The organism is Haladaptatus pallidirubidus (genome assembly GCF_020700235.1).
Lineage (GTDB): Archaea > Halobacteriota > Halobacteria > Halobacteriales > Haladaptataceae > Haladaptatus > Haladaptatus pallidirubidus.
In genome coordinates, this window is sequence record NZ_CP085302.1 from 1 (window position 1) to 55,540 (window position 55,540).

General features: G+C 51.1%; 65 protein-coding genes and 6 pseudogenes (1 of these 71 cut by a window edge). 41 read left to right on the top strand and 30 right to left on the bottom strand.

Annotated features, from left to right (window positions below):
* The first annotated feature begins 143 nt into the window (after positions 1-143).
* Complete coding sequence (locus tag LIX15_RS20735) at positions 144-929, top strand: ParA family protein (protein WP_227777268.1); 786 nt, start codon at positions 144-146, stop codon at positions 927-929.
* On the top strand, positions 926-1,531 hold the full coding sequence (locus LIX15_RS20740) for a DUF8160 family protein (RefSeq protein WP_227777269.1): 606 nt from the start codon (positions 926-928) through the stop codon (positions 1,529-1,531). Before LIX15_RS20735 ends, LIX15_RS20740 begins: the two co-directional genes overlap by 4 nt.
* 19 nt (positions 1,532-1,550) lie before the next feature.
* Here the strand turns inward: LIX15_RS20740 and LIX15_RS33315 are convergent, their stop codons facing one another.
* The 3 genes from LIX15_RS33315 to LIX15_RS33325 all read right to left on the bottom strand — a co-directional run bounded on the left by LIX15_RS33315 (position 1,551) and on the right by LIX15_RS33325 (position 2,724).
* Positions 1,551-1,889 carry a hypothetical protein gene (locus LIX15_RS33315; RefSeq protein ID WP_345410856.1) on the bottom strand — a complete coding sequence of 113 codons (339 nt, stop codon included), beginning with the start codon at positions 1,887-1,889 and terminating at the stop codon, positions 1,551-1,553.
* 69 nt (positions 1,890-1,958) lie between these two features.
* On the bottom strand, positions 1,959-2,171 hold the full coding sequence (locus LIX15_RS33320) for a hypothetical protein (RefSeq protein WP_368410703.1): 213 nt from the start codon (positions 2,169-2,171) through the stop codon (positions 1,959-1,961).
* Positions 2,149-2,724, bottom strand: coding sequence for an AAA family ATPase (locus LIX15_RS33325; RefSeq protein WP_368410707.1), 576 nt, complete (start codon positions 2,722-2,724; stop codon positions 2,149-2,151). The genes LIX15_RS33320 and LIX15_RS33325 overlap by 23 nt, the downstream gene beginning before the upstream one ends.
* Here LIX15_RS33325 and LIX15_RS20750 point away from each other — a divergent pair.
* Together LIX15_RS20750 and LIX15_RS33735 are read left to right on the top strand one after the other, a co-directional pair.
* Positions 2,714-2,920 (top strand): hypothetical protein, encoded by a 207-nt coding sequence (locus LIX15_RS20750; protein ID WP_227777270.1) that lies wholly within the window; start codon positions 2,714-2,716, stop codon positions 2,918-2,920. The genes LIX15_RS33325 and LIX15_RS20750 overlap by 11 nt on opposite strands.
* A gap of 380 nt (positions 2,921-3,300) precedes the next feature.
* Positions 3,301-3,814, top strand: a pseudogene (locus LIX15_RS33735) (RNA-guided endonuclease InsQ/TnpB family protein); the annotation flags it as partial.
* 426 nt (positions 3,815-4,240) lie between these two features.
* On the opposite strand, the pseudogene LIX15_RS20765 reads toward LIX15_RS33735, so the two are convergent.
* The 6 genes and pseudogenes from LIX15_RS20765 to LIX15_RS20790 form a co-directional block, all read right to left on the bottom strand.
* Positions 4,241-5,062: pseudogene (locus LIX15_RS20765) on the bottom strand (IS5 family transposase).
* Between the two features lie 148 nt (positions 5,063-5,210).
* Complete coding sequence (locus tag LIX15_RS20770; protein WP_227777272.1) at positions 5,211-6,218, bottom strand: DHH family phosphoesterase; 1,008 nt, start codon at positions 6,216-6,218, stop codon at positions 5,211-5,213.
* A gap of 122 nt (positions 6,219-6,340) precedes the next feature.
* A complete protein-coding gene (locus LIX15_RS20775; RefSeq protein ID WP_227777273.1) occupies positions 6,341-8,206 on the bottom strand; it encodes a cation:proton antiporter domain-containing protein in 1,866 nt (621 codons plus the stop codon).
* Between the two features lie 109 nt (positions 8,207-8,315).
* The gene (locus tag LIX15_RS20780) at positions 8,316-8,984 is read right to left on the bottom strand and encodes a potassium channel family protein (RefSeq protein ID WP_227777274.1); all 669 of its coding nucleotides are present in this window, start codon (positions 8,982-8,984) and stop codon (positions 8,316-8,318) included.
* Between the two features lie 428 nt (positions 8,985-9,412).
* Positions 9,413-9,622, bottom strand: coding sequence for a hypothetical protein (locus LIX15_RS20785; RefSeq protein WP_227777275.1), 210 nt, complete (start codon positions 9,620-9,622; stop codon positions 9,413-9,415).
* Positions 9,623-11,176, bottom strand: a complete 1,554-nt coding sequence (locus LIX15_RS20790; protein WP_227777276.1) for a TrkH family potassium uptake protein — start codon at positions 11,174-11,176, stop codon at positions 9,623-9,625. It lies immediately after the preceding gene.
* A gap of 896 nt (positions 11,177-12,072) precedes the next feature.
* Here LIX15_RS20790 and LIX15_RS20795 point away from each other — a divergent pair.
* On the top strand, positions 12,073-12,825 hold the full coding sequence (locus LIX15_RS20795) for an Lrp/AsnC family transcriptional regulator (protein ID WP_227777277.1): 753 nt from the start codon (positions 12,073-12,075) through the stop codon (positions 12,823-12,825).
* A gap of 172 nt (positions 12,826-12,997) precedes the next feature.
* Here the strand turns inward: LIX15_RS20795 and LIX15_RS20800 are convergent, their stop codons facing one another.
* The 4 genes from LIX15_RS20800 to LIX15_RS20815 all read right to left on the bottom strand — a co-directional run bounded on the left by LIX15_RS20800 (position 12,998) and on the right by LIX15_RS20815 (position 16,561).
* Positions 12,998-13,192 carry an HVO_0649 family zinc finger protein gene (locus LIX15_RS20800; protein ID WP_227777278.1) on the bottom strand — a complete coding sequence of 65 codons (195 nt, stop codon included), beginning with the start codon at positions 13,190-13,192 and terminating at the stop codon, positions 12,998-13,000.
* Between the two features lie 347 nt (positions 13,193-13,539).
* Positions 13,540-13,905, bottom strand: coding sequence for a hypothetical protein (locus tag LIX15_RS20805; RefSeq protein ID WP_227777279.1), 366 nt, complete (start codon positions 13,903-13,905; stop codon positions 13,540-13,542).
* A 75-nt stretch (positions 13,906-13,980) separates the two neighbouring features.
* On the bottom strand, positions 13,981-16,410 hold the full coding sequence (locus LIX15_RS20810; RefSeq protein WP_227777280.1) for an amino acid permease: 2,430 nt from the start codon (positions 16,408-16,410) through the stop codon (positions 13,981-13,983).
* A complete protein-coding gene (locus LIX15_RS20815; protein WP_227777281.1) occupies positions 16,403-16,561 on the bottom strand; it encodes a hypothetical protein in 159 nt (52 codons plus the stop codon). The genes LIX15_RS20810 and LIX15_RS20815 overlap by 8 nt, the downstream gene beginning before the upstream one ends.
* A 274-nt stretch (positions 16,562-16,835) precedes the next feature.
* Here LIX15_RS20815 and LIX15_RS20820 point away from each other — a divergent pair.
* The 3 genes and pseudogenes from LIX15_RS20820 to LIX15_RS20830 form a co-directional block, all read left to right on the top strand.
* A pseudogene (locus tag LIX15_RS20820) lies at positions 16,836-17,051 on the top strand (transposase); the annotation flags it as partial.
* 311 nt (positions 17,052-17,362) lie between these two features.
* The gene (locus LIX15_RS20825; RefSeq protein ID WP_227777282.1) at positions 17,363-17,800 is read left to right on the top strand and encodes a DUF6653 family protein; all 438 of its coding nucleotides are present in this window, start codon (positions 17,363-17,365) and stop codon (positions 17,798-17,800) included.
* A 48-nt stretch (positions 17,801-17,848) separates the two neighbouring features.
* Positions 17,849-18,553, top strand: a complete 705-nt coding sequence (locus LIX15_RS20830) for an alpha/beta hydrolase (protein ID WP_227777283.1) — start codon at positions 17,849-17,851, stop codon at positions 18,551-18,553.
* Between the two features lie 27 nt (positions 18,554-18,580).
* On the opposite strand, the gene LIX15_RS20835 is transcribed toward LIX15_RS20830, so the two are convergent.
* A complete protein-coding gene (locus LIX15_RS20835) occupies positions 18,581-19,420 on the bottom strand; it encodes a TrmB family transcriptional regulator (RefSeq protein WP_227777284.1) in 840 nt (279 codons plus the stop codon).
* 490 nt (positions 19,421-19,910) lie between these two features.
* Entirely contained in the window at positions 19,911-20,234 is a 324-nt protein-coding gene (locus LIX15_RS20840; protein ID WP_227777285.1) for a DUF7344 domain-containing protein, read from the bottom strand.
* 157 nt (positions 20,235-20,391) lie between these two features.
* Between LIX15_RS20840 and LIX15_RS20845 the strand changes: the two genes are divergently transcribed.
* Positions 20,392-20,883, top strand: a complete 492-nt coding sequence (locus LIX15_RS20845) for an Lrp/AsnC family transcriptional regulator (protein ID WP_227777286.1) — start codon at positions 20,392-20,394, stop codon at positions 20,881-20,883.
* A 23-nt stretch (positions 20,884-20,906) separates the two neighbouring features.
* Here the strand turns inward: LIX15_RS20845 and LIX15_RS20850 are convergent, their stop codons facing one another.
* A complete protein-coding gene (locus tag LIX15_RS20850) occupies positions 20,907-21,290 on the bottom strand; it encodes a HalOD1 output domain-containing protein (RefSeq protein WP_227777287.1) in 384 nt (127 codons plus the stop codon).
* A 76-nt stretch (positions 21,291-21,366) separates the two neighbouring features.
* On the bottom strand, positions 21,367-21,843 hold the full coding sequence (locus LIX15_RS20855) for a DUF7344 domain-containing protein (protein ID WP_227777288.1): 477 nt from the start codon (positions 21,841-21,843) through the stop codon (positions 21,367-21,369).
* 249 nt (positions 21,844-22,092) lie between these two features.
* Here LIX15_RS20855 and LIX15_RS20860 point away from each other — a divergent pair, with 249 nt between their 5' ends.
* Together LIX15_RS20860 and LIX15_RS20865 are read left to right on the top strand one after the other, a co-directional pair.
* Positions 22,093-22,245, top strand: coding sequence for a helix-turn-helix domain-containing protein (locus tag LIX15_RS20860; protein WP_227777518.1), 153 nt, complete (start codon positions 22,093-22,095; stop codon positions 22,243-22,245).
* 688 nt (positions 22,246-22,933) lie between these two features.
* On the top strand, positions 22,934-23,965 hold the full coding sequence (locus LIX15_RS20865; RefSeq protein ID WP_227777289.1) for a DUF7972 family membrane protein: 1,032 nt from the start codon (positions 22,934-22,936) through the stop codon (positions 23,963-23,965).
* 52 nt (positions 23,966-24,017) lie between these two features.
* Here the strand turns inward: LIX15_RS20865 and LIX15_RS20870 are convergent, their stop codons facing one another.
* Both LIX15_RS20870 and LIX15_RS20875 read right to left on the bottom strand, forming a co-directional pair.
* Entirely contained in the window at positions 24,018-24,380 is a 363-nt protein-coding gene (locus LIX15_RS20870; RefSeq protein ID WP_227777290.1) for a helix-turn-helix domain-containing protein, read from the bottom strand.
* A gap of 273 nt (positions 24,381-24,653) precedes the next feature.
* Positions 24,654-25,145 (bottom strand): hypothetical protein, encoded by a 492-nt coding sequence (locus tag LIX15_RS20875; protein ID WP_227777291.1) that lies wholly within the window; start codon positions 25,143-25,145, stop codon positions 24,654-24,656.
* Between the two features lie 245 nt (positions 25,146-25,390).
* Between LIX15_RS20875 and LIX15_RS20880 the strand changes: the two genes are divergently transcribed.
* The 9 genes and pseudogenes from LIX15_RS20880 (at position 25,391) to LIX15_RS20920 (ending at position 30,058) form a co-directional block, all read left to right on the top strand.
* Entirely contained in the window at positions 25,391-26,053 is a 663-nt protein-coding gene (locus LIX15_RS20880) for a helix-turn-helix domain-containing protein (protein ID WP_227777292.1), read from the top strand.
* Between the two features lie 223 nt (positions 26,054-26,276).
* Positions 26,277-26,615 carry an ArsR/SmtB family transcription factor gene (locus LIX15_RS20885; protein ID WP_227777293.1) on the top strand — a complete coding sequence of 113 codons (339 nt, stop codon included), beginning with the start codon at positions 26,277-26,279 and terminating at the stop codon, positions 26,613-26,615.
* Positions 26,612-27,115, top strand: a complete 504-nt coding sequence (locus LIX15_RS20890) for an SRPBCC domain-containing protein (protein ID WP_227777294.1) — start codon at positions 26,612-26,614, stop codon at positions 27,113-27,115. Before LIX15_RS20885 ends, LIX15_RS20890 begins: the two co-directional genes overlap by 4 nt.
* A 1-nt stretch (position 27,116) precedes the next feature.
* On the top strand, positions 27,117-27,566 hold the full coding sequence (locus LIX15_RS20895; protein WP_227777295.1) for an SRPBCC family protein: 450 nt from the start codon (positions 27,117-27,119) through the stop codon (positions 27,564-27,566).
* A 94-nt stretch (positions 27,567-27,660) separates the two neighbouring features.
* Positions 27,661-28,407: an SDR family NAD(P)-dependent oxidoreductase gene (locus LIX15_RS20900; protein WP_227777296.1), complete on the top strand. Its 747-nt coding sequence runs from the start codon at positions 27,661-27,663 to the stop codon at positions 28,405-28,407.
* Between the two features lie 8 nt (positions 28,408-28,415).
* On the top strand, positions 28,416-29,006 hold the full coding sequence (locus LIX15_RS20905) for a dihydrofolate reductase family protein (protein WP_227777297.1): 591 nt from the start codon (positions 28,416-28,418) through the stop codon (positions 29,004-29,006).
* Complete coding sequence (locus LIX15_RS20910; RefSeq protein WP_227777298.1) at positions 29,003-29,194, top strand: SRPBCC family protein; 192 nt, start codon at positions 29,003-29,005, stop codon at positions 29,192-29,194. Before LIX15_RS20905 ends, LIX15_RS20910 begins: the two co-directional genes overlap by 4 nt.
* Before the next feature lie 12 nt (positions 29,195-29,206).
* A pseudogene (locus tag LIX15_RS20915) lies at positions 29,207-29,542 on the top strand (SRPBCC domain-containing protein); the annotation flags it as partial.
* A gap of 12 nt (positions 29,543-29,554) precedes the next feature.
* Entirely contained in the window at positions 29,555-30,058 is a 504-nt protein-coding gene (locus LIX15_RS20920) for an SRPBCC domain-containing protein (RefSeq protein WP_227777300.1), read from the top strand.
* A gap of 31 nt (positions 30,059-30,089) precedes the next feature.
* Here LIX15_RS20920 and LIX15_RS33330 read toward each other — a convergent pair whose 3' ends face one another.
* Positions 30,090-30,434 carry a hypothetical protein gene (locus LIX15_RS33330; protein ID WP_368410704.1) on the bottom strand — a complete coding sequence of 115 codons (345 nt, stop codon included), beginning with the start codon at positions 30,432-30,434 and terminating at the stop codon, positions 30,090-30,092.
* Positions 30,431-30,580: a hypothetical protein gene (locus LIX15_RS20930; protein WP_227777547.1), complete on the bottom strand. Its 150-nt coding sequence runs from the start codon at positions 30,578-30,580 to the stop codon at positions 30,431-30,433. The genes LIX15_RS33330 and LIX15_RS20930 overlap by 4 nt, the downstream gene beginning before the upstream one ends.
* A 12-nt stretch (positions 30,581-30,592) precedes the next feature.
* On the opposite strand from LIX15_RS20930, the gene LIX15_RS20935 reads away from it, so the two are divergent.
* Positions 30,593-30,850: a hypothetical protein gene (locus LIX15_RS20935; protein WP_227777548.1), complete on the top strand. Its 258-nt coding sequence runs from the start codon at positions 30,593-30,595 to the stop codon at positions 30,848-30,850.
* A gap of 133 nt (positions 30,851-30,983) precedes the next feature.
* Here LIX15_RS20935 and LIX15_RS20940 read toward each other — a convergent pair whose 3' ends face one another.
* Positions 30,984-31,304, bottom strand: coding sequence for a hypothetical protein (locus tag LIX15_RS20940; RefSeq protein WP_227777301.1), 321 nt, complete (start codon positions 31,302-31,304; stop codon positions 30,984-30,986).
* Positions 31,305-31,926: 622 nt separating this feature from the next.
* Between LIX15_RS20940 and LIX15_RS20945 the strand changes: the two genes are divergently transcribed.
* Positions 31,927-32,511, top strand: coding sequence for a LysE family translocator (locus LIX15_RS20945; RefSeq protein ID WP_227777302.1), 585 nt, complete (start codon positions 31,927-31,929; stop codon positions 32,509-32,511).
* Positions 32,512-32,669: 158 nt separating this feature from the next.
* On the opposite strand, the pseudogene LIX15_RS20950 reads toward LIX15_RS20945, so the two are convergent.
* Positions 32,670-32,762: pseudogene (locus LIX15_RS20950) on the bottom strand (IS5/IS1182 family transposase); the annotation flags it as partial.
* Positions 32,763-32,791: 29 nt separating this feature from the next.
* Between LIX15_RS20950 and LIX15_RS20955 the strand changes: the two are divergent.
* From LIX15_RS20955 to LIX15_RS20985, 6 genes are all read left to right on the top strand, one after another.
* The gene (locus LIX15_RS20955) at positions 32,792-33,184 is read left to right on the top strand and encodes a hypothetical protein (RefSeq protein WP_227777303.1); all 393 of its coding nucleotides are present in this window, start codon (positions 32,792-32,794) and stop codon (positions 33,182-33,184) included.
* A 30-nt stretch (positions 33,185-33,214) separates the two neighbouring features.
* Positions 33,215-33,604 carry a hypothetical protein gene (locus LIX15_RS20960; RefSeq protein ID WP_227777304.1) on the top strand — a complete coding sequence of 130 codons (390 nt, stop codon included), beginning with the start codon at positions 33,215-33,217 and terminating at the stop codon, positions 33,602-33,604.
* Between the two features lie 543 nt (positions 33,605-34,147).
* On the top strand, positions 34,148-34,801 hold the full coding sequence (locus tag LIX15_RS20970) for a helix-turn-helix domain-containing protein (protein ID WP_227777305.1): 654 nt from the start codon (positions 34,148-34,150) through the stop codon (positions 34,799-34,801).
* Positions 34,802-34,855: 54 nt separating this feature from the next.
* Positions 34,856-35,788: an SDR family oxidoreductase gene (locus LIX15_RS20975; RefSeq protein ID WP_227777306.1), complete on the top strand. Its 933-nt coding sequence runs from the start codon at positions 34,856-34,858 to the stop codon at positions 35,786-35,788.
* The gene (locus LIX15_RS20980) at positions 35,785-36,615 is read left to right on the top strand and encodes an SDR family oxidoreductase (RefSeq protein WP_227777519.1); all 831 of its coding nucleotides are present in this window, start codon (positions 35,785-35,787) and stop codon (positions 36,613-36,615) included. Before LIX15_RS20975 ends, LIX15_RS20980 begins: the two co-directional genes overlap by 4 nt.
* A gap of 175 nt (positions 36,616-36,790) precedes the next feature.
* The gene (locus tag LIX15_RS20985; RefSeq protein ID WP_390184834.1) at positions 36,791-37,213 is read left to right on the top strand and encodes a pyridoxamine 5'-phosphate oxidase family protein; all 423 of its coding nucleotides are present in this window, start codon (positions 36,791-36,793) and stop codon (positions 37,211-37,213) included.
* A gap of 210 nt (positions 37,214-37,423) precedes the next feature.
* Here LIX15_RS20985 and LIX15_RS20990 read toward each other — a convergent pair whose 3' ends face one another.
* On the bottom strand, positions 37,424-37,615 hold the full coding sequence (locus LIX15_RS20990; protein ID WP_227777308.1) for a DUF8118 domain-containing protein: 192 nt from the start codon (positions 37,613-37,615) through the stop codon (positions 37,424-37,426).
* A 142-nt stretch (positions 37,616-37,757) separates the two neighbouring features.
* Between LIX15_RS20990 and LIX15_RS20995 the strand changes: the two genes are divergently transcribed.
* The 3 genes from LIX15_RS20995 (at position 37,758) to LIX15_RS34020 (ending at position 40,518) form a co-directional block, all read left to right on the top strand.
* Positions 37,758-38,672, top strand: a complete 915-nt coding sequence (locus tag LIX15_RS20995; RefSeq protein ID WP_227777309.1) for a DUF7351 domain-containing protein — start codon at positions 37,758-37,760, stop codon at positions 38,670-38,672.
* A gap of 85 nt (positions 38,673-38,757) precedes the next feature.
* The gene (locus LIX15_RS21000; protein ID WP_227777310.1) at positions 38,758-40,035 is read left to right on the top strand and encodes an MFS transporter; all 1,278 of its coding nucleotides are present in this window, start codon (positions 38,758-38,760) and stop codon (positions 40,033-40,035) included.
* 252 nt (positions 40,036-40,287) lie between these two features.
* Positions 40,288-40,518, top strand: coding sequence for a hypothetical protein (locus LIX15_RS34020; protein WP_497007440.1), 231 nt, complete (start codon positions 40,288-40,290; stop codon positions 40,516-40,518).
* Positions 40,519-40,824: 306 nt separating this feature from the next.
* On the opposite strand, the pseudogene LIX15_RS21005 reads toward LIX15_RS34020, so the two are convergent.
* Positions 40,825-41,789: pseudogene (locus LIX15_RS21005) on the bottom strand (transcription initiation factor IIB).
* Positions 41,790-42,660: 871 nt separating this feature from the next.
* Here LIX15_RS21005 and LIX15_RS21015 point away from each other — a divergent pair.
* From LIX15_RS21015 to LIX15_RS21025, 3 genes are all read left to right on the top strand, one after another.
* Positions 42,661-45,006: a hypothetical protein gene (locus LIX15_RS21015; RefSeq protein WP_227777311.1), complete on the top strand. Its 2,346-nt coding sequence runs from the start codon at positions 42,661-42,663 to the stop codon at positions 45,004-45,006.
* Positions 45,007-45,229: 223 nt separating this feature from the next.
* Positions 45,230-45,433: a DUF8172 family protein gene (locus tag LIX15_RS21020; RefSeq protein ID WP_227777312.1), complete on the top strand. Its 204-nt coding sequence runs from the start codon at positions 45,230-45,232 to the stop codon at positions 45,431-45,433.
* A 37-nt stretch (positions 45,434-45,470) separates the two neighbouring features.
* Positions 45,471-45,611: a hypothetical protein gene (locus tag LIX15_RS21025; RefSeq protein ID WP_227777313.1), complete on the top strand. Its 141-nt coding sequence runs from the start codon at positions 45,471-45,473 to the stop codon at positions 45,609-45,611.
* Positions 45,612-45,670: 59 nt separating this feature from the next.
* Here LIX15_RS21025 and LIX15_RS21030 read toward each other — a convergent pair whose 3' ends face one another.
* A complete protein-coding gene (locus LIX15_RS21030) occupies positions 45,671-45,841 on the bottom strand; it encodes a hypothetical protein (RefSeq protein WP_227777314.1) in 171 nt (56 codons plus the stop codon).
* A 245-nt stretch (positions 45,842-46,086) separates the two neighbouring features.
* Here LIX15_RS21030 and ddfA point away from each other — a divergent pair, with 245 nt between their 5' ends.
* Positions 46,087-46,416 (top strand): DdfA family disk-determining factor, encoded by a 330-nt coding sequence (ddfA, locus tag LIX15_RS21035; protein ID WP_227777315.1) that lies wholly within the window; start codon positions 46,087-46,089, stop codon positions 46,414-46,416.
* Positions 46,417-46,550: 134 nt separating this feature from the next.
* Here the strand turns inward: ddfA and LIX15_RS21040 are convergent, their stop codons facing one another.
* Positions 46,551-46,826, bottom strand: coding sequence for an SWIM zinc finger family protein (locus LIX15_RS21040; protein ID WP_227777316.1), 276 nt, complete (start codon positions 46,824-46,826; stop codon positions 46,551-46,553).
* A 290-nt stretch (positions 46,827-47,116) separates the two neighbouring features.
* On the opposite strand from LIX15_RS21040, the gene LIX15_RS21045 reads away from it, so the two are divergent.
* Together LIX15_RS21045 and LIX15_RS21050 are read left to right on the top strand one after the other, a co-directional pair.
* On the top strand, positions 47,117-47,356 hold the full coding sequence (locus LIX15_RS21045) for a hypothetical protein (protein ID WP_227777317.1): 240 nt from the start codon (positions 47,117-47,119) through the stop codon (positions 47,354-47,356).
* A gap of 989 nt (positions 47,357-48,345) precedes the next feature.
* Positions 48,346-49,665 carry a DUF8593 domain-containing protein gene (locus LIX15_RS21050; RefSeq protein WP_227777318.1) on the top strand — a complete coding sequence of 440 codons (1,320 nt, stop codon included), beginning with the start codon at positions 48,346-48,348 and terminating at the stop codon, positions 49,663-49,665.
* A 249-nt stretch (positions 49,666-49,914) separates the two neighbouring features.
* Here the strand turns inward: LIX15_RS21050 and LIX15_RS21055 are convergent, their stop codons facing one another.
* Positions 49,915-50,232 (bottom strand): DUF8118 domain-containing protein, encoded by a 318-nt coding sequence (locus tag LIX15_RS21055; protein ID WP_227777319.1) that lies wholly within the window; start codon positions 50,230-50,232, stop codon positions 49,915-49,917.
* 429 nt (positions 50,233-50,661) lie between these two features.
* Here LIX15_RS21055 and LIX15_RS21065 point away from each other — a divergent pair, with 429 nt between their 5' ends.
* Positions 50,662-51,408: a type I 3-dehydroquinate dehydratase gene (locus tag LIX15_RS21065; protein ID WP_227777320.1), complete on the top strand. Its 747-nt coding sequence runs from the start codon at positions 50,662-50,664 to the stop codon at positions 51,406-51,408.
* Between the two features lie 84 nt (positions 51,409-51,492).
* On the opposite strand, the gene LIX15_RS21070 is transcribed toward LIX15_RS21065, so the two are convergent.
* The gene (locus LIX15_RS21070; RefSeq protein ID WP_227777321.1) at positions 51,493-52,230 is read right to left on the bottom strand and encodes a type I 3-dehydroquinate dehydratase; all 738 of its coding nucleotides are present in this window, start codon (positions 52,228-52,230) and stop codon (positions 51,493-51,495) included.
* A gap of 254 nt (positions 52,231-52,484) precedes the next feature.
* Between LIX15_RS21070 and LIX15_RS21075 the strand changes: the two genes are divergently transcribed.
* On the top strand, positions 52,485-53,018 hold the full coding sequence (locus LIX15_RS21075) for an amino acid-binding protein (protein WP_227777322.1): 534 nt from the start codon (positions 52,485-52,487) through the stop codon (positions 53,016-53,018).
* Positions 53,019-53,975, top strand: a complete 957-nt coding sequence (locus tag LIX15_RS21080; protein ID WP_227777323.1) for a homoserine dehydrogenase — start codon at positions 53,019-53,021, stop codon at positions 53,973-53,975.
* 87 nt (positions 53,976-54,062) lie between these two features.
* Here LIX15_RS21080 and LIX15_RS21085 read toward each other — a convergent pair whose 3' ends face one another.
* A complete protein-coding gene (locus LIX15_RS21085; RefSeq protein ID WP_227777324.1) occupies positions 54,063-54,752 on the bottom strand; it encodes a 4-carboxy-4-hydroxy-2-oxoadipate aldolase/oxaloacetate decarboxylase in 690 nt (229 codons plus the stop codon).
* 216 nt (positions 54,753-54,968) lie between these two features.
* Here LIX15_RS21085 and LIX15_RS21090 point away from each other — a divergent pair, with 216 nt between their 5' ends.
* A protein-coding gene (locus tag LIX15_RS21090) for a zinc-dependent alcohol dehydrogenase (protein WP_227777325.1) crosses the window boundary here: on the top strand, positions 54,969-55,540 show its 5' portion. Its footprint extends 466 nt past the window's final position; the window shows 572 of its 1,038 coding nt (coding positions 1-572); it begins with the start codon at positions 54,969-54,971; its stop codon lies beyond the right edge, outside the window.

Genomic DNA, 55,540 nt, shown 5'->3' on the forward strand with positions numbered 1-55,540 from the left:
CACCCGCCCTAAAGGGCGGGGCTGCCTACGATGGATCCTGTTTTTCTGGCTGATGTCTGACGTAGAACTAAGTTCCATGCAGAACACGGATAATATAGGACACAGGTACCACCCGTATTACCCGTGTCACACGGACAATACACATGACACTTGCAATTTCAACTGCGATGCAAAAGGGCGGCGTCGGGAAGACAACAACCGCACTCAACCTCTCAGGAGCTCTCGCCGATCGAGGGAACGACGTGCTACTGGTTGATGCTGATCCTCAGGGCTACGCAACAAAATCCCTCGGTCTTGGAGATCAATACCTGGTTGACGACATCACCATGTATGATGTCTTCCTTGATGCAAACAATTTCGGCGACGTCAATGAGTTGGTCGTTAAGTATGACGAGTTCGATGTCCTGCCCTCGCATCTCAGAATGTTCAAACTCGAAAAGGAGCTTCACTTCGAACGACGAGCCGAGAAACGGCTGTCGATGATGCTTGCTGAACTCGATACCGACTATGACTACATCATCATGGACTCACCGCCAAATCTTGGCCCACTCACGGACAATGCAATTATCGCTTCGGAGCATGTGTTGTTCCCAGCACAAGCCCACGAGGCGAGCAAAGACGCGCTCGAAATGCTCTTCGACGAAATAGAATCGATCGAGAGCGAGTTTGGGATTGATATCGTGACGATGGGGGCGGTCGTCAACATGATCACCCGTGACAATATTAACAAAGAGATGATCGACTGGTTCAACACCGCATTCGGTGAAGAACACGTCTTTGAAATCCCGGATCGGGCTGCCCTTCGACGAGCATGGCAGCAAGGGAAATCGATTTTTGGGTATGAAGGTGAACGACACGAAGAGAAAACAATTGAGGATCTGCAGAATCGGTATAATGAGCTTGCTGACCACGTGGAGGGATACCGATGACCGATCAAGTCGATAAAAATGAGGAACTCAGCGACCGATTTAGCACGCGAAGCAAGCCGAAAAATAACACAGAGGATACGGAGAACATGGATGGTGAAGAGGAGACGGGTGAGGGAGATCAGACGGACAACAGAAGCCACACGGAAAATACAGGTGAGAAAGAAAATGCAGACAACACAGAGGACACGAATGATGTAGGCCACACAGGTGATGTAGATAGGACAGGTGATACGGGTCATACGGATAGCACAGGTGATCAAAGCAACACAAGTGACCAAAATGAAGTAGGCGAGAGAGATGACGTTGGTGGCGCGGGTGATACGGGTCACACGGAGCACACGGAGGATACAGACGACATTGATGGTACGGACACCACGGGTTACACGGGTAATACAGGTAGCACGCGGGAACGCACACAGTACGTGATGTACCTGCCAGACAACCTTCAGCAAGAACTCAACGATCTCTACGATCAGTACAACGGTCGAAGCTTAGTCAACGGAAACGGCGGTATTGAGAAACACAAGGACTTCCTCGAAGGATTAGTTCGAGCTGGACTCGACAATGAGAACCTCGACGAGTACATCGGTGTGAAAGAGTAATCGAGGAAATTCCGGACACTCAGGCCTCAAAGAGGTCGGAAACCCGAGCGTTACTTTGCTGCAAAGCATTCTCCACGATTTCCTGCCGAATATCTAGGCTATACAGATAGTAACTACCGCCGTGGATACCGTCGTTCCGCTCATCGTGCTTGATGAATCCTTTCAGTCGAAGCTGACTGATACGGTCATGAATCGTTCGGTTAGAGACGATATCCGTGTCGATAAGATTTGCAACGAGTTGGTACCGTTCGTAGATATCCGACCGTTTGCATGGTGTTTTGCCTTCTGCCTCGAGCTGGAGTAAACTGAATAACGTCAGCTGGCTTTGCGTCGGGAGAGATTCGAGTTCGTCCTGCACTTTTCCCTTCTCGATGAAATCTCGAGCTTCGCGAACGTGGCTTTCGCCGACCTCTGAGTCGTCTCTCGTTCACGCCAAATCTCCCGCTTTGTATAGCAACTTCAGTGCTTGTCGTGCACTCCCCGATTCTTGTGCCGAGAACGCCGAACATAACGGAATCGTATCACCGTCTAAAACGCCATCACGGAACGCGTTCGTCGCACGCTGCTTGAGGATATTCCGGAGCTGGTTCGCATCATATGGCGGGAAGTGGATCTCTTCATCGCACAGGCTGTCCTTCACACGCGCATTCAATATCACGAAACGTGAAATCATTCGAAATCCCGACAACACCGACTAACGTATCCTCAACACTCTCATTATCGTTCGCTCGTGGCAGTTCGTAGAGGATATCATCGTCACTGCCGATCGAATCAATCTCGTCTAGAACGACTAGCAAGTGGGTTGCATCTAAGTCGTTGATGTGATTCCACAGCATTTGGTACACTTGACTGGCGGCATACCCTGTTGATGGAATTTTCTCAGATGTATCTCGGAATTGGTTCACGAGATCAACCGAGACCTGATAACTGCTGGACGCAGATTTGCAGTTCAAGTTAACCACCTTGATATTGAGATCGTCATAGTTCTCTTGGTCGGATAGCAATTGGTTCAATACGAGTCGTGTTGCGAGAGTCTTCCCGACGCCAGTCTGCCCGTATAAGAAGATATTTTTCGGCGGGGCAGCGTTGATGACGGGACGAAGTGCTTCTTGGTACTCGGACAATTCCTCGTCACGCTCGACCAGTTCTTCAGGACGGTAGTTATCACGGAGAACGGCTTCGTTGACGAAGATTGGGAATCAGTTACCCTCGATTTTGGTTGGAAACGATTCGCTTATGCTGGCTGCACCGGCAGTGTTCGTGATGCTGTACTCCGGATACCGGAGTTTCGACGACCCAACGGGTGGGCAGTCGCTATTGAAATATGGAATGTACTTCTCAACAGTGGCGTTCATCGGCGGCCGTCTGACGCTCCCTTTTGTGAAATAATACTGGATCTGTTGAAACATCTATCCAGTGATAATTTGAGACAGTCGTGCTGGGGTGTTTGACGGTCTAATGTCTGATGTGGATGATGCTGATTATAATAGTATTTGAACAGCTGGAATTTTTTCCTCTGTCCAGCATTGGCAATTGCTGCAATAATTCTTTTCACGCTGACGTTGCTCGTCGTATTCAGGCTCTATTCTCGTGGAAAACAGCAAGTGGTGAGTGGGTAACTACATACCACGAACTCAACACCTGTAGGTGCGTGATGAAGATACACGCTCTGTCTTCAGCACTCCACTCCTATCACGTTCTGAGGATTTCAACAGAGTCCTCGATACTGCTTCTACACAAATAGATGAGGGCACCCATGATCTGAGGTGGAGCGGCGTACTCAGACCCACAATGCATTGCTTCGACTCAGCAGGCACGAAGAAGCGTGCCGAAAGCAGTACATCCACACTGTCGCCAATAAGATTGTCGTGGTAGCCGTCGAGTACGACTGTGACGTTATCGTGTTCGAGGAGTTAACGAATATTCGAGAGCAGCTTCCCTACCCAGAGTGGTACTACGTGAGGGCGCTTCACTGTCTATTCGAAAATAAAGCGTCGGATTATGGTTTCGAAACCGGTCAAATTGAATCATACGTCCTAATATTGTTTGCGGACTGACTGTGAGTTCACGTACGAGGACAATCGTGACGGCAAACACTTCCGGTTTTTAAAATGAGGATACAAAGTGAGCGCGGATTACAACGAGGCCAAAAACATCAGGCTACGCTATGTTCGAAAGCGACAACATCGACTATGTTCCTCGCCCAAGTTGGAGAACATAGACGCACCAGTAGATATACGTGTGAATGGTCGGATGTTGAATGACGAGAGCCACCAGCAATAGACTAGTGAGGCTCTGTTGAAATCATCATCTTTAGATACTTACCATGGTAGAGCTACTGGTCACTACACGTTCATATCTCGAACGAAGCAGAGTATTGTTTCACTGACTATTAGGGAAGATTGGCATATACCTTGATTATTCCACACTCAGGGCAAAGGAACGCGTGAAGTGGAGTTTGATACCCAACGCCGAGGCGGTCAAGCACACCACCTTCTCTATCAGTTTCAACATAGAGGTCGCCAACTCCTTCTGCGGTTACGTTCGTTTTCTCCATTTGGACATTACAGTCCGGACAGTGGCGCTCACTCATTGGTCTCATGCTCAGTTTTGCTCCCAATTCATAAAAAAGCCAGACACAGGGTTACACGCTTGGAAGCACTGATACGGACTAATTTTTCTTGCTGACTGCACGCTCTGTACTGATTGTTATATAGCTCGGTCGAGATTGTGGACGATATACGTAAGGGCGAGTTCACGAAACTGCTTCCATCAGCATCGTGAACGGACGAACACACCGTATTTTCGCTTGAGTCGAGAGTTTACCGTTTCGCTCTGGCTCAGTTGGTCGTAGAGTCCGGTATCCAACCGAGCGTTCCACGCTTTCTGAAGTGAGGAGAACTCATGGTGTTTAATGAGTGGACGAACCGCGCTCTCGCGGGCCATTGCTCGAATCTGCTGGTCGTCGTAGCCTTTGTCTCCAAGCAAAACTCCGACTTTACCCGCGTTGCAATTGATGAGCGATGGTGCGATCTGCGTATCGTGTTTTCGGGTCGTTGTGACGTGGAGATCGAGGATCGCGTTTGCTCTCGTATCGATTGAGAATGTGACTTTTAATTGCTGAACCGTCAATTTTGTCCGTTTCGTGTAGTGCTTCGAGGCGTGACTCCGGTCAAATCCTGAGGCATCGATCCCCACAACACCGTTGGTTGGGAGCAGTGAAACAGAGAGATTGAGAAGCACTCGCCAGACGGCCATATCGAGTCGGTCGAACGCCTTGCACAGCGTTGACGGAGCAGGGATCTTGGTCATACTAATAGCGTTCCGGACGCGCGGCATCTCGATGAGTTCATCGAGTAGGGTTCGGTAGGTCGTATCTTTCCGAACTTTGAGGCAGGGCAGGACGATGTGCTGGTGAAGTGTGTACCGGTGTTTCGAGAATTTCGATGAGTACCGAGCTACAGCACGTTTCGCTAGCTGAAATGCTTCCTCAACAAATCGGAGTAACTGTGACTTTGGGAGGGTCTGCATCCACTCGCATTACTGGTTGAATCTGTAATTCACCAAGGATTTCAACAAAGCCACTAGTGACTAATTGCCGGAAGACCATATCAAAGCCCCACCTCAAGAACCGGGGTGTGTATGCACCGAGGGAGTAAGGTGGTGGTGTTTACTGTTCCTATTGATTCCCATTTAAATTGAGTGTTCGGAAGAATCGACTTGCAACGACCTTAAATAATTGTTCTTCGATCTCCACATTTTCCTTACTACTCTCCGCAAAGATTCCAAGTGGCAATCGGCCACCCGCCCGATCGGGATGGCCACCAGCAGATCCATACGAACCAAATGCTCGTTCGACTACATCTCCGATATCGATCCCTGGATCGAATGATTGGGCACTCAACCGAAGATGACCGTCGACAATTCCCATCACGAGAACGGTCCGAACCCCCTCAAGACGAAGGAGGTAGTCTGCTGCCTGGGGAAGGGCACCACTTTCAGTGGTTCTTCCAATACTCGAAACAAGTGTTGAACCGTGTTTTTCTCGATGGCCTATGGCCTGTCCAATTGCATTGAGTGTTGATGGTGTGAGCGACGACCCATATACTTCTTCGATCAGATCGATATCGGCAGCGGGATAGAGCACCGTTGCTGCTTCATACTCTGCGAGCGTTGGGTACCGGACGTAATCCAACCGCTCGTGATGGATTGCAAAGAGAAGTGCAGACATGATAAGAGTTGACGGAGACCATTCTTGTTCATTAATGTACTCTGTGAGAATTGTTGAAGTCGTTCCATATTCTGCACGACTATCGACAAATGTTGCTTCTGAGCTATCTTCTATATCCTGCGTATCAATAATAAAACTAATCTGGATATCATCTGGAAGTTCTACCTGCTTACCAGAAACGGCATGATCGATTAATGCAATGCAATCATACGCTCTGAGATTTTCTTCTTGAATTCGTTCGAGTGATACCTCGAAAATATTGATAAAGGAACGAATTTCTTGATGAGTAATCTCCCCCTGATAAAAAATCGTAGCCTGGTCAACTTTTGCCTGCTCTGCAATCCATTGGAAAGCAAATGCGCTTGCAAGACAATCTGGATCTGGTTGATGATGACACACAATTGCTACTGAATTAACATCTTTTAAACGTGAGTATAGTTCGTCTGACTTCCCCATACTGTCCACTACGTGAAGAGAGAATACGAAGATACCGCAGATACTGGTTTTTTATGATCGTGACTTGTCTTAGGACTTGATCTCAAGATACTCAGTCGAAACAGGTCTCTAAGAGATAGATCTTAAGCATACATCTCGGGATGACACTGTTTGATTGCATCATCAACGGCTTGACTCTGCCCAACGAACGTAAGGTGATCTCCATGGCGGAGTGTAAGCTCAGGGGTTGGAATTTGCGACTCACCATCTCGGCTGACAAGTGCAATTAATACACCATCTGGTAGACTTTGACCAAGTTCCTTGATGGTTTTTCCACTGAGGTTTTCATCAGTGATTTCGATTTCCTGCACATCGCCGTTTCGCTCAATTTCGGACATCCACTCCGAGAGTGCTGGTCGCTCGACTGCATTGTCCATGGCCTGTACAATGGAGTCATTTGCTGAAATCGATTGAACACCAAGATCTTCAAATGCCTCAACATTTCCGGGTGTATTCACACGAGCAATCACGGTCTCAACATCGAACTTCGAATTTGAGAGCTGTGCGACAAGTAGATTCACATCATCATCCGTAGTTGCTGCAGCAATAATTTTGGCATTCTCTGCGCCTGCAGACCGTAACGCATCAATATCTGTCCCGTTATCGTAATGGACTGTAAATCCAGCTTCACGTGCGATTTCAACCGCTTGTTGATCTTGTTCGATAAGGACAACATTTTCACCACGATTCTCCAGCCGTTCGGCGAGGCCACGACCAACGCGACCGCCGCCAACTATGATTACACGCATTGGAATCACATTAAGTATTTGTGCAATATGCCGAGCAAATCCGGCTTCGAAAACGACAGTTGTAAGGATAACAAGAAATACGGTTCCCACGAGAACTGATGCTGCTGTGGGATTCGTCGGCCGAAGTTCAAGCGCAAAGAGCGTCGCGACGCTTGCTGGGATAATGCCTCGAGGGCCAACGAAGCTCATGAACAGCTGCTCGTTGAGTGTAAATCGCTTGCCGTGCGTACAGAGCAACACAAGCAGTGGTCGAATAACGCCAACAACTGCGCCAACTACAAGTAGTCCACCAACCCCGAGCGACAGTAGTTCGTCGAATGAAAGAAGTGTGGCTAGTGAAATAAAGACGAATGAAAGGACAATCAGCGTAATATCGCCCTTGAACGACTCAATTTTGTCTTCATAGGGGAGATCTGCATTACCAAGGAGAATACCAGCAGTCGCAACAGCAGCAATACCCGCCTCTTGAGAGAGGGATTCAGCAATGCCGTAAGTTCCCATTGCTCCAATGAGGACAATTAAGCGAGCATTCTGGGCAGCATTTGTCGACGAAAGATTGACGTGTTTGAGAAGGTACCAGAGGATGCTTGCTGTCACCCCGCCCACGACCATACCGATTCCGAGGCGTGAGAGGAACGATTTCATAAGCAACGTGATCTGTGGTTCACCGGAAACAATGATTTCGAAGACAGCTACTGCTAAGATTGCGGCAGTAACATCGTTGACAATTCCTTCTGTTTCAAGTGCGGCAGCCACCCTGTCACGAACAGGTACGACGGCGAGAATCGGTGTGATAACCGTTGGCCCCGTTGCAATAAGTAGCGATCCAACGAGAAACGACAGCTCCCATGATACGTTAAGCGCGAATCGAACCACCACGGTCGTTCCGATGAGGCCAATAATTGCTCCTACTGTAACGAGGCGGAATGCTTCACGTGGTGTCTGCCGGAGCTTTCCAAGTTTGAGATGGAATGCCCCTTCAAAAACGATTACTGCTACGCTCAAGCCGACAATTGTGGGAAGTGATGACCCAAATGATTTTGCGGTGATAAGTCCCAACACTTCTGGCCCCACGATAATTCCGGCGAGGATAAGAAAGAGCACACTTGGGATTTTTAGCCGATCAGCTAAGACTTGGGCTGCAACTCCTAACCCTAGGATCGTTACGACGATGGGAATCAGCCCGGCTTCGGCGCTCATAATATCCTTACCTGTGTCTTATCTTTCGTTCCACAGTATACTGATACAGGTAAGTACCCTTTATTGATTTATTGGTTTGGTTAATTAGTGTACGTGCCAATAGCTGGACTCACTCCTCATCCATGAATAATTGCATAACATCCGGAGCAAATCCCCGTTTGGAGAATACGGTAACGAGATCTCCTGCTTGTATCGCTGTTTCGCCACGTGGGGTGATGACCGACTGATCACGTTGAATCGCGACGATAAGCACATCGTCTCCGAATAGTCCTTGTTCGTCTGCTTCCAGAAGGGACATGCCGGCGATTTTACTTCCTTGGGTTGCCGTTATCTCGAAAACCTCGGCATTATCCCCAAGGTGCATGAAGTCTTTCACCGATGGTCGTTGGACAGCACGATAGAGGTACTCTGCAATCAGGTGCTGTGGATTTTCAAGAACGTTTACGCCGATTTGGCGGAACACTTGCATATGTGCAGGATTGTGTACAACCGAAACGAGCGATGGAATTTTGAGTTCTTGTGCGAGTAGCATCACCATGATATTGGTCGCGTCCTTGTCAGTCGTACTGATGATCGCATCTGCTTGGTGTGCTCCAGCTTCGTCGAGGGTGTCGATAACCGTCGCATCTCCATTGATTACTAAACAATCGTAGGTCGATGCGGCTCTCTCCGCCACCTCTGAGTTGTTCTCTATTACGACAACATCGTTGTTCTGTTTGGTCGCGAGTTTGATGAGCTGGCTCCCGATACTCCCTGCGCCAATGATGATGAGATACATATCTTACTCGTTTTTCACTGCTCCTTGTATATAGGAATACCCAATTAGTTTTTTAAACCATCGGCTCGAAGCATAACTATGGTGGGTGTAAATTCTTCTTCCGACATTTCTATTCCAGAATCGATAGCGAACGAGTTAACCACGCTTGACGATGAATCTCTTCGGGACGTCATTAATTACGCACAATCCCTACTCGCCGAACGCCTCCCACAGACATCACAGATTACAGAAGAACCAGGAGAAGAAATCATTAGCATTTGGGAACATGACGGGTACACACTCGTTACAAAAAAGCACTCCTGCGTTGCAGGTTGTGATGATTGTCCGCACGGGCCGTATCTCTACCGGGTACGAGCAGAACAGTCATTTGTAAATGGGGAACGAACACTTCACTGGTCATTTCTCGGTCGGGTTGAAAAATCGGACTGCTAAAGATGGCGACTACCTTTATAAAGCAAGTATCCGAAGAAAAAGAGAATATATCCTACAGTGAAACCTGTCGTAATCACCGTTCGACCGACCAACGCGATGACGATGATGAGTAGTGGTCCGAGGAGCAAAAGTAGGTCGAAAACGTTATCCTGTCCGCCAAACCGTGCGAGGTGGCGCAGTAATGGTATGTCACGGAGTGTTGCCATCTACCTGTACACCCCCATTCCGCGAAAGAGGCTACGGAGTAACACTAATACCGGGATGATTTCAAGCCGTCCGATCCACATGTTGAAAAGGAACGTCACTTTGAGTACGAACGGCATCGTCGCTCCGGTAATCCCGCTTGATAGACCAACGTTCCCCTGTACACTGGTGACTTCGAACACCACATTTTGAAGGCTGTATCCATCGCCACCAATAGGAAGCGTGATGAGGAGAACGAACATCCCTACCACCAGAAACACCATCCAGAGAAACGCGATAATGGCTGCCTCCTCGAACTCTTGGGATGTCTCCGAGTCGCTCAGAACGCGGCCATCGAGTGTGAACGGTCGAAGGGCCGAACTCGGATAGAACACGTTCGTAATTCGGTACCACGTTCCTTTCGTGAGTGTTGCGAGCCGAATCAGTTTGATACCGCCGACCGTCGAACCGGCGGCAGCACCAACGACCATTCCCAAGGAAACGGTGAGCTGTGACTCTGCGGACCAATCGGTACCGAGTGACCCAGCAGTTTGAAAGCCTGTACACGAAGCGGCTGAAATGAACTGGAATGCCCCGTACCGGAACGCTTCGAAGAGTGAATCGTACGTCTGATTGAAAGTCAACAACGCCGTCAACGTGACGGTTCCCGCACCGAAGAAGCCGAACACCCATCGTGTTTGGAGGTCGGTGTATATATTTTCCAACTCTCCTTGTAATATTAGATAATGGATCGGGAACGCGATGCTTCCGAGTATCATCACTGGAAGAAGTGCGAAGTCGATGGCGACGCTATCGTACGTTCCGATGCTATTATCCGTGATGCTAAACCCTCCCGTCGCCAAACCGGTCATCGCGTGATTTACTGCGCCCCATATCGGCATCCCAGCCAACCATAGCAGGAGAATCGAGAGGAAAGTAAACAAGAGGAAAATCCACCAGATGGTTTGGACAGTCGAGACGATGCTCGGGTGAATCTTCTCCGAGCGTGCTTCACTTTCATACAGCGTCAACGACCCGCTTCCCGGTCTCGCGAGAATCGCAGTTGTGAGGACTATGACGCCAACTCCGCCGACCCATTCGATGAATGACCGCCACCACTGGAGGGTTCGTGGAAGGAGGTCTTCCCGGTTGGTCATGGTCAATCCAGTTCCGGTGAAACCACTCATGCTTTCGAAAATTCCGTTTATCGGCTGTCTAAACGCGGCAAGTGTCTCGTATCCTTCCGGTTGCATGCGGGGAACATTGAGAAACGTCGGGTCGAGTGCGACCGTCCATGCAATGAAGTAAAACGGTAGCGCGCCGAAAAGTGCGACTAAGAACCATCCTGACGCCGCAATCATCATTCCGTGGAGTTTACCGGGTTCTGCGGCGTTCTCACACAGTTTCGTTAGACCGGTACCAACACTGCACGTGATTAGTCCTGAGAGTAACAGCCCTGGAATTGCGTAGTACTCTTGCCACACTATCGGAATGAGCAGTGAAGCAAATACTATCACAGAAAGCGCCTGTAGCATCCGGCCGAGATCTCGACCGATTGTTCGAGGCCATTTTACCATCAGAAGAGGATATTCACCGATACCACATATACCATCGGATTTCAGACGTCAATCCGAATTCTGATTTAAGTAGTGATTGGCGAATACGGATTATTATCTCTTTAAATATCGATGGTATGGTTTTCGCGCTTTCGAGTTCGGGTGTGACTTCGACTAGTAGCCGGATACTTCATTTCCTCAGGTATCCGATCGAATCGCCTTTTGCCACAGATAGTAGAGTGACCGATCATGGCCGGAAGCATTCTTCGTTAGAAGAACTGTTCCAGTTCGTTTGCTCCCGGTTTTCTTGCACACTGATTCGAAAACACGCCTTCGGAGCAATTGCTTTTCTTCGGGTGTAGCAAAATTGGCAACCTCGTATTGTTGAGACCGATCAATGATTTCCTGTGCGATCGCCTGCGATCCGATGAGCTCGGTGGTTCGACCCGGTCACACGATTTCTCGAACATCTGCACTTGGGAATTTTTCGAAAAGCGAGTGACGAACTCGTTTATGAGTCCGAGTTCCTCGTTGACCTCGTTTAGTGTGAGTTCTAACTTTCTCTGTGGTGGTATCGGGACGGGACGCATGAGGAGTGGCTTGTATCGTTTGCTTGTGCTAACTCATTGCCAATGATGATACTCTATGCAGTCTCTTCGCGGTCAAGAACTGGAATAAGCACCGATCCCGGTTACTTATGGGGCCTTCAACCCACGGCTGACCGTTCACGTCTCGTTCCATACATCTCTCCATAGTGAATCAATATGTTAGAATATTTACTAATTTAGCATTCCTAAAAAATAAGGGGATGATTTCCTACTTCGCGAAGTAAGATGCTCGGTATTCATCTAGGGATAGACCATTTCGGGGGAAACGACAGACAAAACCGTTTAGCGTCCGTGCGAGTAGACCCCTATATGGGATATCGTCTCGATGAAATCGATAAGAGAATAATTTATTATCTGATGAAAAACGCCCGCGACACCTCGGCCCCACAGATCGCCGACGAGGTTAACGTCTCCGCCGGAACCATCCGAAATCGAATCCAACAGATGCAAGAACACGGAATCATCACCGGATTCCATGCGAACATCGATTTCGAACACATCGACGGTCGTTTAACCAGTCTCTTTTCGTGCACCGCAAATATCCCGATGAGCGAGAGCCTTGCTCGGCAAATCCTCGATATTCCCGGTGTTGTCAATATTCGCGAACTCATGACCGGACGAGGAAATATTCAGGTCAAAGCCGTCGGAGAGGGGACGACCGACCTCTCTCGTATCGCTCACGAACTCACCGATCGCGGTCTCGAAATCGAAGATGAAGATCTCATCCAGAACGAGCGCTTCCATTCGTATCACCAGTTCGGGCCAGACGAGCGAGAAGGTCATGTCTCGTTGACCGACCTCGTGAGTCTCTCAGGGAAAGCGGACATCGTCGAACTGGTTATCGAGCCTAATGCACCGGTTGTCAACAAGACATTAAGTGAAGCAGGACAAGAAGGACTGATCGACGATGAACTCCTTGTGATTGCAATCGAACGCAACGAGTCAGTCCTCACTCCAAAAGGAGGAACGTTCATCCAGCCGAACGACGTGGTAACGGTCTTTTCCAGGGATGGAATGTCCGAAGAAGCACTTCGGGGCTTTACTGAAGCCGAATCGAACTGACGTTCGGTCGAAGGTGACTGCTACTGCGTCAAACGAGCCACCAGCCCATCTCGAACTGAATATAAATTTTATATTGTATTTATAATGTGGAATGAGAAATATTCCCGTAATCATTCACAGAACGATCTTTAATTAGGAGGTGAGTTTCTGATAAACACCTCAGTAAAAGAATTTACTTACGCTCCAGTTCATGCGTTTGGACTTTTCCACAACTTGGACACAGGTGACGGTATTCGACAAGAGCACCATCTGTTTTTACTGTCCACTCTCCATCTTCATCGAAAAAACCACATTTGGGACATTCGAGATCTGTTTCATCATAGCGTGATTTTAGTCGTTCGAATGCGGATCGGTCTTCGGAGCCCATAACCAGATCATGGAAACGGAGTATAATAGTCTTTAGGATAAAGGAATTTATATATAAATAGACTATTGATACCGTAATACAACGAGGTCCATATTTCTCATCAATTTATTCATGTACTGCGTTTATCTAATATTAATCTATACTTCCGGTGCTGTTCCTGCAATACCCGGCAGTTCATCGGCTTTCTGTGATGGCTAACATCGATGACAAACTGAACTAAGCTCTAATGTTAATTGCTGATCAGTGTAAATCTGGTCAGAGCATTCTGTCTGACAGAGTGACCGACATCTCTCTTTGTAATCTCGAGGATTCTATCTCATCTCTGGAATACTGAAGTCTTATCATTATCAATTGATCCATTGAATCGGCAGTTCCAAAACCATTGGAAGCGTCATACAGATAACTCCTGCCCCGAAACCAAACCCAATAAATGCCGCTAGTGTCGAAATCTCCCCGCGAGTAGTTTCAATCCCAAACATCATATAAAGTACAATTAGTGCACCTGTACCGATACAGATGTTAAGCCCAGCAAGGAAGCCGAGCACGGCAAAATAAGGATCAGCAGTAAGAGCTAAAAACGGATACTCTGGCGACCAAATTCCTGCTATCGTTGCGAACGTTCCAGCAACAACGTAAGAAAAAACATTCCACCGGTAATAACTATTCCCGGAATCGCTACTCGTACACCGTAGAAGCATGTCTTTTCTAGCCAAGTGGCTACTTGAGCACACAGCGAGGGTTTGGGGGTGGTGAAGTCATCTTCCGATGGCATAGTGACGGTGATGTGATCAGCTTTCCCTGTTTGCGGCTTTCGCTCCTTTACCAACCCACTTCTGAACGAAGCGGTTGAGCGCTGATTGAACTGGACGATGTTTTTTTGCCATGACGACCTGGCCATTGAACTGTTCGCCAACGCTTTCCGGAATTTCGCCGACAAGGACACGTCGAAGGAGACCTTCGGTAGCGGCACCGAGAACAACTGTATCGAAGTGATTCTCCTCAGCGTAAGAGATAATTGTTTCTACGATATCGTCACTCTCAATGACGGTTGTCGAGACCTCGATATCCTCCTCTGCTAGTGCCTTTTGGCGGTTCATGAGGAACGATTCTGCGTTCTCACGATTATCGTCGCTGGTGACTACATTGAACAACGTTACATTTGCATCCATACCAGCATAGGCGGCGGCGGTGTCCTCGGCGACCTCTGCGTGTGGTCCATCGGTCAGTGGGACGAGAACGTTTTGTGCCGTATTTCGGTCGTCCCCGGGGGTCTTGATTACTGTGACGTCACATGGAGCGTGTTCGACGACATGGTCGATAATCGACCCAAGGACGAGGTCTGTCGTTCGTTTCCGACGACCTCGCCAGCCAAGTAGGATCAAATCGCTGTCTCGCTGGTAGGCGATATTAGTGATACTCCGGCCGATATCGTGCCCGATCGTCACTGTTCGATGAGCAGGGACATCTTCAGGAATATATTGCGTTGCATCATCAAGTAGCTGTTCTTGCCTTTCGGTATTCGTGTGACTTTCAGAAAGTGGAGTCTGCTCTGGTACAGTGGCAACAGTCGTTAACAACACTTCGCCATCTTTCCGACGCGCGATTGCGCTCCCTGCCTTTACAAGCTGCTCGGCATGTTCAGGATTTGCAAGGGGAATCAGAACTTGATAACCGCGATCAATTGGTGCACGTTCCTCGGTTACCAGACGAGTCTCCTTTTCGATTTCCGTTTCACGGACACGGCCGCGTGAGTAAATAAAGAAGATACCGATTCCAACGAGAATCCAGGCGATGGCACCGTACCACGCTAGCGGGCTATAGTTGAACAGATACACGGCGAGACCGAGTTTGGTGATAATTCCGATAATTGGGACGTATGGGAAGTACGGCATTACGTAACCGTAATTAATTTGGTCACCCCACTCACGTCGGATCACGATGGCGGCGTAGTTCACCTGCAAGAACAACAACAGAAACATTACGTCAGTTGCTGCGGCGACTGCTTCGATGGGAAGTGCGACCGCCATGAAGATAATGAGTGCTCCAGAGAGTGCTGTTGCGATATACGGTGTTTGCTTCTCAGAATGAACCTCGCTGAACGCGTCGGGCAAGACATGATCACGCCCCATTGCGAACGATACTCGCGTCGACGAGAACGTTGTTGCGTTCAGCGCCGACAGCGTCGAGAAGATACCCGCCACAAGAATGACGAGCGTCCCGTATGGCATGATCTGGCCAGCCGCTTGGGCGAGGCCAAATTCACCGAGATGGCCCAGAATCTCCCAAACCGCAGCATCCCCGATATTTGCCGGGATTGCGGGGAGATTCGTCGCTCCGTGACCACCGGCAGCACCCTCTTGGGCCTGTTGGAACAATTCGGGTGTGACCGTGACTGCACCAATGAGAACGATGGCGACGAGCATATAGATCGTAACGACGATCGCCATCGAATAGAAGACCGCCTTTGGAACCGTTTCCCTGGGATTCACGACCTCCTCACCGGATTGGACGATGATTTCGTATCCTTCGAAGGCGATGAATGTCAGCCCCATTGCGATGAAGATGCCACCGAAACCACGCGGAAGGAACGGTTGAAACCGGCCAGATGCCTCTGTTGGGTGACCAAAGATATAGCCTAGCCCGAATACGATGAGGATAATGATAACGATGACCTTGACAAGGGTCACGATGTTGCCGGCGAGGCCGGTTTCTTTTGCCCCGCGGTAGTTGATGTACGCAAAGAGCGCGCCAGCAAACACAGCGAATAGTTTTTCAGGACCAATTGTAATAACGAATAGATCCACGGGCGGGAAGAGTTGAATGCCGAAATACTCCGTCAAAAGTAGGTGGACAAACGCACCGAACCCGAGCGTATACAGCGAGCCGGCGACGGCATGGGCGAACCAGCTCATCCACCCCGCAAGAAATGCTTGTGAGCGTCCAAGTGCTTCTCGAACCCAGAGATAGCCACCGCCAGCCTCGGGAATGGCACTGCCAAGCTCGGCGTACACCATCCCTGTGAAGATAGTGATGAAGCCGTTGAACGCGAACGCCATTACTAAACCGGGCCCGGCTTGTCCTGCTGCAAGCCCTGTCAACACAAAGATACCAGCGCCGATCATTGCGCCGATACCAATCATTGTGATGTCGAATAAAGAAAGGTCGCGAGCTAGATCTGTTTGGTTGTCGTGCCCGGGAAGGCCGCTCTCATCACTCATCTGGGTTCCTCCTTGACTTTCGGAAAGGGGCTTTATTGTACTCCCCTGCGGCGATTTTCTCCGTCACGTATTTTCCATGGAACACAGCAATTTGGAGACCAAGCCATGCTACAATTGTTAGGGCTGCTCCTACCAGTAACGTTGAATCCATGTGGTTTGGGACACACTAGATGAGTATAAAAGTGATTGTTTGAACTACTAGCTGCATTTAAGGCGATTTAGGGATTACTAAATACGACGTAGAGATATCAATACTAATGATAAGAGTAAAAAAAATTGAAAAAGACACAGAAGAATAGAATATAAACTCCCCCTTGAAACGGTCTACGAACTCCAAATGAAACGATTAATTCTAGAAGTATATAGTTAGTCTTCCGTAATGAGCATCCAGTTCCAGACTTTCCCTCGATCTGGCACGATATATAAGCGGATACAAGTCTATCAAACGGTTCATGACCGCCACGACTTCGGAGAACTGTGTCTTGCGATTTTCCTATTTTACATTCGCGTGCGTGCTGTATTCGATCTGTCATGCGGTCGATTTGCTCGTACAAGTGGTTGTGACTGGCAAGTAGGTAGTAACGCCTCTTGTGACGACAAACACGGTTCACACGCTGAAAAAGCAAACTGGAATCGGCTAGAACTGTAGCACAACACAGTGAACGCCTGTGGATGAGCGACAGCGTTGGCTCAAGGAGTCCGCAAATCGGGAAAAGTTAGAATGTTAACTAGAATTGGACTTGGACTTTAGTTTGAAATGGTTTTAGATCAGTGTATCAGTCGAAATCGTGCCTTTTGGACCTTCTATAGCTGCTGCAGTCTCATCTTCTGGGACCAAGCAGAAGTTGAGACCAGCGCGCTCAATGCATCGCGGAAACTAGTGTAGTAACTCCCCCTGAATCTATATGAGTACACACGATAGTCAGATATGTATCCTCATCGAATAACCAATATGATTAAGGACTTAATAAAGGAGGAGGATATCTGGGCCAGACATTCCAACCCGAAGAGCGGCTGGAGTCGAATAGTCGCCGGGTTCGTGATCGTGGGCACACTCTACCATCGGAAATGGAAGGTGTTAGGGCTCGCCGTTCTGTTCCTGATCATCAACCCGGTATTGTTCCGCAAACCCAGCGAGGACTTGGACGACTGGATGTACAAGGTCGTCCGGGCCGAAGAACGCTGGACGAATGACGGGAACAGTCTCATCGGCCTTGGATACCCGGAGATCCTCAACACGGTGAGCATTCCAGTCGGACTCTATGGCCTCTACGCAGCGTACAAGCAGAAGCCCATCTCGACGGTGGTGTTCACGCTCGCATCACAGGGACTCAATCAGTGGTGCATGAAGGAGATCATCGAGTACTACGAAGAAGTCAATACACAGTAAGAAGCACTTCCGTCGTATTATGATTAAAGCACAATCAAATAGTATGTCATGAGCGAGCAAAGTGGTGAAATTTCGACTGAGGGCGGGCGGCTTCGTCGGTCGGGTTCTGAGATCCACTATTGGATCACGGGCCCGAAAGACGGGCCACTGATCGCCTGCACCCACGGTGCCTCCATGAATCACCGAATGTTCAACCCGCAAATCCAGTCCCTCATTGCCGAAGGGTACCGGGTTCTCACCTGGGATGTCCGCGGACACGGGCAATCCAAGCCGATCGGGGAGGAATTCAGCGTGTCATCGGTGACTGATGATCTCATCGCACTCATCGATTACCTAGGCTACGAAACGGCGATATTGATCGGGCATTCGTTCGGTGGCTACGTCTCCCAGGAATTCGCGTTTCAGTCTTCGGAGCGCGTGGACGCTCTGGTCGTGATCGGCGCGACGGACATCACGACACTCCCGTCTTGGCTCGAACGTCTGGGACTCAAACTTTCGCCGTCCCTCTTCAAAGTATGGCCCGATGGACACCTCCGAACACTCGTTGCAGAGAACACAGCGGTGACCCCAGAAGTACAAGAGTACGCCGCCGAAGCGTCTCGCCAGCTATCCAAAGAGGAGTTCGTCATCGTCTGGAAGGCAATCTCCACTTGTCTCCACGAAGAGCCCGACTATCGCATCCAACAACCGTTTCTCTTGGCGCACGGCGAGTACGTCCACAGCACTGGCGCCGTTCACGTTGCTCCCGCCTAAGAACTCCTGATGCTGTCGCACCGAGGACTACTCGTCCTCGGTCACATCAGGATCCTGCCTCCGTGGCAAACCAGTGGCCATCAATCGCCGAGCAATCACCACGATTCCATTGTCGAATCCTCTCCCAAACACTGCTTTTTCCGTCTCAATCCCACCAGTGTCCGTCTCATGCACCGAGCTCACGAGAATCGTGTTCTTATCGATCAACAGCAGGCGACTGATCGTCGTGTCGTCGTTGTCCTCAAGGGGCGAACTGTGCAACCACTCTAACCCGGAGACGAACACTTCTGCATCAGGTAGTGCCTCTACAATTTGCTCATGAAGCTCCTCGGATTGTGTGCCAATTAGCACATCGAGACCCGTGTCGAGCGCCTCTTGGAGCCGTTCAAGCAACCCGTCAGTAATAACCTCGTCCCGCCCGACGATGAGGACGATCTCTCGTCCGGCGGCATCAATGAGTTGTTGAGTACGATTCGTAATCGCAGTGGTCCCTGAGAGCGCCCAGACTTCGTGCGTGAGTTCCTCATCACCGCCGTTCGATTCTGCAGGCTCGATCGCAGTAAGAGCCTCGACGAGTGTGTCGGTCCGTGATTCGTACTCCTGGCGTAGTGTCTTGGCGGCCTCCTCGATTGGCACAGCGCGGAATTGCTGGGGGTTCGAGTGCTGGATTTCAACAAGCCCTTTGGATTCTAGCACTCGAATCGCATCATAGACGCGTGTTCGCGGTACGTCGGAAGTCTCGCTGATCTCTTTGGCCGTTCCCTTCGGGAGGCGTGCTAACGCCACGAAACACCCTGCTTCGTACTCTTTGAGTCCGAGTTGTTGGAGCAATTCGATCGCTTGTTGTTGATTAGATAAGTCCTTCATGGGTCCCAACCATTGGTCTGGTAGTACCGGAGTCGTCCATACCGTTCTGTCGTCGCCCGTAAGTCAGTTGTTGTCTCACCCACCAAGCGTGGTCGACAGACCGATTCACCATTGATTCATCTTGTTTCTCAAGACGTATCAAAGACACTTATCCCTCCGCAGTCATTTTGCTGATTTATCAGCCAATTCGATATTCACTCATATAATCACAAAAGATAGATCCTGAAAACGCAACTCATCGCGATATTGTTGCTGATTTCACAACAAGCAGATGGCTGCTCGATTGGTACGCTTTCGATGGAATCAGTAGGTAGCAATGTATATTCCCCCGGTTATAAATCAGATACTAAATTAGTAACCCAAATAATCACAGTAGGGTTATACAGGACTAGCTCAAAGAACGAAGTGGTACGGAGTTCTGATGGGTCCCAACCAATCGTCACTCCGTACCTGAACTGCCACGAATGTGGCAGTTTTCGCTCGTGATCAATCAGTTGGGAACCCCACGATCAGCAAGCACATCTTGATTCTCACCCAGAACGGTAAGCAATGGCTCGATCTCGTCGAACCGAGGCCCCCTTGTCACGCGCTGTGCGTCTTGATCCCAGTCGATGAAGCCGTGATCCGCTAATTTGGGGAGATGGACGTGCTGCATTGCGATCGTTTGATCTGTTTGCTCTTCGTCTCCCCCGTCCGCTGCCAAAGCTCGAGAGGGAGCGAGACGATCAGGTTGGGGAGTCCGTTGTGCTAAGGCCATAAGGAGCCGTCGTCGGTGGCGATTCGAGAGGACTGAGAGCTGCTCATCGAGCGTCATAGGTACTTACATCCTAACACACTGAACACGGTTAAGCACCTCTCATTTTTCGGATTGGTAGTTGTTTGAGGAAGTGAGTGAATCACTTAAACGTAGTTTATTGGTGATTCACTCAATTTCTCACAGACTATTTACGCCCATCTTCCTATTTTTGCATATGAGCCGAGGACTCGACAACGTTGACCAGGGCATTCTCTTCCATCTCCAGCGAGATGCACGAAATACAACCACCGAAGAAATTGCCGAAACGGTCGGTGTCTCCGCGAGCACCGTTCGGAACCGGATCAAAGCCCTCGAAGACGATGGGATCATCAAAGGCTACCACCCAGAGATCGATTATGAAGCGGCGAACCTCCCGCTGCGTGTGTTATTCGTGTGTACCGCGCCAGCAACCGAACAAGCCGAATTTGTCCAGCAGATGCTTGCTGTGCAGGGCGTAATCGATGTCCGCGAGATGCTTGTCGGCAAACGGAATATCTACGTGGAAGTGGTTGGGACGAGTAGCCAAGATATTACACGCATCACGGACACGCTGCACGACTCAGGCCTCACGATTGAGAGTTCCGAGATCATACGCGAGCGGCATAGCCAACCATTCAATCATTTCCACTTCAGTGAGGAAACGGCAGAGGAGCGACGTGAGAGCTGATCTTCAGCCTTTTCGAAATGCAATCACTCAGAGCCTGATATCTCCTCATACTCTGCGGGCTCGGACACCGTAATCCACCCATCACTGGCAACCGCAACGCGATACTGATTGTACTGGAAGGCAACACTCCTCGCACTATCGCGGGTGCGCCCGTTGACCTTTGGCCCAAAGAAGCCGTCTTCAATCGCGGCGATATCCACACATTCGTATAAGGGCGGATCTTTGATCTCCGTCGGAGTAATGTCCTCGGCATCCGCGATCGCGAAGATGATTTCGGTGGTGAGATCGCGGTGGCTCTCGCGGTCGTAGTGAGCCTGCGTCACAAATGTCATGTCGGGATCATTGGATCCGTTTCCATCCTGTGCAAGTTCAGTGCCATCATCGGTGTGGTCATTACTTGACGTCATCTGTCGTCCTCCGTGTGAATGTGTCGTAAAGTTGTGATATTCTCAAGGCAGTGATACCTCTTTGCCCAGCCATGGGTTACTGAGTACCCTCCCGGTCGAACTCACTGCGAGCATGCGTTTCTTGCTGATTGTCGAGACTGCCGCCTGCGCCCTCTAACACTGTCAGTACTTGGATTGCATATGGACCAGGGGTAATCGTCTCGGTGTCAGCATCGAACTCGATCACATCCAGGTCAACGAGTTTCGGGACGTGCGTGTGATAGAGCGACGTGTACATCTCCTGGCGCGTGAGCGTCGCGATATCCGTCGCTGGAGTATCAGTTTCCCAAGCCGCCAGTTTGGTTGCGAGGTCATCGAGTGACCATTCGGTCGCTTCAGCGAGGGTGTAGACGAGGTAGCGTCGTCGTGGCTGTGCAATCGCCGCGAAGACGGGTTGTAATTCGAGGATGGACTCGGAGATATCGATGTCGAGATCGCGTTCGGCGGCACTCTCCTCAACGGTCCAACTAGAATGTGTCTCCCTCTCGTCGGGAGGTGGTTCGTTCCCCGTCATAGCTCATATAGGAGTGTGAAAGGTCTTAAGAATTCGCTATAGAGTGTGGTTTCCCGACCATATCGATACATACGCACCGAGTCGCCGTAACGTGATATATATGAGTAGTAATCTATTCTTAGAGAGATAACCGAAATTATCCGGTATTGACGCGGTACTGACCTGAATCACTGGTGTGCCCGATCAGTGCTTGCAGCCAGACAGTGACGAGTGTGTGGCAGTGGTCGTCTTTCAATTGACAGCAGGTGACTGTGTACTTGCTCATTTGTTTCAGAGAGTCACTTCGGACTTCCCGATGAGCAACAAACGCCACTAAGAGCAGTGTATGAGCAGGGATATTATGAGATTCCACGCCGGACAACAGCTGAAGATGTCGCTGATGAGATCAGGGTTTCACACTAAGCGATTTCGTTGAAAATTCTATTATTCTCGGCCAGGGTGCCGATAAACCCAGCGAAACGGGGGCGCGAAATGAATTCCTTGGGAATGCAACCATGCTGATTAACCATTCCTAGTTTGGACCTGAGCGTATGACAAATGAACGGCTCCTCATCTGCGTTGAATGTCAGTGGCGAATAAGCACACGCGAGCATTCGTCGCACGAAGCCAATCGACGTGCAATACGGCATTTTCGTGCGACCGGGCATCAGGTAACCTTCCCATCGCGGAAGTTCTATGATGAGGTTCATCTGTCTTAGCTACTGCTGAGAACTGACTACCAATCTTTGACCCAAGAGCGCACGATCGATCGTGAGGAGAATGACTGTCAGAACGGCCACGAAGATTGACGCCGGTTGGTCGTCGAAATCTACGCTCTGTCGGTAGCACCCGGCATTTCCCACCAACGGTCCTTCACTCGAGGTCAGGTGTCTCCACGGCTGCTTAGTGCAACATGGAGTAGTGAGACAAATGGATTCCAACCAATCCACTCTTCAGTGCACGTGGACCAAGTTTACTGTCCCCTGAATCTATAACCGGCAGTCGATTCGGCCGGGTTGCCGCCTTCGGGGAATCACAAAACCTGACTTCTCAAGAGGGAAATAGTGTTTCAGCAGGCGTCCTTTTCACTATAGATGACATATATGCCATCATGAGCGACGCAGACGAGGAAGAATCAATGGTCGGGCGGATGGATGAGTCCCGAATTCGATTTTGGTTTCTCCTCGATGGGGATCGGTGGGTGATTACTGGCATGCTCATGCTCGGTTTGTTCGTAATTCTCGTCGTTGCTGGGACAGTCGGCCCCTCATCGTTTCGCTCGGTCATGAGCAACACAAATCAAGTTGGTATTGCATTCCAGGCATTCATTGCGTCACTCATCACCGGTGTGACGCTCGTCGTCACGATCGGTCAGCTAGTCCTCTCACAGGAACTCGGGTCGCTAAAAAGTCAACGTGAACGAATGAAAGCTACCGTAGAGTTTCGTCAAGATATCACTAGTTTGATCGGGTCCATCGGGCTTCCCGATCCCGCGGCATTTCTCCGCCAACTTATTCTGACAACCAAAGATCGTGCCGAGGCGCTCGAAGACGTTCTTGCAGAGAACAGTGATGACGAATTACGCGACCAAGTCGATCAATTCGTTGCGGCTCTCATCGAAAACGCTAACGAGGTCGAAGAACAGCTAGACGACGCCGAGTTCGGTGAATTCAACTTATTACGCACAGCCATGAACTATAACCATTCGTGGAAGCTGTACGGTGCCCTATGGCTCCGATCGGAGTATGAAGACAGCCTTGACGATGAGGAACGAAGTGCGTTCGATGAATTAATCGACGTGCTCATGTTTTTCGGCCCGACACGCGAGCATTTCAAAGCCCTCTACTTTCAGTGGGAACTCGTCCGCCTCATCCGGTCGATTCTGATTACCGCATTTCCTGCATTGGCCGTCGCGATTGCGACACTACTCTATCTGGCACCGACCTCGTTTCCGGGCATGACTTTCGGCGTCGCAAATATTATCTGGATCGTTAGTGCGTCCTCAGCTATCTCTATCGTCCCATTTTTTGTGCTGACCTCCATCGTCCTGCGAATCGCGACGATTGCGAAGCGGACGAGTGCGATCGGACCGTTCATTCTGCACGAATCGGACCGTGGCGGTGATATCGACCTAGAGAATTAATCACTCATTTCGACGAATCCGCTAAAGCGTAGCGATATACGATACATTCAGGTCACGTGGTGGTACGCTCCGTGAATGTGAACCCCCATCGCGGACTTCGGCTGTCTACTTTGCCGTCGGCCACCAACACGCGCGCGCCGGGAGCGGGGAGGCCGAGATCTTTGGTAGTATTCGTTTCTCGTTCGCGACCATCTTCAGATGCCTGGAGGGGCTGCCACCAGACCCGACCTCGAGCACCGACCTTCTTGGTTTCGAGGACGTCATCCTCAACGAGGGCGTCGAGTTTGTTGTAAATAGTTCGGTCCGTGCAGTTGAATTCCTCAGCGACCTCTGGCGTCGTGAACGGGGTGCCAGGCGGCCCAAGAGCCTGGAAGACTTCAAGAACAGTGTCGGGTGAAGGTGCAGACGAACTCATAGGTCAGTGTTAACCTGGAGCGATCAAAAGAATTCGGTCAACAGAAACAGACAAACCACGATCCACAAAAAACGGTTTGACTCGTAATCACGTCCGGCGATTCGTCGGGACCGTCTATCTTAACTAACACTGGTAGGTTAACTACCGCGTTTGTTGATTAAGGCTGATGACTCCAACAGTTAGTGCATCAATTACAGCGGCACTCCCGGGGGGTTCTACTTCCGCTTACGGATTTATGTAGTAGAAGATCCGCTTTTTGCTAAACAGAGAGCGTCACTGTTGTGATAAACGGCGTTGAGCCCACGGACTACGGTACTTCACCATGGAGATAATCATCACCAATACTAAGGCAATCGCACCACCGTCGGTGATCAGGCTCGGCAGGATGCCCCAAACGCCGTATGTGTCAGTGGTGGCCAACCACATCGAAGAGGGAATCATAACGAAGCCAAAAGCTTGGGTGAAGTTCACCGTAAATACTGTCCACCAAAGGAGTCGTGACTGGCTTCGCAGAGCTAAGATGCCTATTACGTTGCCGAGGATGTAGAGGCAGCCGACGACCCGGAACCACATTGTGAAGCTAGGGGCCGCACCAGCTGGATCCGCGACGTTCTCCATCCGCATCATCTTCTCAATCAACGACGTATTGATAATGACGAAATTTTGCAATGTGGTGCCGATGGTGAAGATCACCGAGCTCAAAGCGATAGCGATCTGCAGCTTTCTGGTGATAGGGGTGGCTATCAGCTGTGGTTTTTCACTCATTATATGTATAGGAAATCATTCTTGGAAATAGTCAGCACGAGACAAGCAAGGGTGTCAGCCTGACGCAATTCTCCTCTAATAGGCAGCTCGACAGCTCCCTGCCGCGATAATTCGGTGACTTTTATATCTGAGATGTGGTTCATGGTTACCGCTTGGATGTATCTCGGGGAGAGATGATAAGATCTGATCAAAACATGTTGCAATGAGTTGAACCGCTCATGTACCGGTGACCAGTAATAAAACCTATGCCCGAGGTGGAGCTGAAACTCAAACCATCTAACGAAGAGATAGCCGCTGTTTCACGTGACTACCCGGACGTTGAGTTCCAGCTGCTAGATTCGTATAGGATCAAAGAGGAGACACTCATGAGCGTCCTTTTCGAAATACAGACAACGAATCCCGTGTCCGTCGTCGAGTCGTTCGACGAAATGACGGAATTGCATTCGTATGAGATTCTACATACTGGTGAAACGGTGGTACTCATTCGGTGTCTGATCGATGAGCCAGCACCGTCCCACGCCGCGCGTGCCTCCAATAACCTTGTAAAGCCTCCTCTCGTTCTTCGGAATGGCTGGATCTTTGCGACGTTCACTGCTTCGGACGAGAATATATCCCAGTTCAAGGATGAGTTGGAGTCGGCTGGTGTTACATATCGGGTCATCTCGATTGGCCAGCCATCTGACCCAATAGATCGTCTCACTAAGCGCCAACGGGAAGTACTTGATGAAGCGGTCGACCGTGGCTACTACGAGACACCGCGTGAGTGTTCAATTACTGAGCTCGCAATAGGTCTTGGGGTAACAAAGGGAACCATGAGCCGGGTGCTTCATCGCGCTGAATCGACTATTATCAAGGATGTTATTTATAACTATATAAATCAACTGAATAAAACTATTTTATACATCTAGATCTAAAGTTAAATCCTGACTAATTAATAAAATCTACTTCCCTTAGGACAGCGATTTGATTGTTTCTACTGGATGGTATTTTAGGTAACAGAAGATGCACACCATACCACATAGAACGCGTAGTTGCATTTATATCGGGATAGAGCCGCCCTCCCTGTCAAATCGGCCAAAAGATTTGTTTAACCCATAGGTTTAATATCTCGTCAGTAGTTCGTTCAACTGGATGGTTGAACAAGTGCCGGACGACCTCGACCTGGACGCGGTATTTCAGGCGCTGGCCCACCCAATCCGTCGAGCTATCCTCGAACAGGTAGCCAACGGCCCCGAGAGCGTCGGCGATGTTGCCGAGCCTCATGACGTGTCGTTGGCGGCGGTCTCCAAGCACCTACACGTACTGGAAGACGCCGGCCTGATCGAAATGAAGAAAGATGGGCGGGTTCGGCAATGTCACCTCGACGCGGCGCCGCTTTCGGCGGCCTTCGGTTGGTTGACCCGTTACCGGGTCTTTTGGGAGGATCGCTTCGACGCGTTGGCCGACCATCTGGAGCAAGAAGACCAATGACAGATACCACTGATAACGGAAGCAAATCGATGGACGAAACCACCACAAACGAAGACCGAAGTATTACCGTCAACCGCGTGATCGAAGCCCCACCAACCAGAGTCTACGAAGCCTTTGTCGACCCCGACGAACTCGCCGCATGGCTCCCGCCAGAGGGCTTCTCCGCCGTGATCCACGAATTTGACGCTACGGAGGGGGGAACCTTCCGCATGTCGTTCAACGCCGACGTTGAGGAACTGGAGCCGTACGCCAGTACGTTCTCCGGAACCTACCAGGAATTGGTCCCAGGCGAACGGATCGTTTACACCGATTCGTTCGAGAGCGACGATCCCGGAATGGCCGGCGAGATGACGACTACGGTCACTTTCGAAGAGGTTCCCGACGGGACTGAAGTCACCGCTCGGCAAGCAGGAATCCCCGAGAACATCCCACCTCAGGACGCCAATGAAGGATGGAACGACTCGCTTGGGAATCTTGCGGAACTGGTCGAGGGGGCGTAAGATGATCGAAACCGACGAGACGAGTCTGACAATTCAGCGGGCATTCGACGCGCCGCGCGAACGCGTCTTCCGTGCGTTCATTGAACCCAAGGAGCTGAAGGAGTGGTTCGCTCCCGCACCGGGCGACGTGACGACAGAGGTCCAGACCTTCGCTCCGGAGCCCAACGGTGAGCGCTCGATCCGCTTCCATACGGACGATGGATGGTTCGGAAGTAACGGTGCGTTCGAGGAGGTTATCGAGAACGAGCGGATAGTCTACACGGACAGGTGGGTCAACTTCCCGGAAGCCGAGGTCGACAGTCGCGTTATCGTCGAGTTCTTCGACGCCAAGGAGGGTACCGAGATCGTCCTCACCCACGAACAACTCCCGGACGGGGATGCCGTCGGAGGTGCCGGGATGGGTTGGGAGAACTCCCTTGGCAACCTGGCAGAGGTACTTGTCGAGCCATGACCGAAATAGAGACGACCGACACGAGCCTGACCATCTCACGAACGATTGAGGCGTCATCGGAGTACGCCCAAGTCCCGAGGAGGGGATCGACGTGATGCTGGACGACAAGGTTGCGGTGATCTACGGCGCAGGCGGATCTATCGGCGGTGCTGTCGCCCGCACCTTCGCCAAGAAGGGAGCCAGGGTCTTCCTCGCTGGTCGCACTCAAACCACGCTTGAGGAGGTCGCCGAGGACATTCGCTCGGACGGTGGCGAGGCGGACACCGCCGTCGTCGATGCCCTTGACGATCAAGCCGTCGACAAGTTCGTCGATGCGGTGGTCGAGGAGACCGGGCGCATCGACATCTCGTTCAACCTCATCGGAATCGGGGATGTCCAGGAGCCGCTGACCGAGCTATCGGTCGAGGATTTCGTGCAGCCGATCACGATCGCGATGCGGACGCAGTTCCTGACGACGAGGGCGGCCGCCCGGTACATGATCGAGCGCGAATCCGGGGTCATACTGACGTTCGGCGGCTCGAATCCCGACGCACCCCCTGGGACGGGCGGTTTCAAAGTCGCCCTCGACGCTATCGAGGGGCTTCGTCGACAGTGGGCCGTCGAACTTGGACCGCATGGTATCCGTGTCGTTACCCTGAAAACGGGCAGTGTGCCAGAGTCCATCCCGGACGACGTCGAATACCGTGACGAGATCGCCGCTGCGACGAAGGAGGCAACTCTGCTGGGTCGGGCAGCGACACTGGCCGACGTGGGGGACGTAGCAGCCTTCGTGGCCTCCGAGCAAGCCCGCACCATCACCGCCACTGAAGTCAACATCTCCTGTGGCGCGATTATGGAGTAGATGTTCAGATGAGCAAGGTAGTATTCGATATCAGCATGTCGTTGGACGGGTTCATCACCGCATCAAACCAGACTCCGGAGAAACCGTTAGGTGAGGGCGGACAGCAGCTGCACGCGTGGATTGAGGATGATAGTGGCCGTCAAATCCTCGAGGAAGCGAGCGCCGACCTGGGAGCAGTCATCGCGGGCCGCAAGACGTACGACGATTCCGTTCCATGGTGGGGATCGGATGGGCCGACCGGTCCTGCCCGCCGCCCGGTGTTCGTTATCACACACGAAGCGCCTTCAGACGTACCTGAGGATGGCGTGTACACGTTCGTCACCGACGGCATTGAGAGCGCTCTCGAACAGGCGAAGGCAGCTGCAGGCGATCAGACTGTCAGCGTGATGGGTGGCGCGAGTATCGGCCAGCAATACATCGCAGCTGGGCTGGTTGATGAGATCGGGATTCACCTCGTGCCTGTTCTCTTCGGAAGCGGTACTCGGATGTTTGAGAATTTGGGTGGCGAGCACATCCAACTGGAAATCATCGACGTGACCGAATCCGCCTCAGCAAACCATATCCGGTTCCGTGTCAGCTTGAATGGAGACGGACCATGAGAAAACTCGTCGTCGAAAACAAGGTCACACTCGATGGGGTCTTCAATAAGCAAGCGGAGTGGCAAATGCAATTCTGGGAGGGTCCTGATGAGTTGGTGCGCTACTCGAAAGACCATCTCACTGCGTTCGACGCGCCACTCGAGCGTGTCTGGGAAGCGTGGACGGACCCCGACCAGGTCGATCAGTGATGGGGCCCGGACGGCTTCACGACCACGACCGACGAGATGGCGGTTCGGCCAGATGGATTCTGGCAGTTTGTGATGGTCGACCACGAGGGTGACGAGTACCAGAACCGGATCGTCTACGACGAGATTGTGGAACTCGAGCGCTTGACCTACACCCACGGGTCCGACGACGACCTCGAGCAGTTCCGGGTGGAGGTCACCTTCGAGGAGCCCGACGGTGGCGGGAGCAAACTCACCATGGAGATGCGTTTCGGATCCATGGATGAATTCGACGAAGCCGTGGAGTTTGGCGACGACGACGGGGCAAAGCAGACCCTGAAGCGTCTCGCCGATTACCTAGTGGCGAAATAACCGATATGGCCAATGACTGACAACGAACTCGACGACCAATCGATCGAAGAAGAGACTACCGAACTGAGGATCACGCGGACAGTCGACACTCCGCGAGAGCGTCTCTGGAAAGCGTGGACCGATCCAGAGCAAGTGGCGAAGTGGTGGGGCCCGAACGGGTTCACCAACACTGTCCACGAGATGAACGTGCGGCCGGCCGGCGTCTGGCGGTTCGTCATGCACGGCCCCGACGGTGCAGATTATTATAACGAGTTCGTCTACGACGAAATCGTAGAACCGGAGCGCCTGGTCTATACCCACCCCCCAAACGAAGAGAACGGCTTCCTGTGGTTTCAGGTGACGGTGGCCTTCGAAGAGAGTGACGGCGGCAGGACCGACCTGACTTTCCGGATGGACTTCGACTCCGCTGCGGACCGCAAAAGGCTGGAGGAATTCGGCGGATTCGAGTCGGCGAATCAGACGCTAGACCGTCTGGTAGGGTTCATGGCGAACGGTGGAGACGGAGGAGGCGAGTAACGTGACGAAAGTCTTCGTTGACATGTCGATGTCACTCGATGGGTACATCGTCGGACCGAACGATGATCCCGAGAACCCGCTGGGTGATGACGGCGAGCGGTTCCACGAGTGGCTGTTCGACCTGGCTAGCTTCCGCGAGATGCACGGTCAGGAAGGCGGCAAGACTAATCGCGACGACGAACTCTTCGCGGAGTCGATAGAACGTGCCGGCGCCAACGTGATGGGCCGGCGGATGTTCAGCAACGAGGAGGGCTTGTGGGGAGAGGATCCGTTCGAGGGCCACTGGAGTGAGGCTCCGCAGTTCCACGGACCGGTCTTCGTGCTCACCCATCACCCCCGCAAACCGCTGGAAATGGACAGCGGGACGACGTTTCACTTCGTCACGGACGGGATCGAAACGGCGCTGGAGCGGGCGAGGACGGCGATGCGTATCTCCTCGAAGACGGGGACATCGACGTCGACCGTCCACTCGAAGCCGGCCAACGTTACTGGGGCATCGAAACCAACTCGACGCCCGGCCACTCGCCGGACAACATGTCGTACCGTTACGAGGACGTCCTCGTTACCGGCGACACGGTCATGGGCGCCGACTCCATTTTCGCCGCCAGTGATGGCTGGAGTGGCGACCTAGCGGACATTCAGCCACGATTCAGCGGCGACGACGAGAAGATACGGGCGACCATTCCTATCCTTTTCGACTACGACTTCGACGCCGTACTCGTCAGCCACGGCTCGAACGTCGAAACGGGGGGCTCCGAGGTGATCGAGACGCTGGTCGAGGACCTCTCCTGATCGATACGCCTGTACGAGACGGCACTGACGGACAGCAACGGGGATGCCCCAGCTCAGAGATGCGTAATCGTCTCGCGGACGGGTTCGTCGGAGGCCCACCTCGCTGGGATATACGCGGTCAGCGAGTCGGTGCTCACGTCGACGAACCGCTCGGAGCTCTCGGTGGCCTCCGCGACGTACCGGTGGCGCCGAACGCCGACACCATCTCGTCGGTGACGGCGACCTCGGCACTGGGCTGCCGGTCATTCGTCCGGCTGATCTGTATCGTGTCAACCTCCTCGTCGAAACCGAAGTCGCTGGCCACATTTGCGTAGTAGTTGCCCATCGCCCTGACGTAGAAGGCGACGAGTGAGCGGACGTGCTCGCGGCCGGCGTCCGTCGCAACTTTGATGTCGAGACCCGGCTCGTAGCCGACTTTCAGGATGCGGTCTATGGGCTCAACGTCGAGTTCCAAGAGAACCACTCGGCTATCCCCCGCTTGTCGTCTCCTGACATCAGCCGTCCGCCGAGGTGCCCGAGCAGTCCACTGGAGCATCCGAACATCCGGTATAGGAACGTCTCTACCCGGTTCATCTCGACGCTCGCCGTTTCGTGTTCAATCTGTCGTTTCTGCGTTCACGCCCGGGGCCCTCACATGGCCGCCGAAATCGACCGTATCGGTATCCATATACCAGACGACTGTACGGAAGACGAGAAACACAACGAGGCTGGTGCGTACCGCGTAGAGGGGCTGGACTCGCGGGATAGACGTCGCCGTAGCAGCCCTAGACGATATCAAGTGCAGGACCGTCTTCGTCGCATCGAACTGCATATCGAGCCGATTCGGTGATGGCCAAGAGTATGGCGTTGGAGATGGTCGGCTCATATGATTCTGTTAACCCCTATTGCGATGATGGGTTTTGAGAGCCATGCTGAATAGACGTCGCGTATCGGTCATTAATGAGATTGGATCATGTCGCCGGGATCAGTGAGGACACCTCGTTTCCTAAAGTTACTTATCCCCGTTCGGCCTTTAGACGGTCGTGAGGTGATGTGTATTAACGACATCGGCAATCGGCATCCTGATTCAGGGTATCGTGCTCGGATTCTCGATTGCAGCCCCGGTCGGCCCAATTGGAGTCCTATGCATCCAGCGAACGCTTTCTAAAGGCCGACTTTCGGGCTTCATTAGTGGACTCGGAGCAGCGTCAGCGGACACCGTTTACGGAGCGATTGCAGGATTTGGTATCACTGTGGTATCGTCGCTTCTGCTTGATCACCAGACTGCGATACGTGTCTGTGGTGGGCTCCTGTTGTTGTATCTCGGAGTCCAGTCGTTCCGTGCCGAGCCAGCAGAGACGCCAGTGACCACCTCAGACGTACATGGACTTGCCAGGGACTACGGCTCAACGTTCCTGTTGACGATTACCAACCCTGTGACAATCCTCGCCTTCATTGGCATCTTCACCGGGCTCGGAGTCGGCATGTCCGGTGAGTACGCTGAGGCCGCCATACTGGTCAGTGGTGTCTTTCTCGGCTCGGCCCTTTGGTGGCTCACGCTGAGTATTAGTGTGAGTCTCTTCCGTACACGATTCACTCGCTCAGTCATGCGCCGAGTGACTCAACTGGCGGGTGTAGTTATCGTCGGATTCGGATTGCTCGCTCTTTGGAGCGCGATGTAAGCGTATCCGAAGCCTTCGATTTGATCAAGTCTAGGCCAACGATTCAGACGCCGTCAAATAGAGCGGATAATCTGGAAGATGTACATATTCTCTGTATTCAACAGCCAGTTCCGCCTACAATTGCGGACATCCATGCGCCCGCGTGAAATTGGGAAGCCTTGTTCCACGTTATGAACGACACATTTGATGACGAGTGCGCGGAACTGCTTCCACCAGACGCGTGATCGCACGAACGCACCGATCTTCAGCTTGGTTGCGACATGATACTCGCCACGTCGATATGTTCACGCTGCGTGAGAACTTTACTCGTGACAGCTTTCAATCAGCGTTCGCCTTCGGAACGCAAGTTGGCCTCACCAAATCAATGCACGGGCTTCGAAAGTTCTTAGGCGATCTCGCATTTGTGACGACGTCCGATGGAACCGCGTTGATACATGGCTACAATCCAGAACAAGTTGCCACCACAGTAATTATTGGGTACCGGGATGACCCAACACCGGGGCTTGCGTACCGCGTCTACCATACAGAGTATAAGAACGATAGTGAGACGCTCCTGTTCCGTCTGTTTAGTCCTGATCGACTCCAAGAAGCAGCGGTCGGGACTGGATGGGAAGTGGTAGACGTACGACACGGATCTGAGCGCACATACACTGCAGTACTCGAAAAACGCTAAATACTGCAAACAAACCTACATATCGATACAATGGTTCAAATCCTCGCGATTAACACAGTGCGTCCAAGTCAGCTTTATCTCAGCAGTCAAAAACTCGCTGCTGTCCTTGAGTGGTTTGATTTTGCCAATCCCTCATACGATCCACTTCCGATCGCAGAATATGGCGATGAGCTGTATCTCCTTGATGGCCATACGCGGGCTTTTGTCGCTCATCTCGGTGGAATCAAACAAGTACGAGTCACACGAGAACAGAGCATTCTCGAGCAGGAAGACAAACAGGTGTACCACGAATGCTTTGCCTGGTGTGCAGATGCCGAGCTTCGAACGGTCAGTGATCTAAGCGGACGTATACTTAATCCAGAAGTGTATCAAAAACTGTGGATTGATCGCTGCCAGCAGGTAGCAGAGCAGCTTGAGTAGATCATAGACGAACGCCGTCCAGTTTTCACTTACCACCGTGCGTGGCAGGAATAGATTTTGCACTTCCCCGAGGGCGGTGATTTGATCGATTCTACTTCTGCTTACGGATTTAGGCAGTAGAAGATCAGCTTCATGCTGAATAGGAGTGTAAACCCATCGAATCACGATCACTTACTCTGGCCTTTCTTGCTACCTAATTTGGATTTCAAGATTGAATCTCTAACCCCACTGGGAATATGTTCGGTGAGATGAGATGGTGAATTTCTATAAGTTGAACTATTGTATACTACTTGTGCGATCAACGCGATTGCCGTGGAATGGTTGGCTGTAAGTGCATAACAAAGTCTGGGTTCGCTGTACTATGACCTGGGAAAGTCATGGCATTTCTCTGCCTAAAGGTGAAGAAGACGACCACATACTGTGATTTCGTTGACGAACTCATCGAAATGCCCTGTATCCGTAACGTCCTTGATCTACTTCCCCACCATTGATGACACCGAAATTTAGCGAACTGGTATTTGTATTGCGAGTGTCTCTGGACGTATGAGCCTCATCGCAGAGTTTCACCTGCGAGATTCACGTCTCCCGTTGAGCGACACTATAGCGGCAGCACCACAGGCGACAATAGAGGTAGATAGAATGATGATCGTAGACAGAGATCATCTCGCTATTATTTGCTGGGTGGAGGCTGCTTCATTCGAGATGTTTGAGACAGCGCTCGAAAAGGACGAGACGGTGGTGACACATTCAATACTCGAAGCTTCTCCAGAACAACGACATTATCACATACAGTTGGAGAAACCCATGCTTCTTCCGCTCAAAGTTGCCTTTGATGAATTCGGTGCAGTTCCTGGGGGAACTATAATCTTGAATGGACAGTGGAATAGTCGGGCATACTTTCCTAATCGGGATACGCTTAGACAATTTCGCAACGCTTGTCATGAATACGGTGTGTCATTCCAACTTAAAAGCCTCTATGAGCCAAAATCAAAGAGTGATGATCTTTCCGGTCTAACGTCCAAACAACGGGAAACACTCGAAATTGCCTACAAGCACGGCTATTTCGATATCCCTCGTCAGATGACGCTCGACGATCTCAGCGAACAGCTCGGTATTTCAAAACCATCAGTTTCAAAACGGCTTCGGCGTGCGCAGCAATACGTGATCGGCAACGCAGTCAACGGTGATAGTATATAAAGAGGTTTACATATTATCCATATTCTGATTCGCGAGCACGGCGATGATACTCATATGGCCAATATGAATGGGAAGACTGTCCTCATCACGGGTGGTACCGACGGACTTGGTAAGGAAGTAGCCGGCAAGCTAGCATCGTTGGGATCGACTGTACTTGTGACTGGTCGGGACCGTAGCAAGGGCGAGACCGTTGTTAGAGAGCTTCAGCAGGAGTACGGTACTAACGCAGTCAAATTATTCATTGCTGATTTTTCCTCGCAAGAGGAAGTTCGACACCTCGCCAAGGAAATCGCCGGGAGATACGATCGACTTGACGTGCTGATCAACAATGCAGGACTCGGAAAGACTGAACAGACACTCACCGATGATGGTTACGAGATGACCTTTGCGGTGAACTATTTGGCACCGTTCCTGCTGACACACTGTCTGTTACCGCAGTTGCGAGCAGCAAAATCCAGTCGGATTATCAATGTCTCGTCAGGATACCAGGCCGACGGGGAGCTCAATTTCGATGATCTACACGGGAGGAAGGAGTACGATGCGTGGGATGCCTACAGCCAGTCAAAGTTAGCGATAGTACTATTCACGTACGAGTTAGCTGATCAGCTCAAAAACACGGAGATTACAGTTAACGCTCTAGAACCGGGGCTTGTTCCGGGAACGAGTTTCGCTCGGCATCTCCCGTGGCACTGGAAGTTTGGATTCCACGTGTTGAGTCGTCTCCCAGCACGATTCGTTCGAACGCCCAAGAAGGGCGCCGAGACATACGTGTATCTCGCAGCCTCACCAGAGGTGACAGGCATAACCGGGGAGTATTTCGTCGACAAGCAATCGAAACAATCTGCAGCAAAATCGTACGATTCGGAATTGCGGAAGCGGTTGTGGGACGTAAGTGTTGAACTAACCGGTGTTAGCTCTAACATTCCGATTCAGCAAAGACACCGCAAAACCCCTGAAGGAGAGCAATCATGGCAGGAGAAGCCATGACGTCACCTATCTTGGTCACCGGCGGCACCGGTAGGGTCGGGAGCCTCGTCGTCTCACGTCTGCGGGATGCCGACCGTGAGGTGCGGGTGCTCAGCCGGCGTAGCCACGACTCCAAGGACGGCATCGAGTTCGTAACCGGCGATCTGGACACCGGTGAAGGGATCGAAGCCGCGGTGAACGGTATCGGAACCATCGTGCACTGCGCGAGCAGCGTCAAGGGCGACGAGGATAAGGCCCGCACTCTAATGCAGGCGGCATCCCAAGCCGGTGTGCAGCACTTGGTGTACATCTCAATCGTTGGCATCGATGAAATCCCGGTTGACAGCATTGTCGGCCGCATCATGTTCAGCCCCATCGCGTCCCAACAGGCAGCAGAGAAGGTAGTCGCCGACTCCGACATACCATGGACCACCCTGCGTGCCACCCAGTTTCATCAACTGATACTGACGGTGGCCGAGGGAATGGCAAAGCTGCCGGTGATGCCGGTCCCGGCTGGCTTCCAATTCCAACCGGTCGATGCCGATGAAGTGGCGGCCCGGCTCGTCGAACTCGCGCTGGGCGAGCCAGCCGGCATGGTGCCTGACATGGGTGGGCCGCAGGTATACGACATGACCGACTTGCTCCGCGAGTACCTGCGTGCCCGTCATCGGCGGCGACTGATCATGCCGATCCTACTTCCGGGCAAGGCCGCCCACGCGTATCGGGACGGCGTTAACCTAGCTCCCGAGCAGGCCGTGGGGCATCGAACCTGGGAGGAGTTCCTCGAAGAGAAACCGTGGGACACCGGATCTGAGAGGAATCTCTCGCAGGCTGGTGAGCTAGCATGAACGGACGGCTTCTTCTACTGGGCTTCTACGAAGTATTGAGTGAGGTCCCAAGAGGGTATCTACTTCTGCTTATGATTTAGACAGCAGAAAATCTACCTTGTAGCCGAGAACTACTTCAAAAGTAACTGAAAGTTGCTTCAGGAAAATATCATGCTATCGGAACACACAGAGTCAATTGATGACCGTTCCTGAGAACATTGAATCGCTGATTACCGACGCACCGCTAATGGCTCATCTTGCTACATCACGGGATGATCGACCACATGTTGCGCCAGTCTGGTACGCCTACGATGATGAGGTAATAGAGATTCTAACAAGTGGACGAAAGCTTGAAAATGCACAGAAAAATTCCCGTGTAGCCATCTCAATTCAATACGATACTGATGGGGATTCTGAGTGGTACGTTACACTTCTTGGAACGACAACCGTGATCAGTGATGTTGACCAAATTAATACTGCAACTCGTCGCATCTATCCCAAGTATCTCGGCTCTGATCAAGAGACCTGGGATCCCTTCTACCGCGATCACTTAGGAGATGATCCGACAAACGACCTTCTCCGAATTGAGATCGGCACGGTCTCATATGAGATTTACTAATTCGATTTCGCGAACCGACAGAAGGGAACCTATTTCGTGTGTTCGAAACATAATGTGAACAACTCTTTCTCAGGAGAATTGGAGTTGGTGCTTCGCCGAAGGCGTTGGTGTATCTGCGCATTCGGTCGTATCCGCGCACTCAGTCAGCGTTCGCTGGACAACATCGGAGAGCGTCGTTTGGCGTGGCATAAATGGAAGAGTGAGACGGGGTTAGCAGCAGTCTGTGAGTGCGCCTTTCCGGGTGGCTTCCGCGCCACAGTTCTCACATGTCCAGTATGTGTGATCGACGGTGCCGTACTTGTCGTAGCCAGTGTACGGGCCACTGACACGCTCGTCTTTGTCGTCGTCTGATGGGAATGCGTCGAGCGTTCCGTCCTCCGTCGCAGTTGCGACGACAGCCATGTGCTTATCTGATGGCTTTCGTAGAATGGTCATTTGAGGGAAGCCGTTGCTGTCGACGACTAATACCCACTAATTCAAAGTACGCTACTTACATCGAGATCTAATCGATACGGCCAAGACTGTTGACATTCACCCAACAGACATGGCTGACGAGCGATCAGATGACTCGCCATCTGCAGAATTCAACTCTGCAGAGGCATTTTCGCTCCTGGGAGATTCAACCCGGCTTGCCATTCTTCGATCGTTATGGGAAGCACAGCAAGACAGAAACAAGAAAACAGTGCCGTTTGAGGTGCTCCGCGAGCGCGTCGGTGTTGCTGATTCTGGTCGATTCAATTACCACCTCGGGAAGTTAACAAACCGATTCATCACGCAAACCGACGACGGCTATCAACTGCGATATGCCGGAACACGCGTTGTTGGTGCACTTCTCGAGGGAACCTATGCGCCTGGCAACGATCTCGATGTCCCCACCGAAGGTTCCTGCCCTGAGTGCAATAGTGGTCTTCGAATTCGCTACCAGGACGAGCGGGTACATGTGGTTTGTTCCGCGTGTGACCATTGCCTCTCAGATTTTGGCGTCCCACCGGGCGTTCTCGGAGACCGTGACGAGGAAGAACTCTCATGCATCGTTGATACGCATCTGCGAACTCTGCTTGGACGAGCGCGTCGTGGAATTTGCCCGAATTGCTCCGGCCCGATGACGACATACGTTGGTAACATCGACGGGGTTCCACTAGCCTTTGAGGAGGAGACAGAGCCACCATTATCGGATGGGCCACCCGTGTCATTACTCTGTGATCGCTGTCAAGACCTCATCGGAACTGTACCTGTTGGCCTCTTACTGGATGATCCTCTTGTTGTTAGTTTTCTCCATAATCATGGGATTAACCCTGAAGAGATGCCAGCATGGCAATTAGTGGACAAACTTGATACGGAAACAACAGTTACATCCGAAGATCCATACCAGGTGGCAGTCGAGTTTGAGACTGGGAACGATACGCTCACGGTGACGATCGGCCGAAATGGTCAGACCATTTCCACAGAGTTTTCTTAGATATTACAGAACGAGTATTCTGTGAGTTGGAAGACAGAAATGTCATTCTGCAAGAATATATCTTATCAAGCGAGTAGTCACTGGTATGCACAAGCTCCTCCGGAATACAGCATTCCGTCGGCTCTTATTCGGCCGGTTGGTTACGAATGCTGGCGACAGTCTCTACGCTGTTGCCGCGATGTGGCTGGTCTATGAACTCACTGGTTCCAGTACCTATACCGGTCTTGCTGGTGCACTCACAATGGCACCACAACTCGCACAGATGCTTATCGGCCCATTGGTAGACCACTGGCCATTCCGTCGACTGCTCATCGCCGTCCAGCTCGTCCAAGCAACCGTCGTCCTCGTTATTCCGGTCGCATGGCTGTTTGGCATCCGCTCGGTTACATTGGTATTAGTTGTTGTGCCAATTCTCTCACTTCTCAATCAATTCGTATACCCTGCTCAGAGTGCAGCACTCCCCCGAATTGTCGCACAAGAGGAATTAACCGAAGCGAATGCAGCGTTTTCATTCGCCTATCAGGGCGCAGACCTCGTGTTCAATGGCCTTGCTGGAGCACTCATTGCTGCAGTCGGTGCCGTAGCGTTGTATACGATGGATGCTTTGACATTCGTTATTGCAGCTGTATTATTCGCTGGCGTCAATATTCCGACTGCAGGAACAGGTGACGTGAGTGACGAGACGACAATAGTTGGTGAAACTAAGGAGGTTACAGAGGGGACCACGGCAACTGACGGCGGTGATACAAGTAGTTATCTGACCCGACTTCGAGCTGGCATCGAATTTGTTCGTGGAACGCCGATAGTTTGGCTGTTAGGAGTCGGGGTATTTGCAAACGGGCTGCTTGGCGCATCAAATGCTGTTCTTCCAGCATTTGCCGATCAACTCGGCGGGCCAAGTGCGTATGGGATGATTCGAGCAGGAACTGCCGCCGGTTTGCTTTTAGGTGCACTTTTTGGATCGCGATTGGATGGCATTCGATTTGGTCCACTCGTGATAAGTGGGTTTTTGTGTTCTGCAGCTGGTTGGTTCGCAGCGTTACTCGTTCCATCGTTGCCAGCTACAGCAGTTTGCTTCGCAGTCGCGCTTATTCCAGTTGGTACGACAAATGTGCTCATCGGAACGATGGTACAACGGATGGTTCCTGATGCGTTCCTTGGGCGAGTGAGTGCACTTCTTGGTTCTGCGTCGGTCGCGGTAACGCCAATTGGTATGCTCCTTGGTGGAACTATTGGAGAAACACTTGGAGTGACGGTAGTGATGGCTGCTGGTGGCTTTGGACTGCTTTGGGTTGCTGGCTATGTTGCAGCAGTGCCAGCACTTCGTGGATTACCAGCCGTAAACGAGATAGAAACTATCTGATCAGGCTTATCGGAAGCAGATAGCTTCTAACAAAGTATTCGTGTTCAATGCCGACCTTAATTCAGTGTATGGAGAGGATCAAGTCTGCATCATGATGTTTTGAACATTCGCTGGAAAGTCAATCGATATAGTTATCGGAGCTTTTTTGGGGACAGGTATCCGATTACTCATGAACTTGATTCTCGTCTGATGATTTTCGACCGTTTGGTTTTTCATAATTTTCATACCATGACGGACATATTTACTGCTAAGATGAGCTCGTACAGCACGACCGACTTTGAGGCTGAATGTGCCAGTCTCCGGAAGCAGCTGCAAGCAGCAGAGACAGCACAGGAACGCCGTGAAGTAATGCGTGCGATGGCAGCGCTTGAGCGGAAGAGCATGCCGAAACGTACGAAAAGCTCGCGAAAGAGAAGAGGACGGCAGGTTAGTTCTTTTTGGGTAAATCACGTCTCAACTCTGTTGTTCGATATATATCTGTAACTTCCCCCAGTCTATCGACATACGAGGATGAGGTGAGTCAAACCGTATTATCGGAACTCGCTCATATATCCCCTATTCCAACAGCCCAAAATGTTTTGTCACTAGTATATCAACCCGAGTATAGGTGAAGATCCCGATTGAGTTGCAAGATGGTCGCGAGGTGGAGCTCACAGATGTAGGAATTGAGACACACGAACAATCTAATACAACAGCGCTGAGCGTCGATCTTAGCGATGAGCCTTAGATATATCGTTGTTGGTCACTATTTATTTTATATGTTCTGTATTGATGTTAAAGCTGGACAATCTACAATTCTGAATTCCCATATAATTCCAGGAGTTCTGTGTATCGTTTTCTGATCGTTACTGGTGCAATATGTGCAACAGTCCCAACCGAATCTTTGGTGACAGATTCGTTCTTAGCCTTGCAGCCGCATAGACAGCTGCAGCAGCAAGTGCAACCGGACTTTTCCCGCTCTGCGTGTTGTAGCATTTTGCAGAATTGGGTAAGTCGTGAGCCGTTCGTTCTAACTCATTGCTTAGATCGAGTTCTGAGACAAATCGAGGGACGAATTGAGCAGGATCAGTCGGTGCAATTCCGAGTCCCAATTCGTTGGTGAGATAACGATACGCTCGTTGGATCCGGCGGCGTTCTACGCGACTGACTATCGCAAAATTATCGAGACTGAGCGGAACACCCACCTGTCGAGTTGCGGCATAGAGACTCGCTGTTGCCATTCCCTCGATTGACCGTCCTGGCAGTAAGTCTGCCTCAAGCGCTCACCGGTAAATGACGCTGGCAGTTTCAGATTCAGATTAGCCTATATCGAGTGCTGCAGCCATGCGAGAGATCTCTCCTAGTGCATGCTTGAGATTTCGCTCGTGATTTGATTTTGAGCGAAACCGTTCATCCCATCTGCGAAGCCGCTGCATTTTCCTCCGTTTTCGGCGCCCAAGCGCATTCCCGTGTGCATCCACGTTCTGATCGCTAATTTTTGCACTCAATCCCTTATCATGGAGTTGATGAGTCATGGGTGCACCCACGCGACTCCGTTACCGATTTTCTTTGTCGAAAAAAGCACGCCATTCAGGGCCACGATCGATTCGACTATCGGAGACAACGAGTTCACACTCATTACAAACTATTTCGACCGCCTTGTCTGGGATTGAAATAGTATTTTTACATTCCGGGCAAGCGTGATGGTCGGCTGTCAAAGCCTGCTCTTGGTCTGTTTCGACCTGCTGATTGGAACGCTGTATTCGCCGTGTCATAGTGTATTGACTCCCGTTACTCTTGATCAATTGTGACTATGAGTAGCAAACACATAATAGTTGGTAGATGATTTTCACACAGTAGGAATGGATTGTTAGTTGATTAGGTCAATCAGAGAAAAACATTGCAGTCTATCGGCTTCAGACTATAAAGAGGCGAGTAAAATCGTGACCTCATCTATCGCTGGATTGTGTTTAACGACTTACGCCTTTCGTTAGGCTCGGTGTGATACCTCCCAAGCAATCGCTTCAACCGATAGATCTAGGAAGTGTGCAGCCGTGATGACGAGTTCGAGCGCTATGACGACCAGCAGATTTCGTTTGTTGATCACACGAGTGCGGTGCTTGCTCGTGAGTACGATATCGACTATATCTTTGCCTTTGATCGGGATTTCACGACGCTCGGACTGACTCGGATCCCTTCGGATATTCAATTTCCGTGAATGATACGGAGTCGTGTCACAACCTGATCAAGCTTATTCGAGATTTGCTGTGAAACCTATTCTTTGGCGAGGCAAAATCACCGGTTTCAACCCCTCTGAGATGCTCGTTCGGTCGATGACCGAGATATTTAACCACGTCAAGACACTATAAACGATAGCGCAGTAGCCCCATCGTACTACGGCGCATGGACGACTAAACGGAGCAAACGAGGTTCGCGCAACGCAGACGAGACGTCAACGTTGGAGAGGTGATACCGTGAGATTTGGCTGTTTGTATCTGATGGTCGTCACGTAGATAGAACAAGGCATCTACGGATGTGACGAGGGACAAGCGGTAATCGGTGTGCACGAGCCATCCCGCACGTTCACGAGACACGACACGAGCAACACACCTGCAGCATCACGAAAGACACTTGCTGCACCAGACTATGTCAATTCAGTTCAACACTACACAAGAGGACGCTGCACAGTTCCTAACGGCAGAAACGGAGGCCGACGTTACGGCTGCTCTCACCGACGCTTATCTCGAAGCTGCCGTGTGGAAACCGCTCGGCGGTATCGATAACAACTACGGCATCGTCGAGAACCAACAGGCCGATCCGATGGCTGCGTTGACGGAACTCATCGTCAACAGTATCGACGCCATCCTGCTGAAAAACTACCACGAGCACGTCGGTGACGAGTATACCGTCGACGAGTTCGAGACACTCGACACGGCCGCCGACACGCTCATCGACCCCAACAACGAAGAGATACGCCTCGCTGCCGACGGCACGCGAGAAAAGTCGCTGTCGTTGACGCTCTCCGATACCGGGTGTGGTCAGCCACCGGAACGATTCGAAGAGACGTTCCTCGGATTCCTCCAGCCGGGAAAGACCAAACAGCAGTACGGATTCCTTCAGGGCAAGTACGGAATGGGAAGCTCCGGCGTGTTACCCTTCTGCGGCGAGCGGGGCTACAAACTCGTCCTCTCGGCGGGCGTCGATCACCCCGAGGAGTGGAGTTGGACGCTTGTTCGAAAGAACAGGGCGAAGGATCGCTACGAGTATCTCACGATCGATGGTGACGTACCGACGTTCGCGGGGACGGTAAACGGTCGGGACAACGGTTCAATCGTTAAACTGTTCGACTTCAACGTCGAGGCGAAAACCCGGTTCACAACGTCGTTCCGCTACCGACTCGAACGATATCTCCTCGACACGCCCGTCCCGCTCACACTCACAGACACGCGAGCCGACGGCCAGCCGGACGTGACGACAACGAACGGGTTGTTCGCCACGCTCGAGCAGTACGACGAGTTAGTTGCATCAGATCAGACCATCGCCTACAACTTCGAGGACACAACGCTCAACACCCGCGATGTCCGCATCATCCTTTTCGAGGACGACGCGACGCTTGAAGGGGTCGAAGCCGATGGTGGCTTTACGCATGAACGCGGATACGACCCCGTCACGGCGAAGAACAGACACTTCGTCGGTGGCGAGAAACACCGCGACCAAGCCATCTTTTTCGTCATCAACGGACAAACGCACGGTGACCAGGGCCGGACGTTCATTCGGAATCGGTGCAATCTCCCGCACGTCGCCCGCGACGTACTCGTGTTCGTCGACTTCTCCACTCTCGACGATTCGAGTGTCGTCGACCTCTTTCCCGCGTCACGCGACCGCCTGCGAAACAGTCCAAGCGCACGCACGCTGAAGCGTGAACTCGAATCGCTTCTCGAGACGAACGACGTCCTTGTCGACGAAGAACGGCGTCGTCGCCAACAACTACCGACGGACGACGCCGACGAGCTCGTCGAGGACGTCCTGATGACAATTCTCGAACGGAACCCAGCGTTACAACGCTACTTCGCCACTGGCGACCGGTTGGAACGACCGATCGTGCACGATGCGAACTCGGGCGTCGATTCACGCGACCGGTATCCGAGTAGGCTCGAACTCATCGAGACGTACCACGGTCCGGACGACTACGTCGTCTGGAATCCAGATCAAAGCACGTCCGCCGCTGACACGGCGGACGAGAGCAACGTCGAGACGGACGCAGTTTTCGAATACGAAAAGGAGATGCCTTCGAATGCGTACGCTCGGCAACGATTCGTCCTCGATGCCCCCAACGATTACCTGACGCGAAGCGGTGATCCGGGGTCGATCTACGTCACTCCAAGTGACGTGGTCAAATCCGTGCGGGTGCTGAACGGTATCCTTGCGATCACGCTGAAACCCACCGAGAACGCGTTACCCGGACAGCGCTTTCCGATCCACGTCAAGGTCGGTCCCGCTGGTGGGGACGGCGGAACGACGCTCGAACGGTCGTTCATGCTAGAGTACGCAGAGCCACGTATCGACGACCGTACGCGGACGACGAACTCGCACACGAACGGGGCGATCGAAGGCGAGATGATCTTACCAACTACGCATCCCGTCCATGAAGAGGACTGGGACGCCTTCGACCGTGCGTTCGACGAGGACACCATCGTGCAAGTGATGGACTCCACCGAGGAGATAGACGTCCACATCAATATGGATGCCGCGCCACTTCAGCAGTTCCTGACGAACCACTCATTGACGGACGCGGGCAAGGAGTACGTAAAGCGGGTGTACAAGACCGGCGTTACCCTCTACACAGTCGCACAGTATATGGAGTTCCGGGAGGAGTTCGACGACAAGGACGTCGATGTGACGGAATTCGTGAGCACTGCGATGCGCGGGACGGGACAGATTCTCCTCGATCAGACCATCGGCGACGACCAACTCGAAACACTCACCGCGTAGGCGGTAGCGAGTGCGGCTTCGAGATGCCGATATCTCCGTTCGCCATCTTCTCTCACTCGCGAGGTCCAGCACTACCCTGCCGGTGAATTCGCCTCCTTAGACCATCTCGTGTGTTCTGGAAACCACCTCTAATAGCACCACATCGATAACCGGTTCGAGTTGGCCGTTCTTAGCAATGCGTCGCAGCCCATCGAACGGTCGCCGGTCGTGTTCGAGGAACAGTATGTGGATCGTGAGCGCGACGAGCAGGGACGATTTGCGGAGCAAACGAGTGATGACGATATTCTTCGATCCATGGGCGTATTATGCTGCCGAGCATGAACACGTCTGGAGGGAGTTTGCGGCAGACTATCTCCAACGAGCAGGGGCATCTGAATTGCTTGCCCAGAACGATGACGGAAAACGCGTCTTTGCAAGCCGATTGTGATCCAATCGTTATGGTTCCTTAGTCCCGAGTTAATAGTATGAGCAAGAACGAATCCGCGCACATCAACGCTCAGGAGTACATCCGGAGCGCCCGTGAGCGGGTTGAGGCACGAGAGAACGGTGTTGCAGTCGAGAGTCTTTCGGCTGTCGCAGCGCACGTTGCCAACCTCGAAGACTAACGTTCTCAGCGATACGACGGCAGGTTTTCAAATACTTTAATGCAGACAGGTAGTTGCCATTAACCTACCTCCGGCGTATCGGAGTCCGGCGACGTCCGCCGCATGCTGTTGGCACGGTCGAGCAGGACGTGCTCAGTCGTCGGTGTGTCGTCGCGTTCGGTCGAACCAGCCGTGCACTCCGTCAGCGTTCGCTGGGCGGCCCCATCGGCAAATTTCGTTTGGCGTGACATGGGTAAAAAGGCTAAAGCGAATAAGGTTGGCTCTGCGGTGCGCCCTGTTTGTCCGCATGGTTAGTACGGGGTGCGTCCGAAAATATCACCGTGGTACTCAGTGAGCAATTTATTATATTCTGAATTTGGCGGACTGTTTTGCGCGGTAGATTTTGATTGATCAGACAGTGGTGACTTGACAGCACCAAATATAGCCGGTGTTCTGTTTAAGTACCATACTACAAACTATCTGATCGTATTTTACCATGAGTAATGACACTCCGCTGGATACCGAGAATAGGGAGCAGGTAACCACTACCCCCCATTATCTGGAGTTTGATCCCATCACAGACAGCGTCAGCGAGGAACTCATCAAGACTGTTGCAACACTTAACAACGCCGATCCTGCCGAGCTGGCACTCTTGGCGGATTTTATCGACCCAGACGCTCTTGATGCACTGTTTAAGCCACGAATGGATGGTACCCCACGTGAAACTGACGGTCAAGTTGAGTTCAACTACGACTCGTATCATGTCACGGTCGATAGCGGTGGGACGATTACTCTCGAGTACGCCGAATCGGTGACGAACAGCTAACTCTAGTGATGTGATTGTGACACAAAAGAGTGCAAGGCACGCTCCTCAGTCGCTCCTCCTGTAGACACCATAGTGTTCGCTGATCGGTGAGTTCCGGTAGCGATTATCAACGATATGTAAATAAGAGATCGAGGTTAGTTCGGTAGTTCCTTCCGTTCCGTTTGCGCGCACGGCCAGCCCGGGAAACCACCGAGACCGTCGCAGTCACAGTCTGCTGGTTCAGGATCGTCTTTTTCCTCGGACGGGAATGCGTCGAGCGTCCCATCGTCGGTTGCATTTTCGACTGCGGCCATGTGCTTACAGAAGGCGTTTCGGTGGACGTGATGCGGGCACGGACAGGCCATCGCATCGCCCATTACGTCGTCCAGTGTCACGACGTAGTGATGCTCAGCGGGGGGTTGTCGTAGCACTCGTTGGTCACATCGACCATTCCGGGGGCTTCAACCCGGAAGCCGAACTGTTCGGCCTGCGCGCGTTTCTGGGGCCGTCTCGGCAGATTCAAGTCCTGCACTCGATTTCGTACTCATGGTCTTCTGGGTAGCATTTCGGAAGACCGGTGCCGGGTGCTACAACACCCGGCGCGTTTCTACACGCCCGAGGTCACCGTTCTTCCTACTTATTTCTTATAGAACATAGTTGGTAAACTATCTTTTTCCTTACAAGGAATAAGCTTATGTCATGCGGAAATGAAGGAGCAGGTATGACAGAGAACGATGAGCGGGCGCGTAATGAGAGTGGCGAATATGTCCAAGAACACACTGAAGAGGCCGTCTTAGAGGTCATGCGGCCGCTCGAACCCTACATGACGAGCGAGATCGCGGACGAACTTGGATGGTCCCGACGGTCGGCGTATAATGTTCTCAGCCGTCTCCATGAAAACGACGAAATTCGCAAGAAGAAGCCCGAGGTGCGTCGAGTGATTTGGATTCGACCGGAATAGCTCTCGCTCGTAGGAATTGACAGCGAAGGGGAGCGTGATGCCCGTCCTCGCAAAGTAACCAGCTAAATCCGCGTGCTGCCGGACATATAACTATGTTCTCGGGTATCGGTATTCGGGACGACATACAAGATTTGCTCGCGACAGACGCGCCTACCTAGCGGTCAGTCACCACTCAATTTTGGCCAGTCTACAGTCTATTAGAGATATCTGGCTTTGTTGAAGCTCCCGAAAAAGGATATAAGTCAAGAGGCGTGCCGAATGCAAGGCGCGTATCTATCATCGGTTTCGGACTTGGTGGAGCGAATCGAGCTGGAGAAGACAGCGAGAGTGTTCCTCAGGTAGCAAGTTCGAAATCTTCGTTACCACAGTTGCACGACCCGTTTGTCCCTATTGGACGGTAATTCCCGTTTGTCGCCTCTTGCGCCGGATAGATATTCCCGCACTCGGTACATCTTGCAACCACGGTAGGATCACCTCCGTTTTTTGGACGTCTCTTTGTCATGTGTTCTTAGGTCGATAGTGTGTCGGCTCCCTGTTACTCATATCATCACAATAAGAGATATAGATTTCATATATACATCTGATAAAAAATTCACAAACAGAAAGAACTTCTTACTCTACTCTAGAAGACATCCAGAGAACTTCTACCTGATGACTTCTAAATTATGTCTTCGCAGTGTTCCCTTGCTGACAGACATACTCGCCGAGAAATATCTCTCCACATCAAAGAAGTCATCAAGGGTTGTTTGCTATGCACATTCTCTGTATTTCAAGAACGTAAGCCAGCGGATGTACTCGCGGTGATGGAGCCGCTGGAACTCTCCATGACGAGTGAGAGTGCGAAGGAGCGTGGATGGCCACGTTGGACGGTGGATGAGGTTTTGAACGGGCTTGTTGAAGATGACGATCACAGCGATACCGATTCCAGAGTCAATCGTTAGCCAACATGTATAAGTAACCCATTGGCTAGCCCGTAATCGGTGGGGGAAATGACGGACAATACAGAAACGAACGACGAGACACGTATCACGACCGACCGCGAAACGATTCAAACATGGGCGGAGGAGAGTGGTTGGCAACCCGCATACCGAGACGATGAAGGGACTCGGTCGCCGTTCGCCTATCACTCGGAGCGACACTCCGAGGTGGAAGCAGAAGAAACCGAATGGGAGGCGTTCTTCGAAACGTTCGAGAACGAAAACATGGTGCTCATCCGGTATCCGCCAACGGACGAGGAGACAGAGCGGTACGAGATCGTCCCGCGTTCGGAAGTCGCTGAACGGGCGACGCTCGAAAACGCGGACGTTGAACAGGCGTTGTTGGAGGGTGAAACCGTCAGAAGCGAAATCACGGAAACCCGCGTCATCGAGCGCGAAATCGTCGAAACCGAAACCATCGAGAGCGAGGTCGTCGATTCGGAAATCATTGCCGACCGAATTATCGACACGGAACTCATCCGACGCGAACTGACCGACACCGAACCCGAGTTCCTCGACGACGACACCCTCGTTCTCGAATTCGACGAAACACGATTGGTTCGTCGCGAGGTCATAGAGCGTAAGCTAATCGAGAGCGAAGTCATCGATGTCGATGTCGCCGAGCGCGACATCCTTGAGGAGGATTCGCTGGAAAGCGTGGTCGATATCGAAGGCGTCCAGCGAACCATCCTCGAAAGCGATATCTTCGCCGAGATGCCCGTCGAGGACGTAATCGAAACGACGGATATCAAGAGTGAGTTCACCGATGACCGCATCATCGAGAGCGTGCTGTTCGAACGACGACTCATCGAGGACGAAATCGTAGACCAGGTGGAAAACGTCTATAACCTCGCCGAGAGCGAGGTCGTCGAGAGTAGTACGGCGAGCTCCGAACTCGTCGAGAGCGGTCTCGTCGATGTCGAATACGTCGAACGGGAGGTCGAGGTCGAGTCCGAACAGGTCACGATGGCGGATGAATCGACTACCTCAACGGAAGCAACAATCGACGAGGAAACGACGGCCACGGAAACGACGACGGAGTCAGAAACCGAATCCACGACCGTCGAACAGGAAGAGACGACCGAAGCCGAGGGTGAACCCATCTCGCTCAGCAGCAACGACTCAGGAAAGGACGTGGTGAACCGTGCAGGAGAGAAGATCGGAATCGTCTCCGAGGTCGAAGCGGACGTCATCTACGTCAACCCGAATCCGAGTTTCACGGATCGAATCAAGGCCCAACTCGGCATCGAGGAACACGACGAGGACACCTATCCGTTGCGAGCGGATCAGATAGACGAGGTCAGACCCACCGAAGTACAAATCGCGGGCTAGTCGTACCGGATCAGTGTCGGAACTGACGGCCATTCTCTTTTCGGCGAGAGACCGACGCTACTCGCACCATGAGTTCGACGTTCGAATCCGAGTTCGAGTAACAGACGTTGATAGTGTTACAGCCTGTGGGACTGTCATCCTAGTACCAGCGGGTGATGGTCATATCCGGTGACGACCAGGGGGACTGTCTAGTGTGCTGCGACGAGCTTGAAGTGGACTGATTTAGACCAATGGACTGTCTTCCGTGGATTAGCAGCAGTCGGTGAGTGCGCCTTTCCGAGTGGCTTCCGCGCCACAGTGCTCACACTTCCAGTAGTTGTGATCGACATTGCCGTCTTTGTCGTAGCCGGTGTACGGGCCACTGATACGCTCGTCGTCGTTGTCCTCTGATGGGAATGCCTCAAGGGTGCCATCGTCGGTCGCGTTCTCGACGGCGGCCATGTGCTTGCAAAACGCACTTCGGTGAACGTGGTGCGGGCAGGTACACGCCATCGCGTCGCCCGTCACGTCGTCCAGCGTGACGACGTATTGATGCTCAGCGGGGTTCTCGTAGCTCTCATTGGTCACGTCGACCTGTCCGGGGGCTCACACATCGAAGCTGGATTGTTTCCACTGTGCGCTTTTCTGTGCCGTCTAGTTACGTTTTGAACGAGGTTCGACAGATACGGATCGAAAAATCAGGGTCGTCGATGTGATGCTACTGGACGCTAATTGGGTATGGCGTTCAATATATTCCTGAATGGCTTCCCGTGTGGCTCGAGAGCGCGATTCTAACCCCTCTGCTTGCCAGGTATCGTCGAAATCGTCCAAGATTTTTAGTTATTGCGCACTGACTGGATTCACTCATTTTGTGCTGATCGGCTGTCTACCACTCAGTTGCAAACCGATCTAATTAGATAGAGTTCACTGGGCAACTCGCAATGTTAATATGCTCTAGTCATGCTAGTACAGTAAAGATCGAATCTTTTTATGACGCTAGCCACGTAGCGTGCCAACATGGAACCAGATCAGTTCGCTCTCGCTGCTACTACAAATGATCTTGAGCGAGAAGCACAGGTAAGAGAGGTAGCGGACGTTGTTGAGTTTAGAATGGACAAAGCAAACACTCCCCTTTCTCAACTAGCTGATTACGATGGAGAATTACCGATAATCGCAACAAATAGAGCTCAGTGGTTCGGTGGGAAAGCAAATGATTCAGGACGACTTGACCATCTCTTTACTGCGTCAGAATTTGAGGCTGTAAAGATGATTGATATAGAATTAGAAACAGCTCGCGGGTCCAGTTGGGTTCTTGAAGAGTTTGAAAAAGGAGATGTGGAGATTATAATCTCATTCCATGAATTCGATGAAACCCCTGACTTGAATGTTCTCAAAGCTATTTTTGAAGCCTGTGATCAATATGGAGATGTGGCAAAAGTCGCAGCATACGCAAATAGTTATTCTGATTCATTAAATATGATTAGGGCTGTCAGTTCGGTATCCGAAAACGGGTTGCGTGCTACAGGGATTTCGATGGGGGCGATTGGTAGCCACACTCGTGCTATTGCACCACTTTATGGAGCTAAAATTGGATACGCTCCGCTGGAATCTGATGAAAGCGAATATGCACCAGGTCAAATTCCGATTCACAAACTCAGATCTATGATTGATACGCTGGGATCATCTGATAAGAGTTTATTTACTGATATAGAATATGATGGAAAATCAGATGCGAGGAAGGGCGTTGTGAAGACTAGTAAGTAGCCCACAAAAACAATAGAGTAAATCCCCTAATTGCTCTGAGTCCTTTCGCGATTGATATATTGCCTTAAGAGCAGGTCTCAATATTCATTTTGGATCGTCATATTCAGTAATAAGTGAATTAGTGATCGAATCATGGAGCGAAGTTGTGGTGCTAGAATATTCAATATCTTCTATAAGTTCCGATAGCTCTTGAATAGTGAATGTATCTCTATTATTGTTATTTTGGCTCTGGGCAGCAGGTGCAAATGCTAACTTCGAACCATAAAACGGCGCGATAGCACGCGTATGGCGGCCTATCTTGCCAGTGGCAACCCCTCCGATGATTACATCCTGATCTGTTGCGTCATTAATCACTGAAAGGAGTGTTGAGGTATCATTTGTGGTTTCTGCCGTTGTTTGTACGTAAACAATATCTCCAAAGTTTGCCGCCCCCATGATAGTTGACATTAGATCAGATCTACTTGGTGTCTGTGAATAATTGACATATGAAACTATAATATCCACATTTGCAGAGTTGAGACTTTTAAGCAACTGCTCCTCTTTCTGAACATCATCCAAACTGATAGTGATTGCTTCAACAGAATCGTGCTCCACTACCGTTTGAAGAGAGTCAATCTCAGAGTCGGAGAATGTAGCATTACGATCCTTATTTGCATAGGTTGTGATGACAATTGGTAGTTCACCAGAGTAATGTTTTACTTGATCAATGACACTATCAGCATCCGAAAACGGGATTGCAACTGCATCGGCATAAGACCGAACCGTTGGTTCGTCAAGTAACTCGTCTACCTCGGCGATGAGAACGAGATCATCGTAATCCATGAAATAGAACACCACGTCATAGGGTATAAAATATTCTGTCTCTATAATAATAGGCCTGCAGAAAATACGGGGTAAAGCCTTACTTTGAGCAATCTCGGTGAGATACACCGTAGGACCACCTATGAGATCAATGTTTGTTCAAGCTGGGCAGTTGTGAGGATTGCTACAAAAGATGTAGCATCGGTGGTATTTATATACCCGGGAGTTCGTGATTTGACCTATGAATAGACCATACGGGACGGGGATTGTCAAAAATGACTGATATTCAAAGCGAAGTACAGGCTCATACAATCCGACTTGAGTTAGTTGATGAACCAGGAGAGCTACTACGAGCTCTTGAACCAATCGCTGAAAACGGTGGGAATTTGCTCTCGATATTCCACGAACGAGGAAATATTACACCGCGGGGTCATATTCCGGTTGAAGTAGATCTTGAGGCAACATCTGAACGGTATAATGCGATTATAGATGCGTTGCGCAATGCAGGGATCAAAGTTGTGCAAGCAGGTACAGAACGATATAGTACATCGATTACGATTATTTTATCTGGTCATTTAGTTGATACAGACCTCTCAGATACACTTACTCGAATTCGCAATGAGAGCAACACAACTGTAACAGACCTCTCATTGTCTGCACCGAAAGGAACAAAGGATGTCTCGAGTGCTCGACTGCAACTTGCGACCGCGACTGGCGAAATTGAAGAGACTATGGAAGTTGTTCGAACAGTTGCTGCAGAAAAAGATCTACGTGTAATTGAACCATTGTCTCTAGACGGAGAGATCTAAATGCAACTTGGTATAATTGGAGCAGGTGCTGTCGGACAAGCAGTAGCAAGTTTAGCCGCCGAATATGGGCATACTGTGACTACACTGGCAGATTCAGAAAGCGCTGTTGTCGATAGCGATGGTTTAGATGTTGAAACAGCTTTCAAAAATAAGGAATCAGAAGGAATCATCGGTAATCAAGATACAGAAGAAGCTATCGAAGGATCCTATGAAGCTCTGATTGAGGTGACACCTACTACAATCGGTAATGCAGAGCCAGCATTCAGCCATGTGAAAGCAGCGTTAGAGCGTGATCGTCACGTTGTACTTAGTAACAAAGGACCAATGGCTGAGCGATATGGGGACGTACGTTCCCTAGAGCGGGATAGCGAGGGTGTAGTCAAATTTGAGGCAACAGTTGGTGGAACAATGCCGGTGCTTTCAACGATCAGTGCTCTCGGATCTAACCACATAACTGGGATCCGAGGGGCATTCAATAGTCGCGCAAACTTTATTCTATCCCGAATGGCTGCCGAAAGTTTAGAGTACGAACACGTTCTTGCCGAGGCAGAAGAACTTGGTGTCGTCAAGGAAGATTCAAGCTTTGACGTTGAAGGTATTGAAACAGCACTCTCGTGTAGCATCCTTGCAAACGTATTAGATCAAGCAGGGCAAGAAATCGCTCTCGACGACGTAGCTATAAAAGGAATAGATCACCTTCCAAGCAGTACTCTCGAACTCGCACAGGAAGATGGTCGTACTATCCGGCTTATTGGCGAAATTAAAGATGACCGCATTCATGTTGGTCCACAGCTCGTCTCGGGAAATGGACCTCTTGCTGTGACAAATTTAAGAACAGTTGCTCAACTGGAAACTAAATACGCTGGACAGACAAGTGTATCTGGGGATAGATCATCTGAATATGCGGTAGCAACTACTATTCTTAGAGACGTACAACAGTTAGAACGCTCTCGGTGATTTTAGGCTACACTGGCTTCTTGATAAGCCTCTTCCGTTCGATCTTAAATCCAGGTGAATGCTATAGATGATTATTGAGAAGTATCACTACTGAACTGAATCCTCAGACCCAACCACGTCTAGCTTCTCGTATAGTTTGTCGTAACCATTAATCTCGAAGAGATAATCACCGTTCTGAATTCGTTCCCGGGTGTTATTTTCGGCGTCAATTTTCTCATGTGACCGTTCCAGAATCGACTCGGCATTCTCGGATGGGACGGTTGCTAAACCCTCGTCGTCTCCTACCATGATATCACCTGGTTCGACAGTGACACCTCCACAGGAAATTGTTACATTAATCGAACCAGGATCCTGCTTGAGTGGTCCCTGTGGATGAACACCCCGAGCATAAACAGGAAACTCCATTTCTTCGATTTCCTTGCGGTCCCGAATGGCGCCATCGATTACAATTCCGGCAAGGTTATTTGCCTTACATGATGTACACATGAGCTCACCTAAGTGGCCTGTTTCCACATATCCATTTGCATCAATTACGAGAACATCCCCTGGCTCCGCCAGCGTGATTGCTTTGTGAATGATTAGATTATCACCTGGCGAGGCTTTCACAGTTATCGCAGTTCCAGCCAGTTCGGCGCCACTGTAGACAGGTTTCATACCAGAGTCCATTGTTAATCCGACATTCCCAGTTACATCTGACACAATTGAGGTCGGAACATCCTCAAATCCGGAAACGATCTCATACTCTGGTCTATTTACACTCGGCTCTACCGTATGCATAATAGAATCGGTGAGCTCAAGTCATTTTAAACTGCCGGTTCATTTCAATATTCAATTGTAAGTTTGAAGACTTTAAACGGGGCGGGCTATTATTCATTCCAGATCAATACCAACTAGAGGTCAGACGCCGAGGTCTCTCATCAATAGTACCGTAATATGAGGAGAATAACTGACTTAATCAATAAAACTATATTCATCGGCACGTGATGAACGACCATGCGTGGATTAGCCAAAGTTGCGCGTAACGAAGGGGCTATGCAACTCATAGATCGCCCCCAGCCGACACCAGCAGAGGACGAAGTACTCGTTGAAGTCAAGTACGCGGGTCTCTGCGGAAGTGATGCTGGTATCTACAAATTTAAGTCTGCATTTGAGCGGATGAACCTTCCAACTATCATCGGTCATGAATATGCAGGACGCGTCATAGAGAGGGGTGAAAATGTTTCGAGCTACAGTATCGGTGATCACGTGGTCGAGCGACCAATCCGACCATGTGGAGATTGCTATCAATGCCAAATTGGTGAGGAAAACATCTGCCAAAATACAGCGCTTACGGGCATCGACCACGATGGAGCTTATGAGAACTATATTGCGGTCCCCGAAGGCGTCCTCCATCCAATACCTGCCAACGTTCATCTGAAGTATGCGGCAATAGCCGAACCGACGGCGATTGCTGTACGTGCTGTCACTAAAAATTCGAGAGTTGAGCCTGGTGACCGGGTTCTTGTCGAGGGTCCCGGACCGATTGGTCTACTAACCGCCCAGATAGCTGACGCCCAAGGTGGGGA

Coding starts and splice junctions, on each gene's coding strand:
- LIX15_RS21025 (WP_227777313.1), top strand. CDS start 45,471: ATGAGCAAGAACGAATCCGCGCACATCAACGCTCAGGAGTACATCCGG.
- LIX15_RS20910 (WP_227777298.1), top strand. CDS start 29,003: ATGAGAAAACTCGTCGTCGAAAACAAGGTCACACTCGATGGGGTCTTC.
- LIX15_RS20775 (WP_227777273.1), bottom strand. CDS start 8,206: ATGAGCGCCGAAGCCGGGCTGATTCCCATCGTCGTAACGATCCTAGGG.
- LIX15_RS20955 (WP_227777303.1), top strand. CDS start 32,792: ATGTTCACGCTGCGTGAGAACTTTACTCGTGACAGCTTTCAATCAGCG.
- LIX15_RS20875 (WP_227777291.1), bottom strand. CDS start 25,145: ATGAGTGAAAAACCACAGCTGATAGCCACCCCTATCACCAGAAAGCTG.
- LIX15_RS20840 (WP_227777285.1), bottom strand. CDS start 20,234: ATGACGCTCGATGAGCAGCTCTCAGTCCTCTCGAATCGCCACCGACGA.
- LIX15_RS20865 (WP_227777289.1), top strand. CDS start 22,934: ATGAGCGACGCAGACGAGGAAGAATCAATGGTCGGGCGGATGGATGAG.
- LIX15_RS20740 (WP_227777269.1), top strand. CDS start 926: ATGACCGATCAAGTCGATAAAAATGAGGAACTCAGCGACCGATTTAGC.
- LIX15_RS20780 (WP_227777274.1), bottom strand. CDS start 8,984: ATGTATCTCATCATCATTGGCGCAGGGAGTATCGGGAGCCAGCTCATC.
- LIX15_RS20800 (WP_227777278.1), bottom strand. CDS start 13,192: ATGGGCTCCGAAGACCGATCCGCATTCGAACGACTAAAATCACGCTAT.
- LIX15_RS20995 (WP_227777309.1), top strand. CDS start 37,758: ATGGCTGACGAGCGATCAGATGACTCGCCATCTGCAGAATTCAACTCT.
- LIX15_RS21020 (WP_227777312.1), top strand. CDS start 45,230: ATGTGGATCGTGAGCGCGACGAGCAGGGACGATTTGCGGAGCAAACGA.
- LIX15_RS21070 (WP_227777321.1), bottom strand. CDS start 52,230: ATGGATTACGATGATCTCGTTCTCATCGCCGAGGTAGACGAGTTACTT.
- LIX15_RS20855 (WP_227777288.1), bottom strand. CDS start 21,843: ATGACGGGGAACGAACCACCTCCCGACGAGAGGGAGACACATTCTAGT.
- LIX15_RS20920 (WP_227777300.1), top strand. CDS start 29,555: ATGACTGACAACGAACTCGACGACCAATCGATCGAAGAAGAGACTACC.
- LIX15_RS20975 (WP_227777306.1), top strand. CDS start 34,856: ATGGCCAATATGAATGGGAAGACTGTCCTCATCACGGGTGGTACCGAC.
- LIX15_RS21085 (WP_227777324.1), bottom strand. CDS start 54,752: ATGCATACGGTAGAGCCGAGTGTAAATAGACCAGAGTATGAGATCGTT.
- LIX15_RS20845 (WP_227777286.1), top strand. CDS start 20,392: ATGAGCCGAGGACTCGACAACGTTGACCAGGGCATTCTCTTCCATCTC.
- LIX15_RS21075 (WP_227777322.1), top strand. CDS start 52,485: ATGACTGATATTCAAAGCGAAGTACAGGCTCATACAATCCGACTTGAG.
- LIX15_RS20980 (WP_227777519.1), top strand. CDS start 35,785: ATGACGTCACCTATCTTGGTCACCGGCGGCACCGGTAGGGTCGGGAGC.
- LIX15_RS20935 (WP_227777548.1), top strand. CDS start 30,593: ATGTCGTACCGTTACGAGGACGTCCTCGTTACCGGCGACACGGTCATG.
- LIX15_RS20830 (WP_227777283.1), top strand. CDS start 17,849: ATGAGCGAGCAAAGTGGTGAAATTTCGACTGAGGGCGGGCGGCTTCGT.
- LIX15_RS20770 (WP_227777272.1), bottom strand. CDS start 6,218: ATGGGGAAGTCAGACGAACTATACTCACGTTTAAAAGATGTTAATTCA.
- LIX15_RS20895 (WP_227777295.1), top strand. CDS start 27,117: ATGATCGAAACCGACGAGACGAGTCTGACAATTCAGCGGGCATTCGAC.
- LIX15_RS34020 (WP_497007440.1), top strand. CDS start 40,288: ATGAGCTCGTACAGCACGACCGACTTTGAGGCTGAATGTGCCAGTCTC.
- LIX15_RS20905 (WP_227777297.1), top strand. CDS start 28,416: ATGAGCAAGGTAGTATTCGATATCAGCATGTCGTTGGACGGGTTCATC.
- LIX15_RS21050 (WP_227777318.1), top strand. CDS start 48,346: ATGACGGACAATACAGAAACGAACGACGAGACACGTATCACGACCGAC.
- LIX15_RS20880 (WP_227777292.1), top strand. CDS start 25,391: ATGCCCGAGGTGGAGCTGAAACTCAAACCATCTAACGAAGAGATAGCC.
- LIX15_RS20795 (WP_227777277.1), top strand. CDS start 12,073: ATGGGATATCGTCTCGATGAAATCGATAAGAGAATAATTTATTATCTG.
- LIX15_RS21045 (WP_227777317.1), top strand. CDS start 47,117: ATGACAGAGAACGATGAGCGGGCGCGTAATGAGAGTGGCGAATATGTC.
- LIX15_RS21015 (WP_227777311.1), top strand. CDS start 42,661: ATGTCAATTCAGTTCAACACTACACAAGAGGACGCTGCACAGTTCCTA.
- LIX15_RS20815 (WP_227777281.1), bottom strand. CDS start 16,561: ATGGATTCAACGTTACTGGTAGGAGCAGCCCTAACAATTGTAGCATGG.
- LIX15_RS20885 (WP_227777293.1), top strand. CDS start 26,277: ATGGTTGAACAAGTGCCGGACGACCTCGACCTGGACGCGGTATTTCAG.
- ddfA (WP_227777315.1), top strand. CDS start 46,087: ATGAGTAATGACACTCCGCTGGATACCGAGAATAGGGAGCAGGTAACC.
- LIX15_RS20850 (WP_227777287.1), bottom strand. CDS start 21,290: ATGACGTCAAGTAATGACCACACCGATGATGGCACTGAACTTGCACAG.
- LIX15_RS20870 (WP_227777290.1), bottom strand. CDS start 24,380: ATGAGTTCGTCTGCACCTTCACCCGACACTGTTCTTGAAGTCTTCCAG.
- LIX15_RS20835 (WP_227777284.1), bottom strand. CDS start 19,420: ATGAAGGACTTATCTAATCAACAACAAGCGATCGAATTGCTCCAACAA.
- LIX15_RS20735 (WP_227777268.1), top strand. CDS start 144: ATGACACTTGCAATTTCAACTGCGATGCAAAAGGGCGGCGTCGGGAAG.
- LIX15_RS21000 (WP_227777310.1), top strand. CDS start 38,758: ATGCACAAGCTCCTCCGGAATACAGCATTCCGTCGGCTCTTATTCGGC.
- LIX15_RS20890 (WP_227777294.1), top strand. CDS start 26,612: ATGACAGATACCACTGATAACGGAAGCAAATCGATGGACGAAACCACC.
- LIX15_RS20970 (WP_227777305.1), top strand. CDS start 34,148: ATGAGCCTCATCGCAGAGTTTCACCTGCGAGATTCACGTCTCCCGTTG.
- LIX15_RS20900 (WP_227777296.1), top strand. CDS start 27,661: ATGCTGGACGACAAGGTTGCGGTGATCTACGGCGCAGGCGGATCTATC.
- LIX15_RS21030 (WP_227777314.1), bottom strand. CDS start 45,841: ATGTCACGCCAAACGAAATTTGCCGATGGGGCCGCCCAGCGAACGCTG.
- LIX15_RS20825 (WP_227777282.1), top strand. CDS start 17,363: ATGATTAAGGACTTAATAAAGGAGGAGGATATCTGGGCCAGACATTCC.
- LIX15_RS20960 (WP_227777304.1), top strand. CDS start 33,215: ATGGTTCAAATCCTCGCGATTAACACAGTGCGTCCAAGTCAGCTTTAT.
- LIX15_RS20990 (WP_227777308.1), bottom strand. CDS start 37,615: ATGGCTGTCGTCGCAACTGCGACGGAGGACGGAACGCTCGACGCATTC.
- LIX15_RS20790 (WP_227777276.1), bottom strand. CDS start 11,176: ATGGTAAAATGGCCTCGAACAATCGGTCGAGATCTCGGCCGGATGCTA.
- LIX15_RS21080 (WP_227777323.1), top strand. CDS start 53,019: ATGCAACTTGGTATAATTGGAGCAGGTGCTGTCGGACAAGCAGTAGCA.
- LIX15_RS20785 (WP_227777275.1), bottom strand. CDS start 9,622: ATGGCAACACTCCGTGACATACCATTACTGCGCCACCTCGCACGGTTT.
- LIX15_RS20810 (WP_227777280.1), bottom strand. CDS start 16,410: ATGAGTGATGAGAGCGGCCTTCCCGGGCACGACAACCAAACAGATCTA.
- LIX15_RS21065 (WP_227777320.1), top strand. CDS start 50,662: ATGGAACCAGATCAGTTCGCTCTCGCTGCTACTACAAATGATCTTGAG.